Source organism: Rathayibacter sp. AY1A2, from assembly GCF_002930935.1.
Classification (GTDB): domain Bacteria; phylum Actinomycetota; class Actinomycetes; order Actinomycetales; family Microbacteriaceae; genus Rathayibacter.
On the sequence record NZ_PSTP01000001.1, the window covers coordinates 1 to 56716 of the forward strand.

Genomic DNA, 56716 nt, shown 5'->3' on the forward strand with positions numbered 1-56716 from the left:
CTCCCCGACAGGACCCCTGCGATGACGCACCTCCCCTCCGGCCGCTCCCTGACCGCCTCCCTCGCGGCGCTCGCCGCCACGGGCGCGCTCCTGCTGGGCTCGCTGCCCGCCTCCGCGATCGAGACCCCGCCCTCGGCGTCCTCCGCCGTCGCCTCCGCCGCGGTCCTCCGTGCCGGCGAGCAGCTCGCGCGCGGCGAGCGGCTGGTGTCCCCCGACGGCGCCTCCTCCCTCGTGATGCAGACCGACGGCAACGCCGTGGTCTACGCCGCCGGCGGCCGTCCCACCTGGGCGTCGGGCACGCAGGGGCGCGGCGACAGCCTGCGGATGCAGGACGACGGCAACCTCGTCGTGTACGCCGCGGACGGGCGCCCGGTCTGGGCGAGCGGCACGGTGGCCGACCCGGGCGGCGAGCTGAGGATGCAGGACGACGGCAATCTCGTGATCTACCGCCGCAGCGGCTCGGCGGCCTGGGCCAGCAGCATCGGCGGCCGGATCGACGAGCCGCGCACCGACACCCTCCGCCGCGGCAGCACCCTCTACGCGGGGAACCGGCTCGCCACCCCGGGAGGCACCACGGCGGTGATGCAGGAGGACGGCAACCTCGTCGTCTACGGGCAGGGCGGGGCTCTCTGGGCGAGCGGCACCCGCGGCCGGGGCAACGTCCTCCGGATGCAGGACGACGGGAACGCCGTGGTCTACACCGCGGACGGCGCGCCCGTGTGGGCCTCGGACACGTCCGGCGAGCCGGGCGCCACGATGGTCCTCCGCGAGGGCGATCTCCGGATCGCGGACGACTCCGGCGTCCTCTGGAGCAGTGCCGCGCTCATCGTGCGCGACTCGCTCTCCCCGAGCGGCCTCGTCGTCGCGGGCACGCGGCTGACCTCGACGAGCGGGCAGTGGCGGGCCGAGATGCAGCGCGACGGCAACTTCGTCGTCTACGGGCCGAACGGCGCGGACTGGGCGACGAACACCTCCTCCGCCTCCGGCGCCGCCTTCTCGATGAGCTCCGAGGGCCGGCTCGACGTGGCCGACTCCCGGATCCTCTGGCTGCGGTTCCCGAGGATCTCCTTCGGCATCGGCCAGAGCGGCGTCGTCGCGCCCTACCGCCTCGTGCTGCAGGACGACGGCCGCCTCGTCGAGTACGACGGCATCGGACGGGCCGTCTGGGCCAGCCGGGGCTGACGCGCGACGCATGATGGAGGGGTGAGCGACCCCGGCGACTTCATCCGCTCGGCCCTGGAGTACGAGGGCGACGTCTGGCGCGCGCAGGACGTGCGCGAGCGCCTGGGAGCAGGGCTCGACTCGACGGGCGCCTCGGTCGGGGCGGTCCGCGGCACCGTCCGCGACGCGCTGAGGAAGTTCCGCTCGCTCGAGCACGACGACGTGACAGCCCTCTCCTCCGAGCTGTGGGAGCCGGCGGTGTTCGAGCCGCGGCTGGCGGCCGTCGTGCTGCTGCAGTCCCGAGCCGAGTGGCTGCGCGGCTCCGACCTCACCCGGCTCGAGGGCTTCGTCCGCGACTCCCGCGTGGACGAGCTGAGCGACCCGCTGGCCCACGACGTCGTCGCTCCGCTCCTGGCAGGGCTGCGCGGTGCGGCGCGGACCCGGGCGGACGCGGTCCTCGACCGCTGGGGGGCGGAGGGCGGGCGCCTGGCGCGCGCGGCCTCCCTGGCGCGGGCCTCGGTCCCGACGGAGCACGGCTGAACGGCCGCTCGGACCGACCGCCCCGCGGAGCCGGGCGCCTGCTCAGGCGGCCCGGTGCTCCTGAGCCGCCGTGCCGTCCGCCACCCGGATCCACGTGTCGAACTCCAGGCCGGGATCGACCCGGTGCGCGATCAGGACCACCGTCCGCCCCTCGGCGGCGCGGAGCAGATCCCCGAGCAGAGCGTCGGCCACGGGAGCGTCCACCGACGCCGTCGGCTCGTCCAGCACCAGGACGCGGAAGTCGGCCAGGAGTGCGCGTGCGAGGGCGATCCGCTGAGCCTGGCCGCCCGAGACGAGCGAGCCCCGCTCCCCCACCCGCGCGTCGAGCCCACCGCGTGCAGCAAGCCAGGGGCCGAGCCCGACCCGCTCCAGCACCGCCTCGAGCACGGCGCCATCGGCCTCGGGCCGCGCGAAGAGGAGGTTCTGCCGGATCGTGTCGTCGAAGAGGTACGGCTGCTGCTCCACGAGCCCGACCCGCTTCCGCACCTCCGCCTGCGGCAGCGTCCGCGCCTCGACCCCGCCCAGGAGGTAGCTGCCGGAGTGGTCGAGGAAGCGCACCAGAGCGTGCGCGAGCGTCGTCTTCCCGGAGCCGCTGCCGCCGGTGACGAGGACGCGCGCACCCTCCGGCAGGTCGAGCGAGACGCCCCGCAGCGCGGGCGTGTGCGCGCCGGGCCAGCTCACCGACAGGTCGCGCAGGACGATGCCGGCGCCCCGGGGAGCCGGGGCATCCGGGTCCACGTCCGCGTCGGTCGCGAGCGCCGGCGACGCCGCCTCGGCGTCCAGATCGGCCAGGCGCTGAGCGCTCGAGAGCGCGGTGCGCGCCGCCTGCACGGCGAGCGGCGCGGCGGCGGCGACCTCGAAGACCGCGAGCGGCACGAGCGCGACGACTCCCAGCGCCGGACCGCCGAGGTCGCCGATCGCCGGGATCCCGAGCGCGAGGCCCGCCCAGACCGCACCGCCCGAGCAGAGGGCGAGGACGGCCGCGGCCAGTCCGGCGGAGGCCGCCCGCCGACGCGCCGCCCGGGCGAGCGACTCCTCCGCGCGTGCCACGTCCGCCAGAGCGTCACCCGCCGCATCGAAGGCGATGAGCACGTCGAGGCGGGTGACCAGCAGGTTGAGGCGCTCGGCGAGCTCCCCGCGCAGCGGCGCCAGCTCGCGATCCGCCTGCGCGGAGAGCCGGCCGGCGCCCAGGGCCCCACCGGCGAAGGCGAGGACCAGCAGCGCCAGCAGCACGGCGCCCATCGCCGGCAGCAGCAGCCAGACGCCGACCACCGAGACCGCAGCGACCAGTGCCGCGACGACCAGCGGCTGCACGACGCGCAGCGGCACGTCCTGCTGGGCGTCGACGTCCGCCACCACCCGGGAGACCAGGTCGCCGCGGCGCACGCGGCCCAGCCCGTCCGGCGCGACCGGCACCAGGCGCTCGTAGACGCCCGCCCGGAGCTCCGCGAGCGCGCGGAAGGCGGCGTCGTGGCCGGTCAGCCGCTCGAGGTAGCGGAAGAAGGCCCGCGCCAGCGCGAAGGCCCGCACGCCCACGACGGCCATGGAAAGGAACAGGATCGGCGGCTGCTCGGCCGCGCGGACGATCAGCCAGGCGGAGCAGGCCAGCAGCGCCACGACGGCGGAGGAGGAGAGCAGCCCGAAGGACAGACCCGGCAGGAAGCGGCGCGGCCCGGGCATCGCGGCGCGGAGGACGTCGGAGCGGTTCACCTCGCGACCGCCTCCGCCGGCGCCAGGGCGATCACGGCGTCGGCCGCCGCGACGGTCGCGGGCCGGTGGCTGGCGACGACGACGATCGTCCCGCTCTCCGCCAGCGACCTGAGTCCGGCGAGCAGCGCCCGCTCGGACTCGTCGTCGAGGGCGGCGGTCGGCTCGTCCAGGGCCAGCACCGCGCACCCGCGCTCGAGCAGGCGGTGCACAGCGCGGGCGACGGCGACACGGGCGCTCTGCCCGCCCGAGAGGCCCGTCCCCTCGGCGTCGAGCCGGCGCTCGGGGTCCACGTCGACGGCGGCGATCGCCAGGGCCCGCCGCACGCGCTCGGGGTCCGGCGAGAGTGCTCCGAGCCCGACGGCGGAGGCGACGCTCCCCGGGAGAAGGTCGGGCCGCTGGCCCGCCCAGGCGAGCGTCGAACGCAGATCCGCGACCGGCGACCCGCCGAGCAGCAGCGTGCCCGAGAAGGGCACGAAGCCCGCGAGCGCGGCGATCAGCGTCGACTTCCCGGACCCGCTGGGCCCGGTCACCACGGTGATCGACCCGACGGGGAGCACCGCGTCGACAGGAGCGAGCGTCCGCCCGCGTCCGTCGTCGACCGCGAGACCCCGCAGCTCGAGCGCCCCCGTCGCCGCCGGGGCCTTCCCGCGAGCGGGCAGGGCCGCCGCGCGCTCGAGGACGGCGAAGGCGCGGTCCGCCGCCTGCACCCCGTCCGCCGCCGCATGGAACTCGGCACCGACCTGGCGCACCGGCAGGAACACGTCCGGCGCCAGCACCAGGACGAACAGCCCGACGGCCAGCCCCAGCGAGCCGTCGACGAGCCGCAGCCCGATCGAGACGGCGACCAGCGCGACCGAGAGCGAGCCGGCGAGCTCCAGCACGAAGCCGCTGACGAAGGTCACCCGCAGCACCTTCATCGTGTGCACGCGGTAGTCCTCGGTCAGCGCGCGGATCCGCGTCGCCTGCCGCTCGGCCCGCCCGAAGATCTTGAGTGTTGCGAGGCCGCCGACGGTGTCGACGAAGCCGGACGCGAGCGCCTGCAGCCGCTCCCACTGCCGCGCCTGCACGGCCTGGGTCGCCCAGCCGATCAGCACCATGAACACCGGGATGAGCGGCAGGGTCACCACCAGGAACACCGCGCTGAGCGGATCGGCGAGGAAGACCACGAGCGTCAGGAGCGGCGTCGCCACCGCGGTGGCGATCAGCTGCGGGAGGTAGCGGGCGAAGTAGCCGTCGAGGGAGTCCAGTCCGCCGCCCAGCAGCGCGACGACCCCGCCCGAGCCCCCTTCGGAGCGGCCCGCCGGGCCGAGCTCGACCAGTGCGGCGAGGACCGCCTGCCGCAGCTGCGCCTTCGCTCCTGCTCCTCCGCGCACAGCGTTCACCTCGGTCGCCCAGGCGAGAGCCGCCCGCGCCGCGACGACCGCGAGCAGGGCGGCCAGCAGCGGCGCGAGATCGTCGGCGCTCCTCCCGTCGACCGCACCGGCCACCAGCTGCGCCACGAGCCACGCGAAGGCGACGATCGCCAGGGTCCTCGCCAGCGCGAGCACCCCGCCGAGCAGGAGGAACACGCGGGCCGCCCGGGCGTAGCGGAGCAGGCGCGGATCGAGGGGCTTCACGTCAGTGGGCGTTGACCGGGATGTGCGCGCGGCTGATGCGCTTGCGGAAGATCCAGTAGGTCCAGGCCTGGTAGCCGACGATGAGCGGCACGAACACCAGGGCGGTCCAACTCATGACCGTCAGCGTATAGGGCGTGCTGGAGGCGTTCTCGATCGTCAGCCCGTAGGCGGGGACGTTCGAGGCCGGCATCACCGCGGGGAACAGCGTCGCGAAGAGGGCGAGCACGGCGAGCGCGATGGTGCCGGCCAGCAGCGCGAAGGCGCGTCCCTCCCGGCCCCGCGTGATCGCGAGCCAGCCGCCGACGAGGGTCGCGGCCGCGCCCGCCGAGAGCGCCCAGGAGGCGGTGCTCCCCTGGCCGAGGTTGGTCCAGGCCAGGAAGACCGCGGCGACGACCACGGTGAGCAGCCCCGCACGGGTCGCCAGGCGGCGCGCACGCTCGCGGATCTCCCCCTCCGTCTTCAGGGCGACGAAGACGACTCCGTGCGTGAAGAAGAGCAGGAGGGTCGTCGCTCCGCCCAGCAGGGCGTAGGGGTTCAGCAGGTCCAGGACGGTGCCGGTGAAGTTGTGGTCGGCGTCCATCGGGACGCCCTGCACGATGTTCGCGAAGGCCACGCCCCAGAGGAAGGCGGGCACCGCGGAGCCGACGACGATCATCGTGTCGAAGCGCCGCTTCCACTGCGCCTCCGGACGCTGGTGACGGTACTCGAACGAGACGCCGCGGGCGATCAGCGCGAGCAGGATGAGCAGAAGCGGCAGGTAGAACCCGCTGAAGAGCGTGGCGTACCACTCCGGGAACGCGGCGAACAGGGCGGCGCCGGCGACGATCACCCACGTCTCGTTGAGGTCCCACACCGGGCCGATCGTGTTGATCAGCACGCGGCGGTCGGTGTCGTCGCGCCCGAGGAACGGGAGCGACATGCCGACGCCGAAGTCGAACCCGTCGAGGACGAAGTAGCCGATGAAGAAGAACGCGACGATCCAGAACCAGAGAACGGCGAGATCCATGAGGGGTGCCTCCTAGTAGACGGTGCCGACGAGCTGCGGGCGACCGCTTTCCTCGTCGACATCGGGAGCGTCGTCGGGGCCGGCCTGCGCGGCCCGCTTGATCAGGCGGAACTCGACCACGGCGAGCGTGCCGTAGATCGCGGTGAAGGCGAGCAGCGAGATCAGGACCTCGAGGCCGCTCACTCCGGGCGAGACTCCGTCGGCGGTCTTCAGCAGTCCGAACACGAGCCACGGCTGGCGGCCCATCTCGGTGAAGACCCAGCCCACGATCATCGCCATCAGCGGCAGCGGGGCGGCCCAGATCGCGACCTTCCACATCCACTGCTTCGGCTCGCGGCCCTTCCGGGTGAACCAGAGGCCGGCCGCGGCCACGCCGATGGCCAGGACGCCGAGCGCCATCATCCAGCGGAACGACCAGTAGGTGACCCAGATGATCGGCGTGTAGTCGCCGGGTCCGTAGACCTGGGTGTACTGGGCCTGGAGGTCGTTGATGCCCTCGACCGTGCCGGTGAAGGTGTGCGTCGAGAGGAAGGAGAGCAGGTAGGGGATGCGGATCGAGAACAGCTCGCTCGAGCCGTCCGGCGTGCCCCAGGTGAAGACGGAGAAGGAGGCGTCGACGCCTGTGGAGGTCCTGTAGAGCGCCTCCGCGGCCGCCATCTTCATCGGCTGCGTGTCGACCATCGCGAGGCCCAGCGAGTCGCCGGTGAACAGGGTCAGGCCGCCGCTGACGAGCATCATCCAGGCGCCGAACCTCAGCGCGGGGCGCATGGTCTCGAGGTGCTGGTTCCGGGAGAGGTGGTAGGCCGCGACGCTGATGATGACGGCGGCCGAGACCATGAAGCAGGCGAAGATCGTGTGCGGGAACGCGGCGAGAGCGACCTTGTTGGTGAGGAGCGCCCAGATGTCGGTGAGCTCCGCGCGGCCCTTGGTCTCGTTGATGCGGAAGCCGACCGGGTTCTGCATGAACGCGTTCGCGGCGATGATGAAGTAGGCCGAGAGCGTGGTGCCGAGCGTGGTCAGCCAGATGGTGGCCAGGTGCAGCTTCTCGGGCAGCTTGTCCCAGCCGAAGATCCAGAGGCCGATGAAGGTCGCCTCGAGGAAGAAGGCGAGCAGGCCCTCGAACGCCAGCGGGGCCCCGAAGACGTCGCCGACGAAGCGGGAGTAGTCGCTCCAGTTCATCCCGAACTGGAACTCCTGGACGATCCCGGTCACGACGCCCATCGCGAAGTTGATCAGGAAGAGCTTCCCGAAGAACTTCGTCAGCTGCAGGTAGTGCACCTTCCCGGTGCGCACCCAGCAGGTCTGGAAGATCGCGACGGTGAGCGCCATGCCGATCGTGAGCGGCACGAACAGGAAGTGGTAGATCGTCGTCAGACCGAACTGCCATCTCGACAGCAGGAGCGGGTCCAGGAGTTCGTTCACAGCTCCGAGAGTAGGTCGGCGGAAGGGGTCCGACGGCCTCCGATCCCAGTACTGGGGCGGATGTGCGGCCTTCCGCGAGCTCCTGGCGGCACCCTTTCCGGGGTGGCCCCGGACGCCCCTCCGAGCGCTCCAGCCGACCGGTCGCTCGACGTCGAGACAGTCCCTCTCGACGTCGAGGGAGTCCCCCGCGCGGCGACTGCCGAGCGGGGCTCGCCTCCGTCGGACCCGCCGCCGGCGACCTCTCGACGCCGAGCGATCAGGCGGGCGACGGAGCGCTGAGACTTCCTCTCACGGGCCTTCAGCGGATTCCCAGGCGCACATCCGCGAGATCGGCTCTGGGAATCCGTTCACTGCGCGACGCCATCGACGGACTCGCCCGGTGAAGAGACTCCCGGAGCCGATGCCGATGTGCCGTCGGCGGGCGCCCCGCGGTCAGCCGGCGTCGACGCGCGAGCGGGAGCCGGAGAACCAGGCGGGCGCCTGGAAGCCGTACTTCAGCACGGGCAGGTCGCGGGTGAGGCGCCAGTAACCCAGCGCCGCCGCGACGCCGATCCCGCAGACCAGGAGCGGCGCGACCGGTCCGATGACGTCGAGCCAGCGCTCTCCGTCGAAGAGCAGCAGGGCACTCGTGGCGAGCGAGACGAAGAGGACGTGCACCACGTACACCGGGAGCGTGTTGCGGCCGATGAAGGTGATCCAGCCCGCGCCGCGCCGGTTCGAGAGGAAGCGGGCGACCACGAGCCCGGCGAGGACCGCCAGCACGCTCACCAGGACCAGCCCGATCGTCAGCAGCGGGAAGCGGGCGCGGACGGCGAGGATCACGCCGGCGAGCACGAGGAACAGCACGCCGAAGCCGACTCCGCTGAGGATCCCGCGGCGCTCCACGAACGCGATCACCGCGTTCCGCAGGTAGAGGCCGAGCAGGAAGAACATCAGGTAGCGGGCCATGCCGTCCCAGGCGATGTTCCCGGTGCCCTCGGAGGTGCTGGAGCGGACGGCGTACCAGACCACGGCGATCGCGGTCGCGATGCCGATCTGCACCCGCCAGTCGATCCGGCCTTGCGCGAGCTTGGCGGCCACGAAGAAGATCGTGAGCGCGTAGAGGAACCAGAGCCCGTTGTGCGGCATCACCGGCTGGAGGAGCAGCGCGAGCGGGTCGGACTCGTCGGTGCCGCCCGGGTTGGGCACCACCAGGAAGAAGAGGAACCGCACCACGGACCAGAGCAGGAAGGCCCAGACCAGCAGGCTCAGCCGCGAACGCCAGAGCTCCGGCCACGACCGGGTGAGCACGGAGCCGGCGAACAGCCCCGAGGCGAGGAAGAACAGCGGCATCCGGAAGGTGATGAGGAGGAGGTTGATCTCGTTCCACGAGTCGGGGGCGATCCCGGCCGTCGTGGTCCACTGTACGGAGTGGGCCAGGGCGACCAGGATGATCGCGATGCCCTTCGCCGTGTCCACCCAGGTGATGCGTGCGCGTGCCATGAGTCCTCGTCGTGATCGTCCATCGGAAGTCGGCCGGCGGCGACGATGACGATGGCGATGTGCAAGTGTTGCACGGCTGTGCATCCTCTGTGATGTTCTGCGCGGATTCGATCACGGCGATCCGGTGACGGAGAGACGGCCACCGGGTGCGCGGGTCCTCGGACGGCCTCCTCGTGGACGACGCGCCCCCGCCGATGCCCGAGGATCGAGCCATGACTCGAGCGACGCCCTCCGGCTCCGCCCCCGGCCCCCGCCGCATCCGCCTCCGCCTCCTGGTCGCGCTGCTGGTGCTCGCGCTGGTCCTCGCCGGCGCGGGCATCGCCCTCTCGCTCGCCTCGCGGAGCGGAGGCGCGGGCGCTCCGGCCGCGAGCTCCCCCGACCCCGGCCCGACCTCCTCCGTCGACATGGCCGAGCGCGTCGCCGGTCTCGAGAAGCGCTTCGCCGCCGGGTTCCCGCAGCACAGCATCGTCCTCACGGGCAGCTCCACGATCGGCCGCTGGACGACCTCCAAGGAGGACCTGCGCCCGCTCGAGACCTACAACATCGGGATCGGCGGCACGACCGTCGCCGATCACCTCGCGTGGCTGGACCGCATGGTCGCCCCCTTCGATCCCCGCGCCGTGATCGTGTACGTGGGAGCGAACGACATCAGCGGCGAGGAGGGCTCGCGCACCGGCGCCCAGACCGCCGGCGCCGTCGTCGAGTACCTCCAGCGCGTGGAGGAGGTCGCCCCCGACGCCGAGCTGTTCTACGTCGAGATCGCGGAGACGCCCGCCCGCGCCTCCGTCGGCGCCGAGGTCCGCGCCGCCAACACCGCGGTCAGCGCCTACGCCGAGACGGACGACCGCGTCACCTTCGTCCCCACCGCCGACGCGCTCGTCACCTCCGACGGCTCTGTCGACCCCTCCCTCTTCGTCGACGACGGCCTGCACTTCGACGAGGCCGGCTACGCCCGGTTCTCGGAGGCGGTCCGCGCGGTGGTCCTGCCCGCTCTGGAGTGAGCCGGCGGGCCGCCGCACAGCAGCCCCGCGCGACGTGAGCGGCCCGGGGACACAGGGTCCGGAGCCCCCAGTGTTGACCCTGAAGGGGGACACGGCCCCTCCGTCGCGCGCGCCTATCCTGGCCCCGCGTCATCGCCGACAGCGCCCTCTGCACCGCCGCAGACCGCCGCTCGCTCAGCAGCGCCGACCGTCTCGGAGTCACCGATGCCCCGCTCGAGGATCCGCCCCCGTGGTCTCGCCCTGCTCACCGTCCTGGCGATCACGGCCGCCGCGCTCGTCGCCGGGCCCGCGGGTCCGGCGTCCGCCGCTCCCGTCGTGCCCGCCGGCTTCACCGACTCGCGGGTGGCGGCCGTCCCCGCGCCGACCGCCCTCGCCTTCACGACCGACGGGCGCACCCTCGTCTCCTCGCAGACCGGCGCGATCCGGGTGATCCGCGCCGGCGGCCTGGTCGCCACCCCGGCCCTCGACCTGCGCTCGAAGGTCTGCGCCAACGGCGAGCGCGGCGTGCTCGGCCTCGCGGTCGACCCGGCACCGGGCTCGCGCACCGTCGTCGTCTACTACACCGCGAAGGGCTCCGACTCCTCCTGCCCGACCAACGCCGGCGGCACGGTGAACCCCGCGGGAGCCCCGCGCAACCGCGTCTCCTCGTTCCAGCTCGGCACCGACGACCGCATCGACCCGGCCTCCGAGCGCGTCCTCCTCGACGGCATCTACTCCCCCGCGAGCAACCACAACGGCGGCGACCTCGCCATCGGCAAGGACGGCCTGCTCTACGTCAGCGTCGGCGACGGCGGCTGCGACTACCGCGGCGGAGTCGGCTCGCCGGGCGGCAGCGGCTGCGGCGGCCGGAACGACGCCGCCCGCGACCCGAACATCCTGAACGGCAAGATCCTCCGGATCACCCTCACCGGCGGCGTCCCGGCCGGCAACCCCTACCTGGGCACCGGGACCGCCTCCTGCCGGCTCGCCCCGGCCGCCGCGGGCGTGCGCTGCCGCGAGACCTTCGCGAGCGGCCTGCGCAATCCGTTCCGGATGGCCTTCGACCCGAACGCGACCGGCACCGTCTTCCGCATCAACGACGTGGGCCAGGACGCCTGGGAGGAGATCGACCAGGGCGTCGCCGGCGCCGACTACGGCTGGAACACCCGTGAGGGCCACTGCGCGAAGACCGGCTCGGCCTCGAACTGCGGAGCCGCGGCGCCCGCCGGTCTCACCGACCCGGTCCACGACTACGCGCACAGCAGCGGCTGCGCCTCGATCACGGGCGGCGCCTACGTCCCCCGCGGCGTCTGGCCGGCCGCCTACGACGGCGCGTACCTCTTCGGCGACTACGTGTGCGGGAAGATCCGGACCCTCGGCCGCACCGGCGCGGCCGGCGACCTCGTGACCGGCCTCGGCGGCAGCAGCGCCGTCGCCATGGCCTTCGGTCCCTCGCGCGGGACCCAGGACCTCTTCTACACCAGCTACGCGAACGGCGGCGAGGTCCGGCGCCTCGCCTACACCGCCGCGGCGAACCGCGCCCCGACCGCGACCCTCACCGCCGCCCCCTCCTCCGGCGCGGCTCCTCTCGCCGCGCGGCTGAACGGCTCGGGCAGCAGCGACCCGGAGGGCGGTGCCCTGACCTACCTGTGGTCGTTCGGCGACGGCACCCCCGACCGCATCACGACCGGCCCGACCTTCACCCACAGCTACGCCGCCGGCAGCTGGACCGCGTCCCTCCGCGTCCGCGATCCGAAGGGAGCCGTCTCCGCACCCGCGACGACGAGGATCACCTCGGGCGACAGTGCCCCGACGGTGAGCATCACCGCACCCGCCGACGGAGGGGTGTTCGTGACGGGCCGGAGCTACGGCCTCCGCGCCACGGCGACCGACGCCGAGGACGGCGTCCTGCCCGCCTCGGCGCTCACCTGGACCGTCCAGCGCCGCCACGCTCAGCACACGCATCCCTTCCTCGGGCCGCTGACGGGGAACGACCTCTCCTTCGTCGCCCCCGGCCCGGAGGACCTCGCCGCCGCCGCGGACAGCGACCTCCTGATCAGCGTCACGGCGACGGACTCGAGCGGAGTGTCGACGACGGCGACGCGGACGTTCTCCCCGCAGAAGGTCTCCGTCACCCTGGCCACCGCTCCCGCCGGCCGGACGGTCGTCGTCAACGGCACCGAGGTCGCCGGAGGCACGACCGTCGTCTCGTGGGCGGGCTCGGCCCTCCAGCTGGAGGTCCCGGACCAGACCGACGCGTCGGGCACGGCCTACCGGTTCTCGTCCTGGTCGGACGGCGGCGCCGCCTCGCACAGCGTCGTCACTCCCGGGAGCAGCACAACGCTGACGGCGACCCTCGTCGCCGCCGGGCTCCCCGGCGCGCCGACCACGGTCACCGCCACGGCGGGCTCGGACGGCACGGCGACGCTCGCGTGGTCGCCCCCCGCGGGGACCGGTGGCTCGGCGGTCACCGGCTACCGGGTGTCGCGCGACGGGTCCGACACGAGCGGAGCCGGAGCCTGGAGCGCCGTGGTCGCCGCGACCAAGCGCTCGCAGACCTTCACGAAGCTGGTCCCGGGCCGCAGCTACACCCTCTCGGTGCAGGCGGTCACGGCGAACGGCACCGGCCCGGCGGCCTCTGCGCTCGTCGCCGTCCCCTGACCGCTCGGCGTCCACCGGCCTCCCGGGCGCAGCCCTGCCGCCGCCCAGCCGTGCGCCCCTACGATCGAGCCATGCCGAGCATCCGGAGCCGCCGTCGGCCCCAGCCCCCGATCGAGTCCCCGGCGGGCGGGGGCGCCCGGTGAACGACACCCTCACCGGGATCCTGGACTTCGTCGTCAGCGTCCCCCCGGTCTGGCGGACGCTCCTCGCCGGACTCGCGATCTTCTTCGAGACCACGATCCTGGCGGGCCTCGTCGTCCCCGGCGACACGATCGTGATCGTCAGCGCGACCGGCGTGACCAGCCCGCTGCAGTTCGCGGCGCTGGCCGTCACGGTCGTCATCGGCGCCCTCTGCGGCGAGTCCGTCGGCTTCTACCTCGGCCGCTGGTTCGGGCCGCGGATCCGCGCGTCGCGCCTGGGACGCCGGCTCGGCGAGAAGAACTGGCTGAAGGCCGAGCGCTACCTCGCGCGGCGCGGCGGGTTCGCCGTGTTCCTCTCGCGCTTCCTGCCGGTGCTGCACTCGCTGATCCCGCTGACGGTGGGGATGAGCGGGATGCGCTATCGGACCTTCATGGCCTGGACGATCCCGGCGTGCGTGCTCTGGTCGTCCGCCTACGTCGGCGTCGGCGCGGCCGCGGCGGGCAGCTACCGGGAGCTCTCGGAGAGCCTGCACGGCGCCGGCTACGTCTTCGTGGGCGTCATCGTCGTCTTCGCCCTGCTCGTGCTCCTCGGGAAGAAGCTCCTGAACAGAGCGGAGGCGCGTCACCTCGACGAGTGACGCGCCTCCGGGCGTGGATCCGGGGAGGATCAGTCGACGAGACCCGCCGACTTCAGCCACTCGCCCGCGATCGCGGACGCGGACTTCTGCTCGTTGACGCTCTCGGAGTTGAGGGCGACGAGGTCGTCCGCCGTGAGCTTCGCGCTGACCGCGTTCAGCACCTCGGCCGCGTCGTCCGTGATCTTGCTCGAGACGATCGGCACGACGTTGTCGGCCACGAACAGTCCGTCCGGGTCCTCGAGAGCGACGAGGTCGTTCTTCTGGATGTTCGGGTCGGCCGTGTAGACGTTCGCCAGCTGGATCTGGTCGCTGGTGAGCGCGTCGACGGTGGTCGATCCGCCGCTGTCCTCGATCGCCTGGAAGGTGGTCGTGATGCCGTACTTCGACTGCAGGGTGTCGGGCCCGTAGGGGCGCGTCTGCAGCTCGGAGTTGCCGCCGACCACGATCGGGTCGGTGACGTTCTTGAGCGACGCGATGTCGGTCAGGTCCCACTTGTCGGCGAAGGCCTGGGTGACGGTGTACGAGTTCTGGTCGCTGGCCTCAGCGGCGTCGAGGGCGCGGAGGCCGTCGGGCAGCGCGTCGCCGAGCGCGGAGTAAACGTCGTCGGCGGTGGTGGCCGTCGCGTCGGGCTCGAGCGCCTGCAGGAGGCTGCCGTCGTACTCCGGGAAGACGTCGATGGATCCGCTCTCGATCTCGGGCAGGTAGATCTCGCGCTGGCCGATGCGCAGCTGGCGGTCGACGGTGAAGCCGTCGTTCTCCAGCGCCTGCGCGTAGATCTCGGCGAGGATCTCGTTCGAGTAGTAGTCCTGCGAGCCGACCACGATGGTCTCGCTGCCCGCAGTCGCACCCGATCCCTCATCGAGCGGATCGCTCGAGGAACACCCTGCCAGTGCCACGACGGCACCGACCGCGAGTGCGCTGAGCGCGACACGGCCCTTCGTGAAATGTGCTGTGAACATTGCTATTTCCCTTCTTCGATGGGGATTCCCATCACCGCGCGTCGTCGGGGCGACGAAGCGCGGGAACCTGTGCGGCCGGCGGTGCCGGCCAGGCCGAGCACGACTCCGCGCGGCACGGCGAGCCGCTGGAGGAGGGCGAACAGGACCTCGCTGAGGAGCGTCAGCACGATCACCAGGATCGAGCCGGCGAGCATCTGCGGGTAGTCCCCCGACTTCACTCCGCGGAAGATGTACTGCCCGAGGCCGCCGGCGCCGATGTAGTCGGCGAGCGTGGCGGTCGCGATGATCTGCAGCGCCGCCGAGCGGAGCCCGCCGATCAGCAGCGGCAGCCCCAGCGGGATCTCGACCTTCGTCAGGATCTGCCACTCGGTCATGCCCATCGAGCGCGCCGCGTCGACCGTGCGGCGGTCGACCGCCTCGAGCCCGGAGTACGCGCCGGCGAGCACCGACGGGATCGCGAGCACGACGAGGGCGATCACCGGAGCGCCGAGGCCGAGCCCCAGGCTCATCGCCGCGAGGACGAGCACGCCCAGTGTCGGCAGGGCGCGCAGGCCGCCTGCGACCGGCACGGCGATGCCCTTGCCGCGCCCGGTGTGCCCGATCAGGTAGCCGATCGGGATCGCGATCGCGGCCGCGATCACGAGCACCAGCAGGCTGATGCCGACGTGCTGGGCGACACGGGTCGGGATCGCGTAGACCCCGGTCCAGTGCGCGGGGTCGGCGATCCAGGCGAAGGCCTCGGCGATGAGGTTCACGACGTCACCGCCCTCTCGACCGCGACCGGTCTGCGCGAGCGGCGCGTGCGGTCCAGAGCCGTCCAGGGCATGAGGAGACGGCCGATCAGCACCAGCAGTCCGTCGAGCACCAGCGCGAGGACGATCGTCAGGACGATGCCCGTGACGATCTCACCGGTGATGCCGCGCTGGAAGCCGTCGGTGAAGAGCAGGCCGAGGCTCTGGATCCCGAGCACCGCGCCGACCGTCACCAGGCTGACCGTGCTGACCGTGACCACGCGCAGGCCCGAGAGCAGGACCGGACCGGCCAGCGGGAACTCGACCCGCCAGAAGCGCGCCCAGCCGGAGTAGCCCATCGCGGTCGCCGACTGGCGGACGTCGTCCGACACCGCGCCCAGTGCGTCCGAGGTGGTGCGGACCATCAGCGCGACGCCGTAGAGGGTGAGGCCCGTGATCACGTTGGCGGTCGAGCGGAGCGGGATGCCCAGCAGGACCGGCAGCAGGATGAACATGGCCAGCGAGGGGATGGCGTAGAGCACGCCGAGCCCTGTCAGCAGGGTGCCGCGGCTCCAGCGGTAGCGGTTCGCGAACCAGCCGAACGGCAGCGAGACGAGGAAGCTGAGCAGGATCGGCGGGACCGACAGGGCCAGGTGCGCCAGCAGGTTCGCGACGATCGCGTCCGTGTTGTTGACGACCCAGTTCACGCGGCGGGGCCGTCCTGCGCGCGCAGCACTCCGGTCGGGCGCCCGTCGCCGTCGACCACGATGCGGGCGCCGTCGCGCTCCTCGATCCGGAGCGAGCGCTTGCCGCGGTCGGCACCGACGAAGCCGGCGACGAACTCGCTCGCGGGGTTCGCCAGGATCTCGGCGGGCGAGCCCTTCTGCGCGATCCGGCCGCCCTTCTCGAGGATGACGACCTGGTCGCCGAGGAGGAACGCCTCGTCGATGTCGTGGGTGACGAAGACCACGGTCTTGTCGAGCTCGTCCTGGAGCCGCAGGGTCTCGCGCTGCAGGTCGGCGCGCACGAGAGGGTCGACCGCGCCGAACGGCTCGTCCATCAGCAGGATGTTCGGGTCGACCGCCAGGCCGCGCGCCACACCGACGCGCTGCTGCTGGCCGCCGGAGAGCTGGCTGGGGTACCGGGCGGCGAGCGCACGGTCCAGTCCGACCGTGTCCATCAGCTCGAGCGCGCGGGCGTGCGCCTGCTTCTTGGCGACCCCGTTCAGCCTCGGCACGGTCGCGATGTTGTCGATGACCTTGCGGTGCGGCAGGAGGCCGGAGTTCTGCATCACGTAGCCGATGCGGCGGCGGAGCGCGACGGCGGGCAGGGACGAGATGTCCTCGCCGTCGATCTCGATGGTGCCGGAGGTCGGCTCGATCATCCGGTTGATCATGCGGAGGATCGTGGTCTTCCCGCAGCCGGAGGAGCCGACGAAGACCGTCGTCTGCCGGGAGGGCAGCACGAGCGAGAAGTCGTCGACCGCCCGCGTGCCGTCCGGGTACTGCTTGCTGACGTTGCGGAACTCGATCACGAGGCCGCCCGCCGTCCGGCGGTGTGCGCGCCGATCTGTCCCTGGTCCACGACTGTGCCCGCTCTCGCTCCGCGCGTCCGGCCGTTGCACGGCCCGCGGCCCCGAACGGGGCCAGGCGGCAAGGAAAACACCAATAGCAGCCGCCTGCCAACCCGGACCGCGAAGTGTTGCGGGATGTTCCGGGAGCGACTAGGGCCTTGACAGCCCGGGCGCGTCAGGACTCCTCGACCGCTCCGTAGTGCGAGGTCATGTAGTGGCGCAGCAGTGAGCGGCTCTCGTCGATGAAGCGCTGGTCGCCGTTGGGGTCGATGAGGAACGCGCGCGTGAGCAGCGCGTCCGCGACCTCGATGGTCACCTCGAGGCGGAAGGACAGCTGCGCGCCGCCCGGGAGGCCGTACTCGGACGCGAGGATCTCGGCGAAGCGGCGGGCGAAGAAGCCGGCCTCGAACGCCTCGCCCGCGACCTCGGGGGCGTGGATCGTGTCGACGAAGCGGATGGAGCGGAAGCCCGGCTCGTTGCGGTGCATCTCGCAGAAGGCGTCGATCGCGCAGTCGACCGCGCCCCACCAGTTGCCCGGGTGGGTGTCGCGGATCTCGGTGATGACGCGGCGGCGGAAGCGCTCGAGGGCCCGCTCGCGCAGCGCCTGGAGGACGGCGATGCGGTCCGGGAAGTAGCGGTAGACCGTGCCGATCGCGGCTCCCGCGCGCTCGGCGACCATCGCCGTGGTCAGGCGGTCGAAGCCGACCTCGTCGACGACGGCGGCCGCCGCGTCGAGCAGCGAGGCGAGACGGGCGGCGCTGCGCACCTGCACCGGCTCGTTGCGGACCTGGGACGATTCACCGAACGGTCGATCGACGAGGTTTCCAAGAGGCACGGCGGGCTCCTTCGGTCGTGGTTCCTACAATCGTACGCACGGCGACCGCCGGTCGGGGTCGTCTCATCGAAAGTCCCTCGTGTTTCGCGCCCCCGGAAGGGCGACGGCTCCGCGGGTCCGATACACCCGGGAGAAACCATGTGCGGACGCTTCGTCCTCTCGCAGACCACCGCCGACCTGGTGGCGCTCTTCGACATCGACGGGCCGGGCGCCGACCTTCCGGAGCCGTCCTGGAACATCGCGCCGACCCAGCGGATCGCCGTCGTCGCGGAGTCGATGAAGGGGGTCGAGGAGGGCAGCCCGCCGCGGCGCCGGCTCGCCGGAGCCCGCTGGGGCCTGGTGCCCCGCTCCGCCGCCGACCCGTCCGCGGGGCCGCCGCTGTTCAACGCGCGGATCGAGTCCGTCGCCGAGAAGCCGTCGTTCCGCGAGTCCTACGCCTCCCGGCGCGCGATCGTGCCCGCCTCGGGCTGGTACGAGTGGCGGGTCGGCGCGGACGGGGCGAAGGCACCCGTCTACGTCTCGCCGGGCGAGGGCTCGCTCCTCCTGTTCGCCGGTCTCTACGAGTGGTGGCGCTCGGCCCAGCCGGGCTCTCCGTGGCTGCTCTCGGCGACGGTCCTCACCCGCCCCTCCGCCGGGCCGCTCGCCGAGGTGCACGAGCGGATGCCCGTGCTGCTGCAGCCGGAGCTGATCGAGGACTGGCTGGACCCGGCGTCCCCCGGGGACGGCGAGCTGCTGCGCGCGGCCGCCGAGGGCGCGGCCGAGCTGGCCGAGGAGCTCGAGGTGCACGGCGTCGGCGCGGCCGTGGGCTCCGTCTCGGCGAACGGCCCCGAGCTGATCGAGCCCACCGGAGCCTGACGATCGCGTGAGAGCGCGATCCGCGGTCCGGCATCCGGTCTGACAGACTGGGCGGATGCCGCTGACGCCCGAGAGCAAGCCCCTGAGCGCAGGCAAGGCGGAGGTCATGCACCGCGCCGCCCGCCTCGAGGACCGACTCCACTCCTTCCGGATGAGGCGCGTGAAGCGCAAGGGCTACGTCCCGAGGGTCATCCCCTACACCGGCTACGGCTCGACGACGCAGCTGCGCGTCCTGGCCCGCGTCCTCTACACGCGGCCGACCCCTCCCGGGGTCGAGGAGGTCCGCCCCGTCGAGGGCGTGCGCGGCTGGCGGAGCTTCACCAGCGTCTTCGTGAGCGGGGCCGTCGTGACCGTCGAGGCCGACGGGCAGACCCACCGGGTGACGGCCGACCGCGGCGGAGTCGTCGACGCGGACCTCCCGATCACGCTCGAGCCCGGCTGGCACACCATCACCTTCTCGACCGCGGGCTCGAAGCCCGTCGAGGCGCCCGTCTTCATCGTGCGTCCGGAGTCGCGGCTGGGCGTCGTGTCGGACGTGGACGACACGGTGATGGTCACCGCGCTCCCCCGCCCCTTCGTCGCCGCCTGGAACACCTTCGTGCTCGACGAGCACGCCCGGATGCCCACGCCCGGCATGGCGGTCTTCCTCGACCGCTTCGCCCGGCAGTACGAGGGCTCCCCGGTCATCTACCTCTCCACCGGCGCGTGGAACGTCGCCCCGGCGCTCACCCGCTTCCTGTCGCGGCACCTGTACCCGGCCGGAGCGCTCCTCCTGACCGACTGGGGCCCGACGCACGACCGCTGGTTCCGCAGCGGCAAGCAGCACAAGGAGATGAACCTCCGCCGACTCGCGGCCGAGTTCCCGGACGTGCGCTGGCTGCTGGTCGGCGACGACGGGCAGCACGACGAGGAGATCTACTCCGACTTCGCGGACGAGCACCCCGACAAGGTCGCGGCGATCGCGATCCGCCAGCTCTCCACAGGCGAGGCGGTGCTCGCGGGAGGCCGCTCCAAGGCCGAGGACCGCTCCCTGACCAGCGGCACGACCTGGGTCTTCGCGCCCGACGGCGCGGGCATCTCCGAGCAGCTGACGGAGCTCGGCATCCTCTGATCCCGGACCGGCTCCGGGAACGACGGAGCCGTCCGCTCCCCGGGGGGAGGGACGGCTCCGGTCGATCGGCTCGGACTACGCCTGGTGGGCGGCCTGCAGGTCGAGGGTGATGGTGACCTTCTCGCCGATGAGCACGCCACCGGTCTCGAGGGCCGCGTTGTAGGTCAGACCGAAGTCGGTGCGGTCGATGGTGGCCTTGGCGGTGAGGCCGGCCTTGTAGTTGCCGTAGGGGTCGGTGCCGAAGCCGCCGAACTCCACCTCGAAGGTGACGGGCTTGGTGGTGCCCTTGATGGTGAGCTCGCCGTCGACGAGGAAGTCGTCGCCGTTCGGGCGGACGGCGGTCGAGACGAAGTGGATCTCCGGGTACTGCTCGGCCTCGAAGAAGTCGCCGGTGCGGAGGTGGCCGTCGCGGTTGGGCTCGTTGGTGTTGACGGAGGCGACCTCGGCGGTGGCCTCGACCTTGGAGTCGAGCGGGTTCTCGCCGGTGGTGAACGTGGCGGTGAAGCGCTCGAACTTGCCCTTGACCTTGCTGATCATCAGGTGGCGGACGCTGAACGCGACCTCGCTGTGGGTGGGGTCGATGACCCAGGTGCCGGCCTTGTAGCCGGGGATGGTGACGGTGTCGGTCATGGTTTCTCCTCGAGTGTGACGGTCGTCGCGGGGAGAGCGTCCCCGTCCGATGTATGCAAGCGCATCGACGTCGATCAGTATTCCATGTAGCGACAACTATTTCATCCACGTTCCGTCGAAGGATCGGCGGACACCGCGTGAACACGGAGCGCCGCACCCCGGACGGGGGTCGGAGACGCTCCCCGAGCAGTCGTCAGCGGTCGGCGGGAGCCGGGTTGCGGATGCCGAGGAGGGAGACGACGCCGCCGGCGACCAGGAGGGCGGAGGTCGCGACGGCGGCACGGGAGAAGCCCTCGACGTCGAGCGAGTCGCCGACCACGAGCGAGGTCGCGGCGATGGCGACCAGCCCCGCGATGCGCGAGACGGCGTTGTTCACGGCGGAGCCGACTCCGCTGTGCCCGTCCTCCACCGCGCCGAGGATCGTCGAGGTCAGCGGAGCGACCGTCACCGCGAGGCCGAAGCCGAAGAGGAGGATCCCCGGCAGCAGCTGGGTGGCGTAGTCGGCGCCCTCGTCGACGAAGGAGAGCAGGAGGAACCCGGCCGCGGCGATCAGCGGTCCGACGCCCATGAAGAGCCGCGGGCCGAACCGCGCCGACAGCGACCCGGAGACCTGCGAGAGCAGGAGCAGCAGGATCGTCGGCGGGAGCGTCGCGAGCCCGGCCAGGGTCGCCGAGAAGCCCAGGGTCCGCTGCAGGAACAGGCCCAGCGCGAAGAAGCCGAAGGAGAGCGCGCCGTAGACGAACGCCGTCGAGACGTTGCCGACGGTGAAGTTCCGCGACGCGAAGAGCGACAGCGGCAGCATCGGATGCGCCGCTCGCCGCTCCCACACGACGAACGCGACGAGGGCGGCGACTCCCCCGATCAGGGCGGTCAGCACGAGCGGATGCTGGATCCCGAGCCGCTCCTGCTCGATCAGCGCGAACACCGGCCCTCCCAGGCCGATCACCCCGAGCACGGCGCCGACGCCGTCGATCGGCACCCGGGTCCCCGAGTCGACCGCGCCGAGCCTGCCCAGCAGGACCAGCGTCACCGCGATCGGCAGCAGGTTGAGCGCGAAGACGTACCGCCACGAGCCCGCGTCCACCAGCAGGCCGCCGAGCACGGGGCCGGCGATCGTCGCCGTGCCGGTCCAGGCCGTCCACGCGCCGATGGTCCGGGCCTGCGCGGCGCCGTGGACGGTCGCGATGATGAGGGCGAGCGAGCTGGGCACGAGGATCGCGCCGGCGGCGCCCTGGAGCATCCGCGCCACGATGAGGACCTCGGCGGTGGGGGCCAGCGCGCACAGCAGCGAGGTGACACCGAAGCCGATCAGGCCGATGGTCATGCTGCGGGCCCGGCCGATGCGGTCGGCGAGCGAGCCGGCCACGAGGATCAGCGCGCCGAGCGTGATCAGGTACCCGTCGACCACCCACTGCTGCACCGCGAGCCCGCCGCCGAGCTCGCGGGTGATGGCGGGCAGGGCGACGTTGACGACGGTGCCGTCGAGGAAGGCGACGAAGGAGGCGAGGACGGCCACCACGAGCACCGCGCGGCGGCGCGTCTCGGCGGGGTCGGCGGAGGCGGTCATGCTCGGGCTCTGGTCACCCGCTCACCGTACCGGCGGCCGCCGCTCCCGGGGCCGGGAGGGCGGGCATCCGGGCCCCCGAGCGCGGCCGCACGACGGATCCAGACTCGTCGCATACTCTCGTAGCCATGTCTGCGCAAGGAACCGCCCGCGGCGGCGTGCTCGCCCGGGTCCTCGGGATCGTCGGAGCCAGCCTCGCCGGGGGCCTGCTGATCACGGTCGGGGTCACTCCCGCCCTCGCCGTCACCGGTCTCGCCGAGAACAACCCGATCGGGCTGTTCGAGACGGTGCCGGAGTACCTCGAGCTCGGCCAGCTGGCCCAGAAGACCGAGATCTACGCCAAGCGCACCGACGGCTCGGACGAGCTGCTCGCCTCCTTCTACGCGCAGAACCGCGAGGAGGTGGCCTTCGACCAGGTCAGCCAGTCCGTGAAGGACGCGGCGGTCTCGACCGAGGACCCGCGCTTCTACGACCACGGCGGCGTCGACCTGCAGGGCACGATCCGCGCGGTGCTCAGCAACATCGTCGGCGGGGACCTCCAGGGCGGATCCTCCATCACCCAGCAGTACGTCAAGAACGTCCTCGTGCAGAAGGCGGAGTCGCTGAGCGCGACCGACGAGGCCGCCTCGGAGGCCGCCTACGAGGAGGCGACCGCGACCACTCCGAGTCGGAAGCTCAAGGAGATGAAGCTCGCCGTCGACCTCGAGAAGAAGTACAGCAAGGACGACATCCTCCTCGGCTACCTCAACATCGCGGGCTTCGGCGGTCAGGTCTACGGCATCCAGGCGGCGGCCGAGTACTACTTCTCGACCACCGCGGCCGACCTGAGCCTGGCGCAGGCCGCGAGCCTGATCGCCACGGTCAACAACCCCAACGGCCTCAGGATCGACCAGCCCGAGAACATCCCGGACAACAAGGTCCGCCGCGACTACGTCCTCGACCAGATGCTGCAGGAGGGGAAGATCTCGCAGGCCGACCACGACGCCGCCGTCGCCGAGGAGGTCGTCCCCGCGATCACGCAGACGCCCACCGGCTGCCAGACCGCCGGCAACGCGGCCTTCTTCTGCGACTACATCACCCGCGTCGTCCAGAACGACCCGGCGTTCGGCGACGACGCGGACACCCGCCTCGCGAACTTCCAGCGCGGCGGCTACAAGATCTACACGACGCTCGACCGCGACCTGCAGGACACCGCGGCCAACGCGACGAACAACGCCGTCCCCAAGGTCCCCACCCTCGACACCAACATCGGCAGCGCGACCGTCTCGATGGAGGTCGGCACCGGCCGGATCCTGGCGATGGTGCAGAACAAGGACTACGACGCGGCCGGCGCCGTGAACGGCGCGAACTTCTCCGCCGTCAACTTCAACACCGACACGGCCTACGGCGGCTCCGCCGGGTTCCAGGTCGGATCGACCTACAAGGTGTTCACGCTCGCGCAGTGGCTCGCGAGCGGACGCACCCTGAACGAGACGATCAACGGCCGAGAGCGCACCTTCTCGGGCTTCCCCGCCAGTTGCGCGCCGGGCGGCGAGCTCGACACCTCCTACGAGGTCAACAACGACGACAGCGAGAACGGCAGCTACAGCGTGCTGACCGGCACGATGCAGTCGATCAACACCGTCTACGTCTCGATGGCGCAGCAGCTCGACCTCTGCGCGATCCGCGACCGCGCGGTCGGCTTCGGCGTGAAGGCGGCCGACGGCGGCGAGGTCGACTACAAGCCGTCCGCCGTCCTCGGCTCGGACACGCTCATCTCCCCCCTCTCGATGGTCACCGCCTTCGCCGGCTTCGCCAACAACGGCACCGCCTGCTCCGCGATCGCCATCGACTCGATCACCGACGCGACCGGCGCCGCCGTCCAGCCGCCGACCTCCACCTGCAACCAGGCCCTCAGCCCCGAGCTGACGGCGGTCGCGAACTACGCCCTGCAGCGCGTCGTCACCGGCGGCACGGCCGCCCAGTCCGACCCGGACGACGGCATCGAGCACATCGGCAAGACGGGCACCACCGACAACGCGGAGTCGACCTGGATGGACGGGGCGAGCTCGCGCGTCGCGACCGTGGTCTGGGTGGGCAACATCGACGGCCACACCTCGATGCGCGAGGTCCGCTTCCCGAACTCGGAGCTCGAGAGCCGCCCGTACGCCTCCAACATCCGCCACTACATCTGGAACTCGGTGATGACCCGCGCCGACCAGAAGTACGGCGGAGACGACTTCGAGGAGCCCAGCAGCGCCCTGCTGAACGGCCGCCAGATCGCCGTGCCGACCGTCTCCGGCCGCTCGGTCGACGACGCCACGGAGGCGCTGGAGGACCTCGGCTTCGACGTCGAGGAGGGGGCGACCATCGACTCGTCGCTCCCGGCCGGCGTGGTGGCGGGCACCGACCCGGCCGCGGGCACGACCGTCGCGCGCTACTCCGACATCGCCCTGCTGATCAGCAACGGCTCGCAGGTCCCGGCTCCCGCCACCCAGGCACCGGCTCCGGCTCCGACCGGCACGGGAGTCCCCGCGACCGAGGCTCCCCCGGCGACGCCCACGGCGACCCCGACAGCGACAGCCACGGCGACTCCGACGGCGGAGGTCGAGGAGTGAGCTTCGACGCGGACTTCCTCGGCGTCCCCGCGGGTGCGCCGCTCCTGAGGGTCGAGCGCCCGGTGCGGCTCCTGCCGTACACGCACTTCGAGGTGCTGCTGGATCCGGAGCGGCGCCTGGCCGTCTCGACGGCCGTGAACATCGACGGCGCGCGCCTGGTCGAGCTCGGCCGCGGCGACGACTGGCACCTCGACGACCGCATCCCCGCCTCCGAGCAGACCGGGCCGGAGGTGTACGCCCGCAACGACCTCGACCGCGGCCACCTGGTCCGCCGCCGCGACCCCGTCTGGGGCGACCGGGACGAGGCCGCCGCGGCCAACCGCGACAGCTTCTGCTACACGAACGCCGCGCCCCAGGCGAGCGGCTTCAACCAGTCGCAGGAGCTGTGGCTCGGGCTCGAGACGCTGGTGCTCGAGTACGCGCAGACCTGGCGCACGCGCCTGAGCGTCTTCACCGGGCCCGTGCTCGCGGACGACGACCCGGTCTACCGCGGTACGGGCATCCCCCGCCGCTTCTGGAAGATCGCGGCGTGGAGCCCGGACGGATCGACGCTCGCGACGAGCGCGTACCTGCTCGACCAGAGCGAGCTCGTGGAGCGCGTGCGCGAGGGCCTGGTGCCGCTCGGCGGCTTCAGGACGTTCCAGCTGCCGGTCGCCGCGATCGGCGAGCTGACAGGTCTCGACGTGGACCTCCTCGCCGGGGCCGACGTGCTCGGCTCGGCAGGACTCCGGCCGGAGCCGTGGCGCGAGATCGTCGAGCCGTCCGACGTGGCGAGCGGCCTCCTCCCCCGCTGAGGCTCCGCCGGGGGCAGGATGGGCGGATGAGCACCCCCGTCCTGGTCGAGATCACCTCCGGCGCCGTCGTCCTCCGCGACCCGGAGGGTCCGCTCGTCCGCGTCGACGAGGCGGGCTACCTCCGCGGCGACGGCGTCTTCGAGACCGTCGCGGTCCTCGACGGACGTCCCCGCGCGCTCACTGAGCACCTCGAGCGGCTGGCCGGATCGGCCCGGGCCGTCGGGCTGACGATCCCGGAGGCGCCGCTCTGGTCCCGAGCGGTCGACCTCGCCGTGGCGGAGCACGACCGGGTCGACGACCTGACAGTCCGCTTCATCGCCGCCCACGGCTCGGGCGACTCCGCCCGGTGCACCGTGCGCGCGGCTCCGACTCCCGACTCGAGCGCGCTCCGGGAGAAGGGCGCGGCCGTCGTCGTGCTGGACCGCGGGTACGAGAGCGGTCCGCTCGCGCCGTGGCTGCTCCCGGGCGTCAAGACCACCTCGGGCGCCGTCACCCGGGCGGCGCTGCGCGAGGCGGCATCCCGGGGCGCGGACGACGTGGTCTGGCGCACGAGCGACGGGCTGCTCCTCGAGGGAGCGACGTCGAGCCTGGTGCTCCTCGGCGACGGGGTGCTCGCGACGCCGCTCTCGGGCAGCGTGCTCGCCGGCACGACGGTCGAGCGGGTCCTCGCGCTGGGCGAGCGCCGCGGGCTCGCGTCGTCGCGCCGCGAGCTGCCGGTCTCGGCGCTCACCGGTGCCGATGCGGCGTGGCTGGTGTCGAGCACCCGGCGGGCGATCCCCGTCCGCTCGGTCGACGGCGCACCGCTCGCGATCGACGCCGGCCTGACGGCGGCGTTCGAGGCGGGGCTGCTCGCCGGCTGACCGCGTCCGCGGCTCGGACTCCCTGCGCGTCAGGCCGCTGCGGCCAGCGCGCGGGAGGTGTGCGGGCCGACGCCGGCCTCCTCCGCGTCTCCGAGATCGGCGAGCGTGTCGACGTCCAGCCTCAGCGTCGACGAGCCGGGCAGCACGACGACGGCGCAGCCCGCGTCGCGGTGCCGGGCCAGCGAGCCCGGGCCGAACGCCGGAGCGACGAGGGCTCCGGCCGCCAGCAGGAGCGCCGTGGTGCCGCTCCCCTCGCGGTCCGGGACGACGGCCGGGAGCGACCGCGTCGCGAGCGCCTCGGAGAGGTCCGACGGCAGCAGGGCGGGCAGGTCCCCGGTCAGCACGATCACCGGGGCGCCCGGCCGGCGGTGCAGGGCGGCCTCGGCTCCCCCCGACACGGCGGTGTCGAGGGTCCCCGGGTCGGGCACCACCACCAGCTGCGGGTGCTCCGCCCGTGCGCGATCGGCCGCACCGGCGTCGGAGGTGACCAGGAGAAGGCTCGTCACCGCCTCCGCGGCGGCCACCGCGGCGAGCGTGTCCAGGAGGAACGCCTCGGCCAGCGCCGCGCGGCCCGGCACGTCGAGGCGCGTCTTCGAGCCGCCGCGGCCCTTGAACACGACGACCGCGCTCCAGCCGGTCACGCGCGCTCCTCGCGCGAGGCGGCTCCGGCCGCGAAGCCCTCGGCGAAGGCCTCGTCGGCGCCGAGGCGGAACATGTCGTCGGGGCCCGTGCGGGTCAGCGTGCGGGCGCCCGGGCTCTCGACTCCCGTCACCAGGCGGGCGAGCCCGCGGACGACGGCGACGGGGCGACCGCTCGCCTTGCCCTTCACCAGGTCGCCGAGCGCGGCGATCTCGTCCGCCACGGCCGGCATGGTCACTCCGAGCGTGCGCCCCAGGGCGTCGACCCCGCCGCGGAGGTCGTCGATCACGAGGACGCCCGCGGCTCCGATGGCCGCGTCGGTCTGTCCGACGCGCCAGGCGCGGCCCAGGGTGTCGCTGACGAGCACACCCACCTCCACGCCGAGCCGCTCCCGGAGGCCCGCGCAGAGGGCCCGCGCCGAGGCGTCCGGGTCGAGGGGGAGGAGGAGGACCGTCCCCTCCGCGACGTTGCTGGCGTCGACTCCGGCCGCCGCCTGGACGATCCCGAGGCGGTTCTCGACGATGCGGGTGACGCCGGAGCCGTGCGCCCGGGTGGCGACGACGCGGACGGTCTCGGCCGTGATCGCGTCCTCGCGGTCGGTCGCGGCGACGATGCGCCCCTCCGCCTTCGAGACGATCTTGCTCGTGACCACGAGGATGTCGCCGTCCGCGGGCCGGTCCTCCTCGGCGGCGGCGGCGACGGCCGCGAGGATCAGCTCGAGCAGGTCGTCACCGGGAGTCACCTCCGGGATGCCGTCGAGGGCCCAGGCCTGCACGCGCGTCTCGCTCACCGGTCCATTCTCCCGGCTGCCGCGGGCGCCCGGGTCCACGGCCCGGGATCGCCCGGGTGGACGATCGGCGGCGCCTCAGCCGGCGGCGAGGTACGCGGCGACCGCGGGCGGCACGTAGGGGGCGACGTCGCCGCCGAGGGAGGAGACCTGCCGCACCAGCGAGCTCGACACGTGGGCGTGCGCGGGATCGGGCAGCAGGAACACCGTCTCGACGTGCGCGAGGTTGCGGTTCACGATCGCCATGGGGGTCTCGTACGCCACATCGACCTGCGAGCGGATGCCCTTCACCAGGATGCTCGCGCCGACGTCGGTGCAGTAGTCGACGAGCAGGCCCATGCTCCACGAGGCGACGACGATCCGTCCCTCGACGCCCGCCTCCGCGATCGACTGCTCGATGAGCGAGACGCGCTGGGCGATCGGCAGCAGCGCGGTCTTGGCGGGGTTGTGCACCACCACGACGTGCAGCTCGTCGACCAGGCGCGCGGCCCGCTCGATCACGTCGAGATGACCGAGGGTCACGGGGTCGAAGGAGCCGGGGACGACGGCGATGCGGGCCATGCCGACAGAGTAGCGGGCGGGCACCGCCTAGCTCTTGGCGAGGAACTCCCGGTCACGGTCCTGCACGCGGCGCTCGAGCGCGGCACGGAGCCGGTCGTGCGCGGCGAGCGACGGGTCCTCCGCGAGGAGCCGTTCGGCCAGCGCCCGCGCCTCCACGATCACATCGGCGTCCTGCACCACCCGCAGCAGGCGGAGTGACGAGCGCCCGCCGGACTGCGAGTCGCCCAGCACGTCGCCCTCGCGGCGCAGCTCGAGGTCGACCTCGGCGAGCGCGAAGCCGTCGAGCGTCGCGGCGACCGCCTCCACCCGCTCGCGCGCGACCGTCCCCGCCTCCGCCGCCGTCACGAACAGGCACACCCCCGCGACGCCGCCGCGCCCGATGCGCCCGCGGAGCTGGTGCAGCTGCGAGACCCCGAACCGCTCCGCGTCGAGCACGACCATCATCGAGGCGTTCGGCACGTCCACGCCGACCTCGATGACCGTCGTCGACACCAGGACGTCGATCTCCCCCGCGGCGAAGGAGCGCATCACGGCGTCCTTCTCCTCCGTCGTCATCCGCCCGTGCAGCGCGGCCGACCGGCGCTTCCCGAGCAGCGGATGCGCGCGCACGCCCTCCAGCGTCGCCGCGACGGTCGTGAGCGGCGCGGCGGCGTCCTCCTCGGGCGGCTGCGCGCCCTCGGCGGGCTCCCCCGGCTCGATCGCCGGGCAGACGAGGTAGACCTGGTGGCCCGAGCGGATCTCCTCCTCGGCGCGCTCCCACGCCCGCGCGATCCACGCGGGATGGTCGGCGAGCGGGACCACGTGGCTCGTGATGCCGGGGCGCCCGGCGGGCAGCTCGCGGATGGTCGAGGTGTCGAGATCGCCGAAGACCGTCATGGCGACGGTCCGCGGGATGGGCGTGGCCGTCAGCACCAGCACGTGCGGTGGGGTGGCGCCCTTCCGGCGCAGGGCGTCCCGCTGGTCGACGCCGAAGCGGTGCTGCTCGTCGATCACGACGAGGCCCAGGTCGTAGAAGGAGACCGCGTCGCCGAGGAGGGCGTGCGTGCCGACGACGATCTTCGCCGTGCCCGAGACGATCCGGAGGAGGGCCGCGCGGCGCTGCGCCGCCCCCAGCCCGCCGGTGAGGAGGGTCGGCACCAGCTCGGCCGCGAGCTCCGGGCCGAGGGTCCTCGCGATCGAGCGGAGGTGCTGCCCCGCGAGCACCTCGGTGGGAGCGAGCAGCGCCGCCTGCCCGCCGCTCTCGGCCGTGGCGAGCATCGCCCGGAGCGCGACGAGGGTCTTGCCGGAGCCGACCTCGCCCTGCACCAGCCGGGTCATCGGGCTCTCGGCGGCCAGATCGGCGGCGATCTCGTGCCCCACCTCGGTCTGGTCGCCGGTGAGGGCGAAGGGCAGCGCGGCGTCGAAGCGCTCGAGCAGCCCGCCGGGGCCGGGCACGCGGGCGGTCGCGGGGCTGCTGCGCGCCGAGGCCCGGCGCTCGAGCAGGGCGAGCTGCAGGAGGAACGCCTCGTGGAAGCGCAGCGTCTCGCGCGCCTGCGCCTCCTCGCCCTCCCGCTGCGGGCGGTGGATCAGCTCCAGCGCCTCGCCGAGGCCCAGCAGCGAGCGGCCGGCGCGCACCTGCTCGGGCATCGGGTCGGGCACGTCGCGCAGGCCGTCCAGCAGCACGCCGATCGCGGCCTGGAGCTGCCAGCTCGAGATCGCGCTGGTCGCCGGGTAGATCGGGATCGGCCGCTCGGCCCAGTCCTTCGCGAGCTCACCGCCTCCCGTCTCCGTCGCGGCGGCCTCCTCGTCGTCGAACAGGCGGTAGTCGGGATGCGTGAGCTGCGGGGTGTCGCGGAACATCGAGACCGTGCCCGCGAAGATCCCGCGCACGCCGCGGTGGAGCTTCGCCGCGCGCCAGGGCTGTCCGAAGAACGTCAGCGAGAGCGTGCCCGAGCCGTCCGAGATGACGACCTCGAGCAGGGTGCCGCGCCGGTTGCGCATCGGCCGCTCGCGCACCTCGCGCACCTCCGCCACGATCGTCACGCTCTCTCCCACGGGGAGACGCGAGAGCGCCGTCAGCTCGCCCCGCTTCGCGTAGCGGCGCGGGTAGTGGCCCAGGAGCTCGCCGACCGTGCGGTACCCGAAGACCTTCTCGACCGCACTCGCCGTGCGCGGCCCGATCAGCGGCGCGAGCGAGGCGTCGAGGGGGTCCGGGATCACCTAGCGATCATAGGTCGGACCTCGGACGCGCGAGCCGGGCGACCGGGTCCAGCGCCGAGCGGGGCACGACCGACGCGAGCACCCGACGACCGGCACCCGCGGAGCCGCGGAGCGCGGCGGCCACGGCGGTCGCGTCGTCCCACGCCTCCGACTCGCTCGCGGACGGCGAGTAGCGCCGGCGCTCGACGCGCTCCCGGAGCCCCTGCAGACGTGCCGCCGCTCCGGGGTCGAGGGCGGGAGCCATGCGGGCCTCCTGCGCGCGCGGCGACTCCGTGTCCTCCACGGGGACGCCCAGGTCGCGGGCGGTCGCCAGCAGCTCGGCCCACGCGGCCTCGACGGAGCCGGAGCGCGCGGACCGGCGCCGCAGCGCGCGCTGGACGGCGCGCATCAGCCAGGGGACGAGCACGAGCAGCAGGAGCAGCACCCAGAGCGTCGCCGCGGGAGCCGCCGTGGTGCTCGAGGCGCCGACGGCACCGGGGGTCGGCGTCGCCGACGCGGCCGTCGGAGTGGGTGTCGCGGCGGGAGCGCTGGTCGCACCGGGCGCGGTGGTCGCGGTCGAGCCCGGGGCGGTGGGGCCCGAGGACGCCGTCGCGCTCGGCAGGGTGTACGAGGCCGGAGCGCCGCGGCTGGGCGTCGGCTCGAAGGGCAGCCAGCCGACCCCCTCGAAGTACAGCTCCGGCCAGGCGTGCAGGTCGGAGGAGAGGACGCGGTAGGTGGTCAGGTCGCTGCCGCCGGAGGGCACGACGGAGCCGGGCTGGTAGCCGATGGCGAGCCGCGACGGGATCCCGAGCTCGCGCGCCATCACCGCCATCGCCGAGGCGAAGTGGACGCAGTAGCCCTCCTTCGTCGTCAGGAACGCCGAGAGCACGCCGACTCCGTCGCCGTCGTAGCCCTCCTCCGCGGGGGTGTCCTCGGAGTAGCGGAACTCGGACGAGCGGAAGTACGTCTGCAGCGCGCGCGCCCGGTCGTAGGCGGTCGGAGCCTCCGCCGTGACCTCCTCGGCGGTGGTGCGGACGATCTCGGGCACGTCGTCGGGGAGCGAGAGGTACCGGTCGACGCCGGACGGCGCGGGCGCGGCGAGCAGCTGCTGCGGGTCGGGCTCGAGCCGCAGCGCCTGCACCTGGTAGTCGTCTCCGGAGCGGGTCGTCGCGTCGCCGCGGATCGAGCCGTCCTGCGCGTCCTGGAGCCAGCCGTCGCCGACGCCCGTCAGCGACGAGACCGGATACGGCACGGGGAGCCACTGGCTCCGCAGCGTCTCTACCGAGACGTCGACCTCCTCCGCCTCGCGCGGCACGCTCTCGGAGAGCCCCTCGGGCGTGATCGGCGCCTCGATCGGAGCGGTCTGCTCCGTCTCGCTCGGCGCCCAGTCGTCACCGTCGAAGTCCGAGACGGTCAGCACGCGGAGGTAGACGGGCAGGTCGGAGTCGGTGGCGTAGCGCAGCACGGTCACGGGGTTCGGGCGGCGCAGGTCCGCGCCGAGGGCGACCACCGGGTCGATCGCGCCGTTGAAGAGGCTGCCGGAGACGCCCGAGGGGGCGGTGGTGCGCGCGTAGCCGGCCGCCGAGCCGGCGACGACTCCCGCGCCGAGGACGACCACGGTCACGGCCGCGAAGGCGGGCAGCACGGCCGAGGCCGCGCTCGGGCCGCTCGGGCGGCGGGGGGCGGCCGTGGCGGCGAGCACGCCCGCGTAGGCGAGCGCAGTGACGACGAGGCTCGCCCAGGACACCTCGGAGGGGTCCACGATCGCCGGCACCGCGAGCAGCGCCGCGGGGAACAGACCGGCCAGGGCGGGGAGGCGGACGGAGAAGGCGAACAGGTCGGCCGCCCAGGCGAGCACGACCACCCCGCCGATCAGGAGGAACGAGATGCCGTCGTCGGCGATGGCCGGGAGCCCCTGCTGCGCGATGGACTGGAAGCCGCCCTGCGCGAGCGCCTCCGCCTGCGCGACGGCGCCGGGTGTGGGGATCACGAACAGCAGGGCCCGACCGGGCACGAACATCGCGGTCAGCACGCCGACCATCGTCAGCGTGCCGAGGATCGGCGGGACGACGGGGTGCACGCGCAGAGCCCGGGCGGCGGCCGGGACGCCGAGCACCACGGCGACCGCGCTCGCGAGGAGCACCAGCCAGTCGACGCCGACGAGGAGCCGCCCGATCCCGGCGGCGGCGGCCGTGATCGCGAGGAAGAGCAGACCGCTCAGAGGAGCCGACCCGGCGCGCGGATCGCTCTCGACGCGGCGGCTCACGCCACCACCCGCAGAGCGAGGGCCTGCGCCCACGCCTCCTCGACGGAGGCGCTCGGGTCGACGGACACCGCGTACCAGCCGAGCGAGGCGAGAGCCGCCTCCTCCTCAGCGGTGCCGGCGACCAAGAAGGCGATCGCGGGACGCGACTGCGCGGCCAGGGAGCCGAGGGCGTCGAGGTCCGACTCGAGGAGTCGGGTGAGCACGGCGAAGACCGGTCGCACTCCCCCGGTGTCGCGCACGTCGGCCGAGATCCGGGTCACCGCGTCGACCGACTCGCGCGAGGGCGCCAGCTCGGCCAGGCGCAGCAGCACGTCGTGCGCCACCTCGCGCTCGTCCTCCGAGTGCTCCGGCTCGCCGTCCGCACCCGTCTCGACGAGGTGGGTCTCGAAGCCGCGGTCGAGCAGGTGCACGGCGAGGGAGGCCGTCATCGACACCGCCCACTCGAGCCGGTCGTCGCCGCGCCGCTCGAGCACGCGCTCGGCCCGGGTCTCGAGGAGGATCCACGCGTGCGGATCGGTGTTCTGCTCGTCCTGGCGGACCATGAGCTCACCGGAGCGGGCGCTCGCCCGCCAGTGCACCCGGCGCATGGCGTCCCCCGGGCGGTAGTCGCGCGGGATCACGTCGTCCGTGCCGGCGCCGGCCGTCGCGTGCGCGACCGGGCTCGATCCGCCTGCTCCGTGCGCGTCCAGGACGTCGCTCTGGAGCGGCACGACCCGCGGAGTCACGACGAACGGCTGCGCAGCCCCCACGACGCTCTCGCGGAGCGCGAGCCCGAGGCCGTCGCCGCGCACCAGGCGCAGCGGGCCGATGCGGTGGATCCCGCGCCGCTCGGCGGGCAGACGGTAGCGGGCGCGCACGCGGCCGCCCGACGGGACGCCCGGCAGCCCGAAGACGCCCTCGGCGACCGGCCGGCCGACGACGACCCCGCGCTCCACGCGCTCGAGCCGGTCGTGGGCGCGGGCCCCGCTGCGGACGGCGCGGCCGCGGTTCTCGAGCAGCACGTCGACCTCCACCACGTCGCCTGCCGCGACGGTCTGGGGAGCGAAGCGGCGCTGCACCCGGAACGACGCCGGCGCCAGGAGCAGGGAGACGAGCGCGCCCAGGGGCAGGCCCAGCAGCACCAGGCCGACGAACAGCAGCTCGCGGAACTCCGACAGCGGCGCGATCACCACTCCCGCGACGCCCAGCAGAACGAGCGCCCAGCCGCGCAGCGTCAGCGCGACCCCGCGGAGCGCGGGCAGACCGCCGAGACGGGACGACGGCGTCTCGGCGGGGCGGGCCTCAGTCGCCACGGTTGCCGAAGGGGACGGGGGTGGCCGCGACGATGCGCTGCACGATCTCCGTGACCGAGTGCGAGGATCCGGCGCCGGAGCGGCCGGGGAGGCGCGTGGCGGGCAGGAGGCGGTGGCCGAGCACGGGGACGGCGAGCGCGTCCACGTCGTCCGGCACCACGAAGTCGCGGTCGCTGAGGGCGGCGAGCGCCTTCGCGGCGGCGATCAGCTGGAGCGTGGCGCGCGGGCTCCCCCCGAGCCGCAGCTCGGGGTCCACCCGCGTGGCCTGCATGATCGCCACCACGTACTCCTGCACAGGCGGTGCGACGTACACGGAGCGCACGTAGGCCATCATCCGCTCGAGCTCGGCGAGGCCCACGACGGGCCGCAGCTCCTCGAGCGGGCTGGCCGAGTCGCGGGTGCGGATCATCTCGAGCTCGGCGCGCTCATCGGGGTAGCCGAGCGAGAGGCGGGCCATGAAGCGGTCGCGCTGGGCCTCCGGCAGCGAGTAGGTGCCCTCCATCTCGACCGGGTTCTGCGTCGCGATCACGGCGAAGGGGCGCGGGAGGAGGTGGGTGGTGCCGTCGACCGAGACCTGGCGCTCCTCCATGCACTCCAGCAGCGCCGACTGCGTCTTGGGCGAGGCCCGGTTGATCTCGTCGCCGATCAGGATGTTCGCGAAGACCGGGCCCGGCTTGAACTCGAAGTCGCGGGTCGCCTGGTTGTAGACCGAGACCCCCGTGACGTCGGAGGGGAGCAGGTCGGGCGTGAACTGGATGCGCGCGACGCTGCCGCCGACCGAGGCCGCCAGCGACTTCGCCAGGACCGTCTTGCCGGTGCCGGGGACGTCCTCCATCAGGAGGTGCCCACCGGCGAGGAACACCGTCAGCGCCATCGAGACCTCGGCCGACTTGCCGTCGATCACGCTGGTGAGGTTCCCGAGGACGGCGCCGCAGTGCGCCGTGAACTCCTCGCGGGTCAGGGGCGTCTCGGGTGCCGCTCGGCGGCCGACAGCGGTGCGGGTGTCTTCGAGCGACGTCATAGCTACGGATTCTCGCAGTCCTGACGGGAAAAAGGTCCAGGTTCCGCGAGTTCGCAGTGTGCCGCCAGGCGGGAGCGCGCGGCGGCCACCGGACGCCGCAGGCAGGGGTGCCGCCCTATGCTCGGTCCGGTGACCAGGATCATCGCCGGATTCGCCGGCTCGCTCACCCTCCGGGTCCCGCGCGCGGGCACCCGCCCCACCAGCGACCGCGTGCGCGAGGCCGTCTTCTCGGCCCTCGAGGCCCGGGACGCCCTCGACGGCGCGACGGTGGTCGACCTCTACGCGGGCTCCGGCGCCCTCGGGCTCGAGTCGGCCAGCCGCGGAGCGAGCGCGGTCGTCCTGGTCGAGCGCGACCCGAAGGCCGCCCGGACCGCGGGCGAGAACGCACGGGCGATCGTGACCGCGGCGGCCAAGAACAAGCGGCCCGCCCCGCGGATCGAGGTGGTGACCGGCTCGGTCCGCTCCTTCCTCGACGGGTCCCCGGCCCTCAACACGGACACGGTGTTCCTCGACCCGCCCTACGACCTCGGCGAGGACGACCTCGCCGCCGATCTCGCCGGCGTGCTGCCGCTGCTGCGCGAGGACGCGGTGGTCGTCGTGGAGCGGAGCTCCCGCAGCCCGGAGCCGCGCTGGCCCGCGGGGCTGGAGCGGGAGCGGAGGAAGGACTACGGCGAGACCACCATCTGGTGGGCGTCACCGGCGTCGCTCGCGTCGCCCGTCTCGCCCGCTTCCTCCCCGGCCGGCTGACCGGCCTCAGCCCGCCGCGCCGTCCCAGCCGAGGTACGGGTCCCAGCCCCCGCGCGCCTCGAGCGCGACCCCGCCCAGTCGCACCTCCGGGTCCCCCTCGCGGACGGCCCCGAGCGGGACGAAGCCCTCCGGCAGCGCCGCGGCGGGAGGGAAGCACGCGAGCATCGCGTGGTCCTCGCCACCTCCCAGCACCAGCGCCCTCGCCAGGTCGAGGTCCACGCCCTCCACTCCCGCGAGCCCACGCGCGTGCACGTCGACCGCCGCGGCATCGAGGTCTATCGCCACTCCGCTCGCACGCGCCATCCGACGGGCGTCGAGCACCACGCCGTCCGAGACGTCCATCATCGCGGTGGCGGTCCCGCCCGCGGCCTCGCCCGCGGAGATCGGCGCGGTCGGGCGCAGCTGCGCCTCGAGGAGGGACGGATGCCGCTCGCGGAGCCGGTCGGCGAGGTCGGCCGACGGCTCCCCGTCCCGCCGCGCCTGCTCGAACAGCAGGCGCAGCCCGAGCCCCGCTCGTCCCAGCGGGCCGGCCACGGCGAGCACGTCCCCCGGCCTCGCACCGCTGCGGAGCACCGGCGGTCGTCCGTCGAGCGAGCCGAACGCCGTGATCGAGAGCGTCAGCGTCGCGGAGGCGGACAGGTCTCCCCCGACGACTCCGCATCCCGGCGCCATCGCGGCGCAGCCGGCGGCGAGGCCGCCCGCGATCCCCTCCAGCACGTCGACGCCCAGCGACTGGGGTGCCGCGAGCGCGACGACGAGCCCGGTGGGACGGGCCCCCATCGCCGCGACGTCGGCGAGGTTCGAGACCGCCGCCTTCCAGCCCAGGTCCGCCGGGCGCGACCAGGCCAGCCGGAAGTCGGGGCCGTGCACCATCATGTCCGTGGTCACCACGAAGCGGCCGTCGGGAGCGCGCAGCACCGCGCAGTCGTCGCCGGGCCCGACCAGGGTCTCCGCGCCCGGGCCGCCGAGCCGGGCCAGCACCCTCGCGAGCACCTCGCCCTCGCTGAGCTCGGCCAGGGTGGGACTCCGATCCTCTGCCATGGTTCACACGCTAGCGTTGACGGCGATGTCCCCCCGCCGACTCCGCTCCCCCCTTCTCGCCGCCGCCGCCGTCCTGCTGCTCTCGGGCTGCTCGGCCAGCGTCGCCCTCGAGCCCGCCGCCGATGCGACGAGCACCGGCTGCGCGGAGGTCTCGGTGCGCCTGCCCGACGTGGTCGCGGAGCAGCCCGAGCGCGAGACGAACGCTCAGGGCACCGCCGCCTGGGGCACCCCGGCCGCCGTCATCCTCCACTGCGGAGTCGAGGTGCCCGGCCCGACGACGGACCTCTGCGTGAACGTCAGCGGAGTCGACTGGATCATCGACGAGACGCAGAAGGACGAGGACATCTACACGCTGACCACCTACGGTCGCGATCCCGCGGTGGAGATCACCGTCGACCAGAGCCGCGCGTCCGGATCCTCCGCCGCGCTCGACCTGGCGAACGCCGTCTCCTACGTCCCGCAGACGCGCGAGTGCACCGACGTCTCGGACGCCGACACCCTCGATCCGACGGACACGCCCACCGGCTGAGCTTCAGCGTCAGACGCCGAGGGCTCGACTCGCTGCGGTGAGCGCACCATCGGAGGTCGCCCCCAGCTCGCGCGCGCGGGACGCGAACACGGCGGCCGCGGCCTGCAGCTCGCGCTCCAGCGCGTCCACGCCTCCCGCGACGACCGTGCCCGCCCGGCCGCGCGTCTCGACCAGGCCCGCCGACTCCAGCTCCCGGTAGGAGCGGGCGACCGTCCCTGCGGCGACGCCCAGCGTCTCGGCCAGCGCGCGCACCGGCGGCAGCCGCGTGCCGACCGGCAGCTCGCCCGCGGCGATCAGAGCGGTGATCTGCTCACGGATCTGCTCGAAGGGCGCCGCGGCCGCGCCCGCCTCGACGCGGAGCGCGAGCGCCGACGTCATCGGGCGGCGACCGGGACGCGGTCGAGCGCCGAGTCGAGCAGCTCGCTGATCAGGTCCGGGTAGTCCACGCCGCTCGCGCCCCACATGCGCGGGAACATCGAGACCGGCGTGAAGCCGGGCATGGTGTTGATCTCGTTGACGACGAAGCCGTCGGCGGTGAGGAAGAAGTCGACCCGGGCGAGGCCCTCGGCTCCGATCGCGTCGAAGGCGCGGATCGCGAGGGACCGCATCTCGGAGAGCTCGCCGTCGGTGAGATCGGCCGGGCAGACCAGCTCGATGCCGGACGCCCCGAGGTACTTCGCCTCGAAGTCGTAGAAGCCGCGGCCGGTGACGACCACCTCGCCGGCGACGGAGGCGCGGGCCGGAGCACCGCGGCGGCCGCCGAGCACGCCGATCTCGACCTCGCGGCCGACGATGCCCGACTCGATCAGCACCCGCGAGTCGTGCGCGAACGCCTCCTCCAGCGCGGCCTCGAGCTGCTCGCGCTCGTCGATCCGGCTGACGCCCACGCTCGAGCCGGCCCGCGCCGGCTTCACGAACGCGGGCAGGCCCAGCTCGTCGAGGGCCGAGGAGGCGTCGCCCGGGTCGGCGCGCCACTCCGCCTCGGTCACGAGGTACCAGGGCGCCACCGCGAGGCCCGCGGCCTGCAGCACCGTCTTGGTGAAGTGCTTGTCCATGCCGAGCGCCGACGCGAGCACGCCCGAGCCGACGTAGGGCAGCCCGACGAGCTCGAGCATCCCCTGGACGGTGCCGTCCTCGCCCCACGGGCCGTGCAGGATCGGCAGCACCACGTCGACCTCGCCGAGCGAGCGCGTCGCGCCGTCCTCGGTCGTCACGGTGAGCTCTCGCGAGAGGGCCGACTCCGGCCAGCGCACACGGGAGCCGTCGTCCTCGACGCGGGGCAGCGACGCGGCGTCGAGAGCGAACTTCTCGGGACGGTCCTCCTCGAGCACGAAGGCGCCGTCGGAGGTGATCCCGACGGGGATCACCTCGAAGCGGTCACGGTCGATCGCCCGCAGCACCCCGGCCGCCGTTGCGCAGCTGATCGAGTGCTCGCTGGAGCGCCCCCCGAACAGAACGGCCACGCGGAGCTTGCTGGTCATCGAGGTTCCTCTCACCCTGTGGCTCGTCCGAATCCGTGGTCAGGTGCGGCGCGATGTCCTTCGGATCGAGCGTACCGGCGAGCACCTGCGACACCTGCTCGACGATGGGCATGTCGACTCCCCTGGCGCGCGCCAGCTCGAGGACCGGCGCGACGGAGGCGAGCCCCTCCGCCGTCTGCTGCATCGACTTCACCACGTCAGTGAAGCTGTAGCCCTGGCCGAGCAGGCGCCCGGCCGTGTTGTTGCGCGAGAGGGACGAGCTCGACGTCGCGATGAGGTCGCCGAGCCCAGCGAGTCCGGCCATCGTCTCGGCCCGTCCGCCGTACGCGACCGCGAAGTCGGTCATCTCGGCGAGACCGCGCGTGATGATCGACGCCTTCGTGTTCTCGCCGTAGCCGACGCCGTCGACGATGCCGATCGCCACGGCGATGAGGTTCTTCAGCACGCCGCCGAACTCGGTGCCGATCACGTCGGTGTTGACGTAGGAGCGGAAGTAGCGGTTGGTCGCCGCGAGGGCCACCTCCTGCGCGGTGACGAGGCTCTCGGAGGCGATGACCGCCGCGGTCGGCTGCTCCTTGGCGATCTCGAGGGCGAGGTTGGGTCCGGAGGCGACGGCGATCCGGTCGGGAGAGACCGGCAGCATCTGCGCGATCACCTCGCTCATCCGCTGGCCGGTGCCCTTCTCGACGCCCTTCATCAGGCTCACCAGCACCGTGCGCTCGGTGAGGAACGGCGTGATCGCCTCGAGGTTGCTCCGCAGCGACTGCGACGGGATGGAGAGGTAGACGTGGTCCGCGCCCTCCAGCGCCTCCTCGATGCGCGGCGTGGCCCGGATGTTGCGCGGGAGGTTGATGCCGGGGAGGTAGTCGCTGTTGCGCTTGGCCTCGGTGATCTCGCGGGCCAGCTCGGCGCGGCGCGCCCACATCACGACGTCGGAGCCGCCGTCGGCGAGGATCTTCGCGAAGGTGGTGCCCCAGCTGCCGGCGCCGAGGACGGCGACGCGGCGGGGCACGGGGACGGGCGCCTTCCTACTGCTCGGACTCAAAGCGACCCGTGTCCTTCTGGTTGTGCTCGGAGGGGTTCCAGCGCTTCTCGGGCGCCGCCTCGCCGCGCAGCTCCTCGAGCAGGGCGGTGATCGCCGCCATCACGACCGCGGAGGCCTCGTTGAGTGTGGCGGAGTCGAGGCTGCGTCCGCGGAAGGCGGACAGGTCGACGGGGTCGCCGACGATCACGTCGACGCGCTTGCGGCGGAAGAGGGTGATCCGCTTGGAGTAGCGGCCCATCAGCTGCTGCGCACCCCAGTGCGCGACCGGGACGACGGGCAGCCCGTACTGCAGCGCCATCCGCACCGCTCCCGTCTTGCCGCGCATCGGCCAGAGCTCGGGGTCGCGGGTGAGGGTGCCCTCGGGGTAGATGATGACCGAGCGGCCCTCGTCCACGAGAGCCTTGGCGGTCTTCAGCGGCTCGCTGCCGCGGACCGAGCCCGAGCGCTCGACGGGGATCTGACCGGAGCCGCGCAGGATCGAGCCGAGCACGGGCACCGAGAACAGCGAGGCCTTGGCGAGGAAGCGCGGTGCGCGGCCGGCGCGCCACAGGGTCCAGCCCGTGATGATCGGGTCGATCTCGCTGTAGTGGTTCGGCGCGAACACGAAGGCCCCGGTGCTCGGGATCTTGTCGCCGTTCCGGATCCGCAGGTCGACCGAGGCGGTCATCACGGGGATCACCGCCGCCGCGAGGAACCAGAAGATGGACGGACGGCTTCGCTCAGACACCCGCCCATCCTCGCATCCCGCATCGGAGGGGCCGCGTCCCCACGCCCGGGAGCAGCGGGGCCCCGCGGTGGGAGGAGCGGCCCGGCCGCCGGGTACGGTACCGGCATGCCCCGTCCGCGTCGCCGCCCGTCGCCGTGGGACGCCGTCGGCCGAGCGCTCGGCCGACTCGCCGACTCGCCGATCGCGCTGTCCGGCCTGGTGCTGCTGATCGTGTGGGGAGTCGTGCTGGTCGCCACGCAGGCCGAACGCGATGCGGCTGCGCTCGGCGACGGCCTCCTGCTGACGCTCGCGGTCCTCGTCGGCGGCTCGGCGGCCGTCGCCCTCGCGATCGGCGGGGTCGACGCCCTCTGGCGCGTGGCGGTTGCACCGCTCGCCCACGTCGAGGCGGAGGCGACCGGCGGCGTCGCGGTCCTCGGACGCGGCCGGCTCGGGGCGGGCCTCCGTCGCATCGAGCCGCGGTTCCCGCTGCCGACGCTGCGGCCCTACGCGGTGGTGGTGCCGCGCCGCCGGGGACTGACCGTCTCCTTCGGCGACTGGGGCGTCGTCGTGCCCTGGGCGCGGATCGCGCGGCTGGAGCGGCGGTGGGTGCTGGTGGGCCTGCGTCCGCGCGAGGCCCTCGAGGTCGTCCTGGCCGGGACGCGACGCGGACGCCTGACGCTGGTCCTGGTCGAGTCGCCCGGACCGCTGGGCCTCCGGCCCGCGCCGGAGACGACGCTCGCGCTCCTCGAGAAGCGGATCCGGGGACGCCTGGAGGAGGCCGCGGAACCGCCCGCGTGGGGCGCGCCCGGACGCGACAGGACCCCGGGCCGCTGAGGACGGTCGTCCTCCTCGGCACCGGGGTCCCGGTGGGCGGCTACGCGTCGAGCGAGAAGTCGGCGCCCAGCAGCTCGAGCTTGGTGAGGAAGTTCTCGTAGCCGCGGCTGATGATGCCGACGTTCGAGACCGTCGAGGTGCCCTCGGCCGAGAGCGCCGCGATCAGGTGCGAGAAGCCGCCGCGCAGATCCGGCACGACGATGTCGGCGCCGTGGAGCTTCGAGGGTCCCGAGATCACGGCCGAGTGCATGAAGTTGCGCTGCCCGAAGCGGCAGGCCTGCCCGCCGAGGCACTCGCGGTGGATCTGGATGGTCGCGCCCATCTCGACGAGCGCGTCGACGAAGCCGAAGCGCTGCTCGTAGACGGTCTCGTGCACGATCGAGACGCCCTTGGCCTTCGTGAGCGCCACGACCAGCGGCTGCTGCCAGTCCGTCATGAAGCCGGGGTGCACGTCGGTCTCGATGATGACCGGCTTGAGCTCGCCGCCCGGGTGGTAGAAGCGGATGCCGTCCTCGGCGATCTCGAACGCGCCGCCGACCTTGCGGAAGACGTTGAGGAAGGTGGTCATCTCCTGCTGGCGGGCGCCGCCGACGAAGATGTCGCCGTCGGTCGCGAGGGCCGCGGCCGCCCAGGAGGCCGCCTCGTTGCGGTCGAAGAGCGCGCGGTGGGAGTAGCCGGTGAGCCGGTCCACGCCCTCGATGCGGATCACGCGGTCGGTGTCGACCGAGATGATGGCGCCCATCTTCTGCAGGATGTTGATCAGGTCCATGATCTCGGGCTCGATCGCCGCGCCCGAGAGCTCGGTGATGCCGGAGGCGCGCACCGCGGTCAGGAGGACCTGCTCGGTCGCTCCGACGCTCGGGTAGGGCAGCGACACCTTGGCGCCGTGCAGGCCCTCGGGTGCCGACATCCGGATGCCCGAGGGCAGCTTCTCGACGACGGCGCCGAAGTTGCGCAGCACCTCGAGGTGGTAGTCGATCGGGCGGTCGCCGATGCGGCAGCCGCCGAGGTCGGGGATGAACGCCTCGCCCAGGCGGTGCAGCAGCGGGCCGCAGAAGAGGATCGGGATGCGGCTGGAGCCGGCGTGCGCGTCGATGTCGGCGAAGTGCGCGGACTCGACGTTGGAGGGGTCGAGGATCAGCTCGCCCACCTCGGCGCCCTGCTTCACCTTGACGCCGTGGACTTCGAGCAGGCCCTTCACGACGCGGACGTCGCTGATGTCGGGCACGTCGCGGAGGGTGGAGGCGGTCTCGCCGAGCAGCGCCGCGACCATCGCCTTGGTGACCAGGTTCTTGGCCCCCTTGAGCTCGATCCGGCCCACCAGCGGTCGCCCGCCGTTGATGGTGATCCGCTCGGTCGTCATTCCCACCCGTGCTCCCGACGCCTTGGCGTCCTGCAGGGCCTTGGCGTCCTGAAGAAGTGTGTTCACGCTATTTCACCGGCAATGTCTTGGGCCGCCAGATCTCGCGGCGGGTCTCGAATTCGGAAATGAGCGCTTCGTCGCGCAGGGTCAGGCCGATGTCGTCCAGGCCCTCGATCAGGCGCCATCGAGTGTAGTCGTCGATCTCGAAGTCGAAGGTCTCGCCACCGGCGGTGACCGTACGCGCAACCAGATCCACCGTCGGTTCTATTCCCGGGGTGCCCTCGATGATCTTCCACAGCCGCTCGACGTCGGGCTCCGAGACGACGGCCGCGAGCAGTCCCTGCTTGCCGGCGTTGCCCCGGAAGATGTCGCCGAAGCGGGGGGAGATGACGACCCGGAAGCCGAAGTCGCGCAGCGCCCAGACGGCGTGCTCGCGGCTGGAGCCGATGGCGAAGTCGGGGCCGGCGACGAGGATGCCGGCGCCGCGGTAGCGCTCCTGGTTGAGGACGAAGTCCGCGTCCTGCCGCCAGCCGTGGAAGAGCGCGTCCTCGAAGCCGGTCTTCGTGATGCGGCGGAGGTAGATGCCGGGGAGGATCTGGTCGGTGTCGACGTTGGCGCGCTTCAGGGGCGCGGCGATCGCGGTGACGGTCTCGAACTTCTGCACGGTCAGACTCCTGCTCTCTCGCGGACCGGCTCCAGATCGGAGGGACTGGAGAGGGTGCCGCGCACGGCCGTGGCCGCGGCGACGAGGGGCGAGACGAGGTGGGTCTTCGCCCCCTTGCCCTGACGACCCTCGAAGTTGCGGTTGGACGTGGAGGCCACGCGCTCCCCCAGGACGAGCTGGTCGGTGTTCATCCCGAGGCACATCGAGCAGCCGGCGAAGCGCCACTCCGCGCCGAACGCGGTGACGATCCGGTCGATCCCCTCGGCCTCGGCCTCGAGCCGCACCCGGGCGGAGCCGGGGACGACCATCACGCGGACGCCGGGGGCCTTGGTGCGCCCCTCGACGACGGCAGCGAAGGCCCGCAGGTCCTCGATCCGCGAGTTGGTGCAGGAGCCCATGAAGACCACGTCGACCGGGATCTCCTTCATCGGCGTGCCGGGCTCCAGCGCCATGTACTCCAGCGCTCGCAGAGCGCTGGCGCGCTCGTTCGGATCGTCGAGGACGTCAGGGTCCGGTACCGCCTGCGAGAGCGAGACGCCCTGGCCGGGGTTCGTGCCCCAGGTGACGAACGGCTCGAGCGCGTCGGCGTCGATCACGACCTCGGCGTCGAACACGGCGCCCTCGTCGCTCGGCAGCGTCCGCCAGTAGGCGACCGCGGCGTCCCAGTCCCCGCCCGCCGGAGCGTGCGGGCGGCCGTGCAGGTAGGCGAAGGTCGTCTCGTCCGGCGCGACCATGCCGGCCCGCGCACCCGCCTCGATCGACATGTTGCAGATCGTCATCCGGCCCTCCATCGAGAGCGCGCGGATCGCGGAGCCGCGGTACTCGAGGATGTAGCCCTGGCCGCCGCCGGTGCCGATGCGGGCGATGACCGCGAGGATGATGTCCTTGGCCGTCACCCCCTCCTTCAGCGTGCCCTCGACCGTGATCGCCATCGTCTTGAAGGGTTGCAGCGGCAGCGTCTGCGTCGCCATCACGTGCTCGACCTCGCTCGTGCCGATGCCGAAGGCGATCGCGCCGAACGCGCCGTGCGTGGAGGTGTGCGAGTCGCCGCAGACCACCGTGACGCCGGGCATCGTCAGGCCCAACTGGGGGCCGACGACATGCACGATGCCCTGCTCGACGTCGCCCAGGGAGTGCAGGCGGACGCCGAACTCGCCGGCGTTGCGGCGCAGCGCGTCGATCTGGGTGCGGCTGATCGGATCCTCGATGGGGCGTCCGATCTCGAGGGTCGGCGTGTTGTGGTCCTCGGTGGCGATGGTGAGGTCCGGCCGGCGCAGCGGGCGCCCCGCGGCACGCAGGCCGTCGAACGGCTGCGGGCTGGTCACCTCGTGCAGCAGGTGCAGGTCGATGTAGAGCAGGTCGGGAGCGCCGTTCTCGCCCGCGACGACGACGTGGTCGTCCCAGACCTTCTCGGCGAGGGTGCGCGGCTTCTCGGCTCTCCTGCCGGTCCCTGCTCCACTCGACGCGGGCGCGGCTGTGCCGGGTGTGGTCTCGATCATGACGGTTCCTTCTCCTCCTGGAGTCGCTGCTCGGCCGGGCGAGGCACCGCGACGAGGGAGGCCGTCAGTTCGAGGTCTCGTCGCGGCACGGAAGGAGGTGCGGGCCACTCAGCATGGACCGAGAATAGCACCGCGCTCCCCCGCCTCCCGGGCGGGCGCGGCACGGAGTCGCCCGGCTCAGGCGCGGGCGTCGAGCACGGCGTCGACGACGACGACGGTGACGTTGTCCCGTCCGCCGGCCTCGACCGCCGCACGCACGAGCGCCTGAGCGAGGTCGGCAGGGTCGCCGGAGTCGCGGCGGGCGAACAGGGCGGCGATCCGCTGGTCGGAGAGCTCCTTCGTCAGCCCGTCGGAGCAGAGCAGGTAGCTGGCGCGCGGCACGACGGGCAGCGTCCAGACGTCCGTCTCGACCTCCTCGTCGGCGCCGAGGGCGCGGGTGACGATGTTGCGGTCGGGATGCGACTCCGCCGACTCGGGGGTGAGCAGGCCGGCCGAGACGAGCTCCTGCACGGCGGAGTGGTCCACCGTCAGCTGCTGGAGTTCGGCACCGTCCCAGCGGTAGACGCGGGAGTCCCCGACGTTGAACAGCGCCCAGCGGGCCGGGCCCGCGGGCTCGGGGAGCACGAGCATCAGCCCGGTCAGCGTCGTGCCGCAGAGCGCACCGCCCACGTCGAGCGCGCGCACGGCCGTGTTGGCGCCCTCCACCAGGTCGAACACCGCGTCCACCGGACCCAGGCTCGTCGGCCGGCTCTCGCGCAGCGCCTCGACGGCGGCTGCGCTCGCGAGGTCCCCTCGTGCGTGCCCGCCCATCCCGTCCGCGACTGCCAGGAGCAGCTCGTCGGCGAGGAGGGCGTCCTCGTTGACGCGGCGGACGGCGCCGACGTCGGTGCTGCTGCTGACGGCGAGCCGCAGCGCCCCCTGGGGCAGGTCGACCGTGGTCGTCGTCATCGCGGGATCACTTCTCCTCGGCGGAGGACCGGGCGTCGTCCGCGACGACCTCGGGGTGCCCGTCGTGCAGCTGGATGTGGCGGTGCTCGCGGCGCATCTTCGCCAGGCTCGCCAGCGTCGCCACGGTCATGCTCAGCACGATGACCACGAGCGAGGTGATCGTGTCGATGTCCCACACCGGCACCGGCTCGCCCCCGTTGAGGAAGGGCAGGTCGTTCTCGTGCAGGGCGTGCAGGACGAGCTTCACGCCGATGAAGGCGAGGATGAACGCGATCCCGTACTTGAGGTACTCGAGCTTGTCGATCAGCCCGCCGAGCAGGAAGTAGAGCTGGCGGAGCCCCATCAGCGCGAAGACGTTCGCGGTGAACACGATGAAGGGGCTCTCGGTGATGCCGAAGATCGCCGGGATCGAGTCGAGCGCGAAGAGCAGGTCGGTCGAGCCGATCGCGAGGAACACGATCAGCATCGGCGTGAAGTGGCGCGTGCCGTCGATCGTGGTGCGGATCCTGGAGCCGTCGAACGAGTCCGAGATCTTGACGCGGCGGCGCAGGAGCCGGATGAGCAGGTTGTCGGTGCCCTCGTCCTCGTCCCCCGCGCCGAACGCCTGGTTCCAGGCCGTGTAGACCAGGAACGCGCCGAAGAGGTAGAAGATCCAGCTGAAGCTCTCGATGAGCTGCGCGCCGAGCAGGATGAAGACGCCGCGGAAGACCAGCGCGATGATGATGCCCACCATCAGCACCTCCTGCTGGAGCTTCGCCGGCACCGCGAAGCGGCCCATGATGATGACGAAGACGAACAGGTTGTCGACCGAGAGGCTGTACTCGGTCAGCCAGCCTGCGACGAACTGGCCGGCCAGCTCGCCGCCGCCGAGGATCAGCATCAGCAGCGCGAACACGAGCGCCAGCGACACGTAGAAGCCGACCCACAGCCCCGACTCCTTCAGGCTCGGCACGTGCGGGCGCTTGTAGACCAGCAGCAGGTCGGCGGCGAGGATCAGGCTCAGGACGACGAACGAGCCGATCACGAACCAGACGGGCAGATCGAGCATGGGGGCCTTCCGAGTGGATGAGGGGCCGAAAGTCTCTCCCCGGGGAGCGGACGGCCGTGCCGGTCCGCGTCACCCGTCCCGCCCCGGCGCCGCGCAGGGGCGGTGCGTACTGACGGGAGCGGAAAGGTCGGGATACTCCCCTTCGCGGATGCGATCCTAGCGCCGATCCGGCCGGGCACCGCCGCGGGCGGGAAAGCCGGACCGGGGTGGACACCGGAGCGTTAAACGAGAAGAACCCCCGGGATGACCGGGGGTTCTTCTCGTGTTGCCGTGGTGACCCCAGCGGGATTTGAACCCGCGTTACCGCCGTGAGAGGGCGACGTCCTAGGCCGCTAAACGATGGGGCCGCGTTTTTGCAACTCGAAGAGTGTTGCACACGGATCCGCATCGACGCAAATCGAGCGCCCGGCCCATCCGGTCTCCGCTCGGCCCCGGCCTTGCCCGCCGCCCGCCGAGGCGGTTGGCTCGGGGCATGAGACTGACGAAACTCGAGCACGCCGCCGTCCTGATCGAGAAGGACGGCGCCCGGCTGGTGATCGATCCGGGGTCCTTCACCCGGCCCGTCGAGGGGACGACCGACACCGTCGCCGTGGTGCTCACCCACGAGCACGCCGACCACTGGACCCCGGAGCAGCTGCAGCGCCTGCGCGACGCGGCCCCGTCGCTGCGGATCCTCGGCCCGGCCGGGGTCGCCGCCGCCGCCGAGGGCTTCGACGTCGAGACGGTCGCCGACGGCGATGTCGTGACGGTGGGCCCGTTCGAGCTGCGCTTCTTCGGCTCCCGTCACGCGGTGATCCACCGCAGCATCCCCGTGATCGACAACGTGGGCGTCCTGGTGAACGGCCGGGTCTACTACGCCGGCGACTCGTTCACAGTGCCGGAGGGCGTCGATGTCGAGATCCTCGCTGCTCCCTCGGGAGCACCGTGGATGAAGATCGCCGAGGCGATGGACTACGTGCTCGAGCTCGCCCCGCGGCACGCCTTCGCGACCCACGAGCAGGTGCTCTCGGAGGCGGGGCGCTCGCTCGGCCACGACCGGCTCGGCTGGGCGGTGCGCGAGGGCGGCGGCGAGTACCACGCCCTCGAGCCGGGCGACGTGCTGGAGCTCTGACGGCGGGACTCGCCCGCGATCACTCGTACCATCCGGGCGCCCGCTCCTCGTGCCGTGGCTCACCGGACCGGCGGAGCCGCCGTCGCCCGAGCGCGAGAAGCAGCAGGGAGAGGCCCAGAGCGAGGATGCTCGGCGGGACGGCGATGAGGAGCGCCGGGCCCGGAGCGACCGCCTGCAGGACACTGCTCGCGCTCGGCTGCCCGTCGGCCACGCCGACCACGAGCGCTATCGACGGCGACACGACGATCAGGGCTGCCAGCCACGCTGGAACCAGGACGAGGGCCGGAGCGAGCGACGGTGTCGACGTCGATCGCCGAAGTGCCAGCGCCGCACACGGGAGGACGAAGACGAGCGCTCCAGGAAGGAGCCCGACCGCCGCGAGGAAGAGGAGGAGGGAGGCGAAGCCGGGTTCCACGAGCGCTCCGAGTCCCGCCAGCGCCGCCGTCACGCCGACCGGGAGGAGGGAGACGGCTGCGGCCCACCCGAGAACGCGCAGCGCGCGGGGCTCCGCGCCATCGGAGACGTCGATCACGAGGTCCTCGAGGGGGCCGGCGAGCGTCGGCCGCCGGTGAAGCGAGGGGTCGACGACCCCTCACGGCCTGCTGGAGTCCTGGCGGTGCAACGACGACGGCCGGGCCGGGGGCGCGCCCCGGCCCGGCCGTCGATCCGATCCCTCACCGGATCAGTAGTACTCGCCCTGGCGGTAGTCCCAGGAGTTGAACTGCTCGGCGAGGTTCAGCATGATGCGCTCGTAGTCGAGGCCGCGGCGGATCAGCACGGGGCCCGGGGTGATCGAGCGCTCGCCGCCCTGCACGGGGATGAGGGCGCCCGAGGCGTCCACCATCGAGACCATGACGCCCTGCTCGTGGCGGGAGTCCTCGTCCTTGTCCGGCTGGATCGAGGAGACGTAGGAGTCGGCCGAGACGATGACGTCGGCCTCGTTCTCGATCCGCTCGCCGATGTTCGCGACGCGGCCGCGGTTGCCCACGCCCGAGGGGTTGGCCGAGCTGGCGAAGGTGAGGGTGCGGTCGCGCTCCCACATGGTGGCGACCAGCTGCTCGGCCGGGCGGCCGAAGCGGATGACGAAGCAGCTGGTGCCCCGTCCGTCGCGGACCAGCTCGCGGGCGTCCTCGTCGATCAGGTCGACGGCCTCGGCCTTCCACGGGAGGATGCAGCCGAGCAGGACGTCCTGGTCCCAGTGCTTCTGGTAGAAGGCGAGGACCTCCTCGTTGAGCTCGGCGAGCTCGGTGAGCTGCTCGATGCTGGAGCAGAGCACGACGCCCGGCTTGTTGCGGTTGCGCTGCTTGGCCGAGAACTTGCGCTCGAGGCCCGCTCCGTCGGTCGTCATCAGGATGTAGCCGACCTTGGTCGCGCAGACGACCAGTCCACCGGGGGCGTAGAGCGCGTCCACCGCTTCCGCAGGAGCCTGCTCACGCCATTCGATCACCGTCGTGCTGGTCATTCTTTCCCTTTCGTGGTGTCCAGAGACGCCATGGGCGGGGCCCCGGCCGAGCGGAAGCCTAGCGGATCGCCTCCCGTCGTCCGCGGCGGTGATGCCGCGAACGGACGCGCACCGGGCTCCGGATCGACTCCGGTGCCCGGTGCGCGCCCGTCCGCGCCGCGCGCGCCGACGGGACGGCTCAGGCGAGGGCCGTGAGCGAGCCTCGCGCGAGCGTGTTGACGGTCAGATGGAAGCCGACCAGCGAGGCCGGAGTCGACTCGTCGACCGGCAGCGTCGGCACTCCGAGCGCGTGCACCGTGAAGAGGTAGCGGTGCGGGCGGTCACCGGGCGGCGGGGCCGCACCGGCGTAGGCGAGCGACCCGAGGTCGTTGAGCGCCGGGCGCCCCACTTCCGTCGAGCCGGCGGCCAGCTCGGTGACCTCCTTCGGGATGTCGACCAGGACCCAGTGGTGGATGCCGCCGAGGGTCGGCGCATCGGGGTCGAACACGGTCACGGCGTACGACTGCGTGCCCTCGGGGCCGGCGCTCCAGCGCAGGGACGGGCTGGTGTCGCCGCTCCCCTGGGCCTCGGCGAGCCGCTCGCCGTCGGTCACGTCGTCGCTGGACACCTCCAGGGGCGCCGTCGCGGGCAGGAAGTCGAGCGGGTGCGGGGGCGTGCTCCTGGTCAGATCGGTCATGTCGTTCTCCTTCTCTCTCAGTCGGTGACTCGGCCGCGGACGCCGTCGAGCCAGTAGTCGGAGTGGCGGTCCGCGGTCGCCGCGTCGCGGAACGAGTACGTCTTCAGCAGCCAGCGGAAGCGGGTCTTGTCGCGGTCCTGGACGTCGACGAGCTGACGGCTGTGCAGGCCGTCCTGGTTCGCGATGATCAGCAGGTCCGCGTCGCGGATCCGGTGGTACTGCTCGCTGACCTTCGAGAGCGCATCGCGGAACTGCCAGAGCGCCCACAGGTGCGGCAGGTCGTCCGGGTCGGCCGGCACCGTCCGGGTGTCGTAGTAGCGGAAGCTGTGCTCGTTCTCGAGCAGAGCGTGCTGGTCCGACACGATCTGGTTCTTGTTCTGGGCGCGCGAGAGCTCGTCGAACGGGGTGATGTAGACCGCCTCGCGCAGGAGCGCCTGGTTCTCGGGTGAGATGAAGCGCAGGATCTCGCGGCCGTCGACGTACTTCGTGTAGACGAGGTCGGTCTCGGGCGTGCGCAGTCCCAGGAGCGAGATGAAGTCGGCGCGCACCGGGTGCGCGGTCCGCTCGTTGTGCCAGTACAGCTCGCCGTCGGTCTTCTGCGTCTGGGTGTTCGAGAAGCGGTTGTCGGCGTAGACGTCCTGGAAGAAGTCGCCGTTGTTGCGGGTGGCGTATGCGAGCAGCGGCGAGCCGAGGTACTGCGACTGCAGCTCGAGCAGGCCCTCGCCGACGAACGTCAGCTTCTTGCGGTACTTGTCCTCGAGCGCGTCGTCCTGGTCGAGCCAGGGGATCTCGTCGTCGACCGGGTTGTTCGAGATCAGGTGCGCGTAGGTGATCTTCTCGTCGCGCTCGCGCCGGATGCGGGCGAGCGCGTCGACGAAGCCCTGCGGGACGTCGCCGCTGTCGATCAGCGCGGCGATCGCGTCGCGGAAGCGGTCGTAGTCCTTGTAGGGGTCGATGGCGACCGCCAGCAGCGACTGCTGGAGGGTCGATCTGTCGGAATCGGAGAACGTGTAGATGGGCTGCACTGCTTCACTCCTTGCACGTGGATGAGGGACGCCGCCGGCGGGCTCGTCCCGGACTTCCTCTGTCACTCCGCTTCCGCGGTGACGGCCCTCCTCTCCTGTCGTCGCATCGAGACGGCCCCGATCGTCTGCGCGAGGACCGCGAGGACGACGAGGACGATGAGGGTCGGCGCGGTCCCTCCCGTGAGGGGGACGAGTATCCCGGCGCCGACGAGCAGGACGGCCTGGAGGATCCCCTGGTTGCGCTCCAGTCCGCGCATCACCGCGACCCGGGCGCCGTCCTCGAGCCCGTTCATCGCCGGCGCCAGGGCGATCATCGTCGCGGGCCGCACGAAGCCGCCCGCGATCCCGAGCAGGGCCAGGCCGGCGATCGCGGCGCCGAGCACCCCGAGGGTGGTCAGGGCGAGGCCCAGCACCTGGGTGAGCGCCGTCAGCCGGAAGACCAGGGGCGTGCCGGCGATGAGCGGCGAGAGCCGGGCGGCGGCCAGGCCGGCGAGCGTGTAGAGGCCGAGCACCAGGCCGAACGCGGGCCGCGTCAGACGCAGCTCCTGGAACAGCAGCAGCGGGATCACGAAGGTGTAAGCGGCGAGCAGGACGGCGCGGTTCACGGAGTAGTAGAGGGACCAGAAGCGCACCGCGGCGGGCAGGACGGCCGGCCGCACGGCGCGCGCCGCCACTCCCGAGGCGGCGCTCGCGCCGAGCGGCAGGCGGGCAAGGAGCACCACGGCCAGCGCGGCGCACGACACGAGCGCGCTGAGGAGGAACGGCAGCCGGTCCCAGAGCGCGAGCGAGGCGGCCCCGAGCACTCCCGCGCCGAAGGAGGCGAGGAACATTCCGCTCTGCACCCGCGTCTCCTGGCGGCGAGCATCGGCTCCGGCGCGCAGCGAGGAGGCCAGCGCGGCGTCCCGCCCGGCCGTCAGCGAGAAGCCGCAGCCGGCGAGCAGCTGGCTGATCACGACGGCGACCGGATCCGCGTCCAGCACGATCACGACGAGGCCCAGTGCCTTCACGCCCTCGCCGACGACGAGCGCGCCCGCCGAGGACAGGCGGCGTGTGAGCGGCGAGAGCGGGCCGTCGGCGAGCGCCGCCACCACTCCGTAGAGCGCCAGCAGCAGCGCCACGGCCAGGATCGGGTAGCCCCGCGCCAGCAGGAACACCGCGACCACGGGCAGGTGGAAGTAGGCGCGCGAGACGATCCGGTAGACCGTGATCAGCCCGGCGGCGCTGCGGCCGCGCGGGGCGTCCCCGCGCCCGAGGTCAGACAAGGGAGGGCACGACGACGCGCAGTGCGTCGGCGCCCACGTCGCCCTGACGGACGATCGACGCGCCGCCCACGAGGGAGACGATCGTGCTGCTCATCGTGGAGTCGGGGGCGGTGGTGCTGCGGATCAGGTAGTCGCTGTCGCCGCCGAGGTGCTCCGCGGCGAGGTCGAAGTCGACGAGTCCGGTCGACACCGTGCCGCTGATGTTGGCGGAGGTGGCCGCGAGCGGCAGGCCCGCGAATATCGAGAGCAGGTTGATCGGGGCGCTGAGGTTGTGCACGACCGACACCGTGTCCTGGCCCGAGGTGACCCAGTCCGGGACGACGGGCTTGCGGCGCAGGATGACGTTCAGCGGCCCCGGCCAGAACGCTGCGACGAGCGCGTCCATGTCGGCCGTCTCCGGGGCGAAGGCCCAGGTCGCCCAGTCGCGGGGCGCGGAGACGAAGAGGGTGAGCGGCTTCGCGCCGTCCCGCTTCTTCATGTCGTAGAGGCGGAAGCAGGCGCTGCGCGAGAAGGGGCTGGCGAACACGCCGTAGTTCGTGTCGGTCTGCGCGATGACGGTCGCGCCCTCGCGGAGCTCCTGCCCGACGCGCCGGAGCTCGTCGAGATCGGTCGCGTCGATGATCTGTGCCGTCATGGGTAGTGCTCCTGCTGCGCTCGGGCGCGTCCGGGCGGGGCCGGATCGCGTCGCTGTCGTGTGGTCCGCTGACGGCGGCGCCCCACGGAGGGCGCCTGGCGGGTCGGACGGCGGAGGCCGTCCGGATGCGGGTGACCACGGAGGAGAGATGCGGCTGCGTCCTCCCCCCGAGGACGTCTGCCCGGTGAAAGTAGCAGGGTGCGCATCCGGCCCGCGTGTTCGCGACGCTGCATGACGAAGGAAGTCGTCGACGTCGGGGAGCAGGGTCGGGGATCGGTATGTTCCGCTGACGCGCCGCATCTCCGCGGCGTTCTCCCGGCTCCGCGGATCCGCGCGATCGTCCGTCTGGCGGCGCACCACGGCTGGGGCTGGACGGCTCGCGGCGACCCGGTCTCCGGGCCCTCCCGCTCCTGGACAGAAGGACCGCCCATGACCGACTACTGGCCCGTGCTCCTCATCCTGCTCACGATCGTGGCCGTCGTGGTCCTGATCGTCGTGCTGAAGGTCGAGCCGGTGATCGCCCTCCTCGTCTCGGCCCTCGGGCTCGGCCTCGTCTCGGGGCAGGGCGGCGAGGGGACGGTGACCGCGATGACGTCCGGATTCGGCGCGGTCCTCGGCGACATCGGCCTGCTGATCGCGCTCGGCCTGCTGCTCGGATCGCTCCTGGAGGCGCTGGGCGTGGCCCCGCTGCTCGCCCGCTGGCTCGTGAAGCGCTTCGGTCGGCGCGCGCTCCCGGTCGCCTACGCGCTGACCCTGGGCGTCGCCTTCCCCTCGATCTACTCCGACGTGCTGGTCGTGATGAGCGCACCGCTGACTCGTCTGGCCTCGCGGGGGCTCGGTGCCGGTGGCTACGGGCTGCTGGCCGGCTCCTCCATCGTCGGGATGATCGTGGGCGTGGTCTTCGTCGTCCCCGGAGCCGCCGCGCTGGCCACGGCAGGCATCGCGGGCGCTCCCCTGCCGTCGATGGTCGCCATCGGCGCCCCGCTGGGCATCGTCACCATCGTGCTGACCGTGCTGGTGTACAGCGCCCTGGTGAAGCGCGGCGGCTGGCGGGACGAGCGCGACCTCGAGGGCGGGGCGGTCCCGGGGCCCGCTCTCGAGCCCGAGGCGGGCGCGGCCACGGGAGGCACGGCGCTCGCGACGCGGCGGGTGCCGCTCGCGCTGGCCGTCGCTCCGATCGCCCTCACCATCGTGCTGATCGCCGCGAACTCGCTCACCCAGCTGGCCGAGCTCGACGTCCCCCTCCTGCGGTTCCTCGGCGACGCGCACATCGCGCTGCTGGCCGGCTTGGTGCTGGCCTACGCGACGGCACTGCGGACGCTCCCGAAGGGCGCCGTGGCCACGGCACTGGGCGGAGCACTGACCCGCAGCGGCCCGATCGTCGTCCTGACCGGGGTCAGCGGCAGCCTCGCCGCCGTGGTCGGAGGAACCGGGGTCGGCGACGCGCTCGCCGGCGCCTTCGACGGGCGGGCCCTCTCGCCGATCCTGCTCACCTGGGTCGTCGCGGCCGTGCTGCACGCGGCGATCGGCTCGGTCTCGACGGCCGCGATCACCGCGGTCGGCATCGTCGCCCCGCTGATCCCCGTGCTCGACGTGAACCCGGCGCTGATCGCCCTGGCCGCCGGCTCCGGCGCGCTCTTCCTCGGGATGGTCAACGCCAACGCGTTCTGGCTCTTCAAGTCCGTGCTCGGCCTCACCGTGCGGGGCACGTTCACCGCCTACTCGCTGACGCTCTCGATCGCCTCGGTGATCTCGCTGCTGGCGCTGCTGGTGGCGGGAACGTTCGTCTGAGCGTCGGCCGGCCCCCACGAGGCCACGCTCGCGAGGTCGGCGCCGAACTCGACCCGGAGGCGCACGGGCGCGCCCCCGCGCAGCACGCCCGGCAGCCAGAGGCGGGCGTCATCCCACATCCGCTCGAACGGCACCTCCTCGACCGGGACGAAGGCGGCGGCGAGCTCGCTCGACTCGGTGACCTCGCCGGTGACGCGGCGGCAGAGGAAGACGTGCGAGCGCTGGCTCCAGGCCGGCCGGTGCGGGAAGGAGTAGTCGAGCACGCCGCGCGGCTCCAGATCGGCCGCTCGGGCGACGAGCCCGGCCTCCTCCTGCAGTTCGCGGACGGCGGCGGCGACGGGCGACTCGCCGGGCTCGAGCTTGCCGCCGGGAGCGACCACGCGCCCCTCGCCGAGGCCGCGGCGCTTCCGGCCGAGCAGCACCTCCGCGCCCCGCGGGCCCTCGCGGAGGACGTAGACGACGCACACCTCGGGCAGTCCCACCGCGCACCTCCGCTCGCCGGGGCCGGGAGCCCGGCACCGCCGTCGTAGGCTAGCCCGGTGACGACGACCGCGCTCGAGCGCTTCCAAGCCCTGCTGCGCGTCGAGACGGTGTCCCACTCGGACGAGACGGCCACCGATTGGAGCCGCTTCGAGGCGTTCCGCACGCTCGTCGCCGAGCTCTACCCGGCGCTGCACGCGGCGCTGGAGTCCGAGACCGTCGCCGGCCACTCCCTCCTCTGGCGCTGGCGCGGTGAGGAGCCGGGCGAGCCGGCCGTGCTGATGGCCCACTACGACGTGGTCAGCGTGACGGCGGCGGAGTGGTCGCACGACCCGTTCGCGGCCGAGACGATCGTCGCCGCGGACGGCCGCACCTCCGTCGTGGCGCGCGGCGCCCTCGACGACAAGGGCTCCCTCGTCGCCCTCCTCGAGGCGGTCGAGGCGGCCGTCCTGCGGGGCGAGCGGCCCCGGCACGACGTGTACCTCCTCTCCACGCACAACGAGGAGACGGCGGGCGACGGCGCCCCCTCGGTCGTCGCCCTGCTCGGCGCGCGCGGGGTCCGCCCGCGCCTCGTGCTCGACGAGGGCGGGAACGTGCGGCGCGGCATCCTGCCCGGCGTCACCACCCCGATCGCCGTGATCGGCGTCACCGAGCGCGGGATCATGAACCTCGAGCTGACCTGCCGCGACGTCGGCGGCCACGCCTCCGCTCCGCCGCCCCCGCCCGGGCTGCTCGCCACCCAGCGGCTCGCGAGGGCGATCCACCGCCTGACCGAGAACCCGTTCCCCTCGACCCTCCCGGAGCCGATCGCCCAGCTGGTGCGCGCGGCGGCCGACCACGCGGACGCGGCCCACGCCGTCTGGTACGCCCGCCCGCACGAGCACCCGGACGCCGTCGTCGGCGCGCTCGCCGCCCACTCCAACCGCTCGGCCGCGATGCTGCGGACGACGGTCGCGGTCACCGAGCTGCGCGGCAGCACCGGAGCGAACGTCCTCGCCTCCAGCGCCAGCGCCACCGCGAACGTGCGGATCAACCCGGGCGGCACCGTGGCGGGCGTGGTCGAGCGCATCCGCGCCGTCATCGACGACCCGGAGGTCGAGGTCGAGGTGAAGGTCGCCCACGAGCCCTCCGCCGTCTCCCCCACCGGCGAACCCGGCGACGGCGGGCCGTACGACCTGCTCCGCGCGGTCGTCCAGGAGTCGTTCCCGGACGCGATCGTCGCCCCCTACGTGCAGACCGGCGGCAGCGACGCCCGGCACTTCCACGCCATCAGCGACCACGTCTACCGCTTCATCCCGTTCGAGATCAGCCCGCGGCAGCAGCTCGGGATCCACGGGGTCGACGAGTCGGTCGAGGCCGACCAGTTCGAGCGCGCCATCGAGTTCTACGCGCGGCTGCTCGCCCGGCTCTGATCGCGGCGGTCCTCCGGGGTCCGGGAGGACCGCGCAGCGACCGGCAACCTGGGAGAACCGTTCGATGACGCGCCGACCGGTGTTGGCCCGGAGTTCACCCCGCGATGATGGACTGATCGCAGCGGGGTCGCCTCCGCTGGAGCAGTGCGCAAGTGCCGACGCCGGGTCGCGTGATCCGGCTCCCGCCGATCGTGGAACCCGAGGATCATGTCCCTCCGCCAGGCCGAGTACCCCCGGCCCAACCACTTCATCCTTCACCTGAGCGACACCCACTTCATCGCCGGAGACGGCGGCCTGTACGGCTCCGACGTCGACAGCGAGGCCCAGCTGCGGCTCCTGTTCGACGAGC

Annotated in this window: 53 protein-coding genes and 1 tRNA gene (1 of these 54 cut by a window edge); 17 read left to right on the plus strand and 37 right to left on the minus strand. The window is 72.9% G+C overall.

What is annotated here, in order from left to right:
• Together C5B93_RS00005 and C5B93_RS00010 are read left to right on the plus strand one after the other, a co-directional pair.
• On the plus strand, positions 1-1182 hold a 1182-nt coding region (locus C5B93_RS00005), incomplete at its 5' end, for a hypothetical protein (RefSeq protein WP_219814007.1).
• Positions 1183-1203: 21 nt separating this feature from the next.
• Positions 1204-1701 carry a DNA alkylation repair protein gene (locus C5B93_RS00010; RefSeq protein ID WP_104291472.1) on the plus strand — a complete coding sequence of 166 codons (498 nt, stop codon included), beginning with the start codon at positions 1204-1206 and terminating at the stop codon, positions 1699-1701.
• Positions 1702-1743: 42 nt separating this feature from the next.
• Here the strand turns inward: C5B93_RS00010 and cydC are convergent, their stop codons facing one another.
• The 5 genes from cydC to C5B93_RS00035 form a co-directional block, all read right to left on the minus strand.
• Positions 1744-3411, minus strand: a complete 1668-nt coding sequence (cydC, locus tag C5B93_RS00015; RefSeq protein ID WP_104291473.1) for a thiol reductant ABC exporter subunit CydC — start codon at positions 3409-3411, stop codon at positions 1744-1746.
• Positions 3408-5027 carry a thiol reductant ABC exporter subunit CydD gene (cydD, locus tag C5B93_RS00020; protein WP_104263597.1) on the minus strand — a complete coding sequence of 540 codons (1620 nt, stop codon included), beginning with the start codon at positions 5025-5027 and terminating at the stop codon, positions 3408-3410. Before cydD ends, cydC begins: the two co-directional genes overlap by 4 nt.
• Before the next feature lies 1 nt (position 5028).
• Positions 5029-6033 (minus strand): cytochrome d ubiquinol oxidase subunit II, encoded by a 1005-nt coding sequence (gene cydB / locus C5B93_RS00025; RefSeq protein WP_104291474.1) that lies wholly within the window; start codon positions 6031-6033, stop codon positions 5029-5031.
• Between the two features lie 12 nt (positions 6034-6045).
• On the minus strand, positions 6046-7455 hold the full coding sequence (locus C5B93_RS00030) for a cytochrome ubiquinol oxidase subunit I (RefSeq protein ID WP_104291475.1): 1410 nt from the start codon (positions 7453-7455) through the stop codon (positions 6046-6048).
• Positions 7456-7887: 432 nt separating this feature from the next.
• Positions 7888-8937 carry an acyltransferase family protein gene (locus tag C5B93_RS00035; protein ID WP_181068282.1) on the minus strand — a complete coding sequence of 350 codons (1050 nt, stop codon included), beginning with the start codon at positions 8935-8937 and terminating at the stop codon, positions 7888-7890.
• A 212-nt stretch (positions 8938-9149) separates the two neighbouring features.
• Between C5B93_RS00035 and C5B93_RS00040 the strand changes: the two genes are divergently transcribed.
• The 3 genes from C5B93_RS00040 (at position 9150) to C5B93_RS00050 (ending at position 13356) form a co-directional block, all read left to right on the plus strand.
• Positions 9150-9938, plus strand: a complete 789-nt coding sequence (locus C5B93_RS00040; RefSeq protein WP_146083679.1) for a GDSL-type esterase/lipase family protein — start codon at positions 9150-9152, stop codon at positions 9936-9938.
• A 204-nt stretch (positions 9939-10142) separates the two neighbouring features.
• On the plus strand, positions 10143-12578 hold the full coding sequence (locus C5B93_RS00045; protein ID WP_181068283.1) for a PQQ-dependent sugar dehydrogenase: 2436 nt from the start codon (positions 10143-10145) through the stop codon (positions 12576-12578).
• A 139-nt stretch (positions 12579-12717) separates the two neighbouring features.
• The gene (locus C5B93_RS00050; RefSeq protein WP_104223112.1) at positions 12718-13356 is read left to right on the plus strand and encodes a DedA family protein; all 639 of its coding nucleotides are present in this window, start codon (positions 12718-12720) and stop codon (positions 13354-13356) included.
• Positions 13357-13385: 29 nt separating this feature from the next.
• Here the strand turns inward: C5B93_RS00050 and C5B93_RS00055 are convergent, their stop codons facing one another.
• The 5 genes from C5B93_RS00055 to C5B93_RS00075 form a co-directional block, all read right to left on the minus strand.
• The gene (locus C5B93_RS00055) at positions 13386-14315 is read right to left on the minus strand and encodes an ABC transporter substrate-binding protein (protein ID WP_104223111.1); all 930 of its coding nucleotides are present in this window, start codon (positions 14313-14315) and stop codon (positions 13386-13388) included.
• A 2-nt stretch (positions 14316-14317) separates the two neighbouring features.
• Entirely contained in the window at positions 14318-15070 is a 753-nt protein-coding gene (locus tag C5B93_RS00060) for an ABC transporter permease (protein ID WP_104225632.1), read from the minus strand.
• Entirely contained in the window at positions 15067-15753 is a 687-nt protein-coding gene (locus C5B93_RS00065; protein WP_104223109.1) for an ABC transporter permease, read from the minus strand. Before C5B93_RS00065 ends, C5B93_RS00060 begins: the two co-directional genes overlap by 4 nt.
• The gene (locus C5B93_RS00070) at positions 15750-16580 is read right to left on the minus strand and encodes an ABC transporter ATP-binding protein (RefSeq protein WP_104225631.1); all 831 of its coding nucleotides are present in this window, start codon (positions 16578-16580) and stop codon (positions 15750-15752) included. Before C5B93_RS00070 ends, C5B93_RS00065 begins: the two co-directional genes overlap by 4 nt.
• A 214-nt stretch (positions 16581-16794) precedes the next feature.
• A complete protein-coding gene (locus C5B93_RS00075; RefSeq protein ID WP_104223107.1) occupies positions 16795-17454 on the minus strand; it encodes a TetR/AcrR family transcriptional regulator in 660 nt (219 codons plus the stop codon).
• A 138-nt stretch (positions 17455-17592) separates the two neighbouring features.
• On the opposite strand from C5B93_RS00075, the gene C5B93_RS00080 reads away from it, so the two are divergent.
• Both C5B93_RS00080 and C5B93_RS00085 read left to right on the plus strand, forming a co-directional pair.
• Positions 17593-18309, plus strand: a complete 717-nt coding sequence (locus C5B93_RS00080) for an SOS response-associated peptidase (protein WP_104291477.1) — start codon at positions 17593-17595, stop codon at positions 18307-18309.
• Positions 18310-18364: 55 nt separating this feature from the next.
• Positions 18365-19420: an App1 family protein gene (locus C5B93_RS00085; RefSeq protein ID WP_244230626.1), complete on the plus strand. Its 1056-nt coding sequence runs from the start codon at positions 18365-18367 to the stop codon at positions 19418-19420.
• A 75-nt stretch (positions 19421-19495) separates the two neighbouring features.
• Here C5B93_RS00085 and C5B93_RS00090 read toward each other — a convergent pair whose 3' ends face one another.
• Both C5B93_RS00090 and C5B93_RS00095 read right to left on the minus strand, forming a co-directional pair.
• Complete coding sequence (locus C5B93_RS00090; RefSeq protein WP_104237910.1) at positions 19496-20050, minus strand: YceI family protein; 555 nt, start codon at positions 20048-20050, stop codon at positions 19496-19498.
• A 193-nt stretch (positions 20051-20243) separates the two neighbouring features.
• Positions 20244-21617 (minus strand): DHA2 family efflux MFS transporter permease subunit, encoded by a 1374-nt coding sequence (locus tag C5B93_RS00095; protein WP_104291478.1) that lies wholly within the window; start codon positions 21615-21617, stop codon positions 20244-20246.
• 125 nt (positions 21618-21742) lie between these two features.
• On the opposite strand from C5B93_RS00095, the gene C5B93_RS00100 reads away from it, so the two are divergent.
• The 3 genes from C5B93_RS00100 to C5B93_RS00110 are packed head-to-tail and all read left to right on the plus strand — an operon-like array spanning position 21743 to position 25865.
• Positions 21743-24211, plus strand: coding sequence for a transglycosylase domain-containing protein (locus tag C5B93_RS00100; RefSeq protein ID WP_104291479.1), 2469 nt, complete (start codon positions 21743-21745; stop codon positions 24209-24211).
• Complete coding sequence (locus tag C5B93_RS00105) at positions 24208-25005, plus strand: DNA/RNA non-specific endonuclease (RefSeq protein WP_104246547.1); 798 nt, start codon at positions 24208-24210, stop codon at positions 25003-25005. The genes C5B93_RS00100 and C5B93_RS00105 overlap by 4 nt, the downstream gene beginning before the upstream one ends.
• A 26-nt stretch (positions 25006-25031) precedes the next feature.
• Positions 25032-25865: an aminotransferase class IV gene (locus C5B93_RS00110; RefSeq protein WP_104291480.1), complete on the plus strand. Its 834-nt coding sequence runs from the start codon at positions 25032-25034 to the stop codon at positions 25863-25865.
• Between the two features lie 29 nt (positions 25866-25894).
• Here the strand turns inward: C5B93_RS00110 and cofC are convergent, their stop codons facing one another.
• From cofC to C5B93_RS00145, 7 genes are all read right to left on the minus strand, one after another.
• Positions 25895-26506, minus strand: coding sequence for a 2-phospho-L-lactate guanylyltransferase (gene cofC, locus C5B93_RS00115; protein WP_104291481.1), 612 nt, complete (start codon positions 26504-26506; stop codon positions 25895-25897).
• Entirely contained in the window at positions 26503-27294 is a 792-nt protein-coding gene (locus C5B93_RS00120) for a coenzyme F420-0:L-glutamate ligase (RefSeq protein WP_258059731.1), read from the minus strand. The genes cofC and C5B93_RS00120 overlap by 4 nt, the downstream gene beginning before the upstream one ends.
• 75 nt (positions 27295-27369) lie before the next feature.
• Entirely contained in the window at positions 27370-27852 is a 483-nt protein-coding gene (gene coaD, locus C5B93_RS00125) for a pantetheine-phosphate adenylyltransferase (RefSeq protein WP_104223138.1), read from the minus strand.
• Between the two features lie 27 nt (positions 27853-27879).
• On the minus strand, positions 27880-30051 hold the full coding sequence (locus C5B93_RS00130) for an ATP-dependent DNA helicase RecG (RefSeq protein ID WP_374953128.1): 2172 nt from the start codon (positions 30049-30051) through the stop codon (positions 27880-27882).
• Positions 30052-30058: 7 nt separating this feature from the next.
• Entirely contained in the window at positions 30059-32296 is a 2238-nt protein-coding gene (locus C5B93_RS00135; protein ID WP_104291482.1) for a DUF3488 and transglutaminase-like domain-containing protein, read from the minus strand.
• A complete protein-coding gene (locus tag C5B93_RS00140) occupies positions 32293-33588 on the minus strand; it encodes a DUF58 domain-containing protein (RefSeq protein WP_104291483.1) in 1296 nt (431 codons plus the stop codon). Before C5B93_RS00140 ends, C5B93_RS00135 begins: the two co-directional genes overlap by 4 nt.
• On the minus strand, positions 33578-34609 hold the full coding sequence (locus C5B93_RS00145; RefSeq protein WP_104291484.1) for a MoxR family ATPase: 1032 nt from the start codon (positions 34607-34609) through the stop codon (positions 33578-33580). Before C5B93_RS00145 ends, C5B93_RS00140 begins: the two co-directional genes overlap by 11 nt.
• A gap of 129 nt (positions 34610-34738) precedes the next feature.
• On the opposite strand from C5B93_RS00145, the gene C5B93_RS00150 reads away from it, so the two are divergent.
• The gene (locus C5B93_RS00150) at positions 34739-35356 is read left to right on the plus strand and encodes an RsmD family RNA methyltransferase (protein WP_104291668.1); all 618 of its coding nucleotides are present in this window, start codon (positions 34739-34741) and stop codon (positions 35354-35356) included.
• Between the two features lie 6 nt (positions 35357-35362).
• Here C5B93_RS00150 and thiL read toward each other — a convergent pair whose 3' ends face one another.
• A complete protein-coding gene (gene thiL, locus C5B93_RS00155) occupies positions 35363-36397 on the minus strand; it encodes a thiamine-phosphate kinase (RefSeq protein ID WP_104291485.1) in 1035 nt (344 codons plus the stop codon).
• A gap of 25 nt (positions 36398-36422) precedes the next feature.
• Here thiL and C5B93_RS00160 point away from each other — a divergent pair, with 25 nt between their 5' ends.
• The gene (locus C5B93_RS00160) at positions 36423-36926 is read left to right on the plus strand and encodes a DUF3515 family protein (RefSeq protein ID WP_104223096.1); all 504 of its coding nucleotides are present in this window, start codon (positions 36423-36425) and stop codon (positions 36924-36926) included.
• Positions 36927-36935: 9 nt separating this feature from the next.
• Here the strand turns inward: C5B93_RS00160 and C5B93_RS00165 are convergent, their stop codons facing one another.
• The 4 genes from C5B93_RS00165 to C5B93_RS00180 are packed head-to-tail and all read right to left on the minus strand — an operon-like array spanning position 36936 to position 40179.
• Entirely contained in the window at positions 36936-37304 is a 369-nt protein-coding gene (locus C5B93_RS00165; RefSeq protein ID WP_104223095.1) for a GntR family transcriptional regulator, read from the minus strand.
• Positions 37301-38407 carry a D-alanine--D-alanine ligase family protein gene (locus tag C5B93_RS00170; RefSeq protein ID WP_104291486.1) on the minus strand — a complete coding sequence of 369 codons (1107 nt, stop codon included), beginning with the start codon at positions 38405-38407 and terminating at the stop codon, positions 37301-37303. Before C5B93_RS00170 ends, C5B93_RS00165 begins: the two co-directional genes overlap by 4 nt.
• A complete protein-coding gene (locus C5B93_RS00175; protein WP_181067828.1) occupies positions 38304-39419 on the minus strand; it encodes an NAD(P)H-dependent glycerol-3-phosphate dehydrogenase in 1116 nt (371 codons plus the stop codon). The genes C5B93_RS00170 and C5B93_RS00175 overlap by 104 nt, the downstream gene beginning before the upstream one ends.
• A gap of 16 nt (positions 39420-39435) precedes the next feature.
• Positions 39436-40179 (minus strand): 1-acyl-sn-glycerol-3-phosphate acyltransferase, encoded by a 744-nt coding sequence (locus C5B93_RS00180; RefSeq protein ID WP_258068090.1) that lies wholly within the window; start codon positions 40177-40179, stop codon positions 39436-39438.
• Positions 40180-40284: 105 nt separating this feature from the next.
• Here C5B93_RS00180 and C5B93_RS00185 point away from each other — a divergent pair, with 105 nt between their 5' ends.
• Complete coding sequence (locus tag C5B93_RS00185) at positions 40285-40992, plus strand: hypothetical protein (RefSeq protein WP_104291487.1); 708 nt, start codon at positions 40285-40287, stop codon at positions 40990-40992.
• Between the two features lie 40 nt (positions 40993-41032).
• Here C5B93_RS00185 and murA read toward each other — a convergent pair whose 3' ends face one another.
• The 6 genes from murA to C5B93_RS00215 form a co-directional block, all read right to left on the minus strand.
• Positions 41033-42355 (minus strand): UDP-N-acetylglucosamine 1-carboxyvinyltransferase, encoded by a 1323-nt coding sequence (gene murA, locus C5B93_RS00190; protein ID WP_181067970.1) that lies wholly within the window; start codon positions 42353-42355, stop codon positions 41033-41035.
• Positions 42356-42422: 67 nt separating this feature from the next.
• Entirely contained in the window at positions 42423-43019 is a 597-nt protein-coding gene (gene leuD, locus C5B93_RS00195) for a 3-isopropylmalate dehydratase small subunit (RefSeq protein WP_104291488.1), read from the minus strand.
• A 2-nt stretch (positions 43020-43021) separates the two neighbouring features.
• Positions 43022-44518: a 3-isopropylmalate dehydratase large subunit gene (gene leuC / locus C5B93_RS00200; RefSeq protein ID WP_104291489.1), complete on the minus strand. Its 1497-nt coding sequence runs from the start codon at positions 44516-44518 to the stop codon at positions 43022-43024.
• Positions 44519-44695: 177 nt separating this feature from the next.
• Positions 44696-45466: a PP2C family serine/threonine-protein phosphatase gene (locus tag C5B93_RS00205; protein ID WP_104291490.1), complete on the minus strand. Its 771-nt coding sequence runs from the start codon at positions 45464-45466 to the stop codon at positions 44696-44698.
• A gap of 7 nt (positions 45467-45473) precedes the next feature.
• The gene (locus C5B93_RS00210; protein ID WP_104291491.1) at positions 45474-46514 is read right to left on the minus strand and encodes a TerC family protein; all 1041 of its coding nucleotides are present in this window, start codon (positions 46512-46514) and stop codon (positions 45474-45476) included.
• Positions 46515-46785: 271 nt separating this feature from the next.
• A tRNA-Glu gene (locus C5B93_RS00215) sits at positions 46786-46861 on the minus strand.
• Positions 46862-46986: 125 nt separating this feature from the next.
• Between C5B93_RS00215 and C5B93_RS00220 the strand changes: the two genes are divergently transcribed.
• Positions 46987-47625 (plus strand): MBL fold metallo-hydrolase, encoded by a 639-nt coding sequence (locus C5B93_RS00220; protein ID WP_104291492.1) that lies wholly within the window; start codon positions 46987-46989, stop codon positions 47623-47625.
• Between the two features lie 19 nt (positions 47626-47644).
• Here the strand turns inward: C5B93_RS00220 and C5B93_RS00225 are convergent, their stop codons facing one another.
• From C5B93_RS00225 to C5B93_RS00250, 6 genes are all read right to left on the minus strand, one after another.
• On the minus strand, positions 47645-48157 hold the full coding sequence (locus C5B93_RS00225; protein WP_104291493.1) for a hypothetical protein: 513 nt from the start codon (positions 48155-48157) through the stop codon (positions 47645-47647).
• A gap of 150 nt (positions 48158-48307) precedes the next feature.
• The gene (locus tag C5B93_RS00230; protein WP_104223084.1) at positions 48308-49087 is read right to left on the minus strand and encodes an L-threonylcarbamoyladenylate synthase; all 780 of its coding nucleotides are present in this window, start codon (positions 49085-49087) and stop codon (positions 48308-48310) included.
• Positions 49088-49265: 178 nt separating this feature from the next.
• Entirely contained in the window at positions 49266-49763 is a 498-nt protein-coding gene (locus C5B93_RS00235) for a YbhB/YbcL family Raf kinase inhibitor-like protein (protein ID WP_104223083.1), read from the minus strand.
• Positions 49764-49780: 17 nt separating this feature from the next.
• A complete protein-coding gene (locus tag C5B93_RS00240; RefSeq protein ID WP_104223082.1) occupies positions 49781-50788 on the minus strand; it encodes a TauD/TfdA family dioxygenase in 1008 nt (335 codons plus the stop codon).
• 62 nt (positions 50789-50850) lie between these two features.
• Positions 50851-52050 carry a hypothetical protein gene (locus tag C5B93_RS00245; RefSeq protein WP_104291494.1) on the minus strand — a complete coding sequence of 400 codons (1200 nt, stop codon included), beginning with the start codon at positions 52048-52050 and terminating at the stop codon, positions 50851-50853.
• Positions 52043-52684, minus strand: a complete 642-nt coding sequence (locus tag C5B93_RS00250) for an L-threonylcarbamoyladenylate synthase (RefSeq protein ID WP_104225616.1) — start codon at positions 52682-52684, stop codon at positions 52043-52045. The genes C5B93_RS00245 and C5B93_RS00250 overlap by 8 nt, the downstream gene beginning before the upstream one ends.
• 429 nt (positions 52685-53113) lie before the next feature.
• Between C5B93_RS00250 and C5B93_RS00255 the strand changes: the two genes are divergently transcribed.
• On the plus strand, positions 53114-54475 hold the full coding sequence (locus tag C5B93_RS00255) for a GntP family permease (RefSeq protein ID WP_181028702.1): 1362 nt from the start codon (positions 53114-53116) through the stop codon (positions 54473-54475).
• Here the strand turns inward: C5B93_RS00255 and C5B93_RS00260 are convergent.
• Positions 54403-54957: an 8-oxo-dGTP diphosphatase gene (locus C5B93_RS00260; RefSeq protein WP_181065444.1), complete on the minus strand. Its 555-nt coding sequence runs from the start codon at positions 54955-54957 to the stop codon at positions 54403-54405. The two genes, C5B93_RS00255 and C5B93_RS00260, sit on opposite strands and share 73 nt — an antisense overlap.
• Before the next feature lie 57 nt (positions 54958-55014).
• Between C5B93_RS00260 and C5B93_RS00265 the strand changes: the two genes are divergently transcribed.
• Together C5B93_RS00265 and C5B93_RS00270 are read left to right on the plus strand one after the other, a co-directional pair.
• Positions 55015-56367, plus strand: coding sequence for a M20/M25/M40 family metallo-hydrolase (locus C5B93_RS00265; RefSeq protein ID WP_104291497.1), 1353 nt, complete (start codon positions 55015-55017; stop codon positions 56365-56367).
• 207 nt (positions 56368-56574) lie between these two features.
• On the plus strand, positions 56575-56716 hold the beginning of the coding sequence (locus C5B93_RS00270; protein WP_104249612.1) for a phosphodiesterase. It continues 812 nt past the right edge of the window; only the first 142 of its 954 coding nucleotides appear in the window; its start codon is at positions 56575-56577; its stop codon lies beyond the right edge, outside the window.

What these genes read in the sequence shown, in the direction of transcription:
- C5B93_RS00210 (WP_104291491.1), bottom strand. Translation starts at nt 46,514, where the DNA reads ATGCTCGATCTGCCCGTCTGGTTCGTGATCGGCTCGTTCGTCGTCCTG.
- C5B93_RS00110 (WP_104291480.1), top strand. Translation starts at nt 25,032, where the DNA reads ATGAGCACCCCCGTCCTGGTCGAGATCACCTCCGGCGCCGTCGTCCTC.
- thiL (WP_104291485.1), bottom strand. Translation starts at nt 36,397, where the DNA reads ATGGCAGAGGATCGGAGTCCCACCCTGGCCGAGCTCAGCGAGGGCGAG.
- C5B93_RS00255 (WP_181028702.1), top strand. Translation starts at nt 53,114, where the DNA reads ATGACCGACTACTGGCCCGTGCTCCTCATCCTGCTCACGATCGTGGCC.
- C5B93_RS00085 (WP_244230626.1), top strand. Translation starts at nt 18,365, where the DNA reads ATGCCGCTGACGCCCGAGAGCAAGCCCCTGAGCGCAGGCAAGGCGGAG.
- C5B93_RS00095 (WP_104291478.1), bottom strand. Translation starts at nt 21,617, where the DNA reads ATGACCGCCTCCGCCGACCCCGCCGAGACGCGCCGCCGCGCGGTGCTC.
- C5B93_RS00100 (WP_104291479.1), top strand. Translation starts at nt 21,743, where the DNA reads ATGTCTGCGCAAGGAACCGCCCGCGGCGGCGTGCTCGCCCGGGTCCTC.
- C5B93_RS00230 (WP_104223084.1), bottom strand. Translation starts at nt 49,087, where the DNA reads ATGACCAGCACGACGGTGATCGAATGGCGTGAGCAGGCTCCTGCGGAA.
- C5B93_RS00045 (WP_181068283.1), top strand. Translation starts at nt 10,143, where the DNA reads ATGCCCCGCTCGAGGATCCGCCCCCGTGGTCTCGCCCTGCTCACCGTC.
- C5B93_RS00165 (WP_104223095.1), bottom strand. Translation starts at nt 37,304, where the DNA reads ATGACGTCGGCGCTCGCGCTCCGCGTCGAGGCGGGCGCGGCCGCGGCG.
- C5B93_RS00170 (WP_104291486.1), bottom strand. Translation starts at nt 38,407, where the DNA reads ATGACCAGCAAGCTCCGCGTGGCCGTTCTGTTCGGGGGGCGCTCCAGC.
- C5B93_RS00080 (WP_104291477.1), top strand. Translation starts at nt 17,593, where the DNA reads ATGTGCGGACGCTTCGTCCTCTCGCAGACCACCGCCGACCTGGTGGCG.
- C5B93_RS00040 (WP_146083679.1), top strand. Translation starts at nt 9,150, where the DNA reads ATGACTCGAGCGACGCCCTCCGGCTCCGCCCCCGGCCCCCGCCGCATC.
- C5B93_RS00035 (WP_181068282.1), bottom strand. Translation starts at nt 8,937, where the DNA reads ATGGCACGCGCACGCATCACCTGGGTGGACACGGCGAAGGGCATCGCG.
- murA (WP_181067970.1), bottom strand. Translation starts at nt 42,355, where the DNA reads ATGACGACCGAGCGGATCACCATCAACGGCGGGCGACCGCTGGTGGGC.
- C5B93_RS00145 (WP_104291484.1), bottom strand. Translation starts at nt 34,609, where the DNA reads ATGACGTCGCTCGAAGACACCCGCACCGCTGTCGGCCGCCGAGCGGCA.
- C5B93_RS00235 (WP_104223083.1), bottom strand. Translation starts at nt 49,763, where the DNA reads ATGACCGATCTGACCAGGAGCACGCCCCCGCACCCGCTCGACTTCCTG.
- leuC (WP_104291489.1), bottom strand. Translation starts at nt 44,518, where the DNA reads ATGATCGAGACCACACCCGGCACAGCCGCGCCCGCGTCGAGTGGAGCA.
- C5B93_RS00090 (WP_104237910.1), bottom strand. Translation starts at nt 20,050, where the DNA reads ATGACCGACACCGTCACCATCCCCGGCTACAAGGCCGGCACCTGGGTC.
- C5B93_RS00160 (WP_104223096.1), top strand. Translation starts at nt 36,423, where the DNA reads ATGTCCCCCCGCCGACTCCGCTCCCCCCTTCTCGCCGCCGCCGCCGTC.
- C5B93_RS00055 (WP_104223111.1), bottom strand. Translation starts at nt 14,315, where the DNA reads ATGTTCACAGCACATTTCACGAAGGGCCGTGTCGCGCTCAGCGCACTC.
- cydB (WP_104291474.1), bottom strand. Translation starts at nt 6,033, where the DNA reads ATGGATCTCGCCGTTCTCTGGTTCTGGATCGTCGCGTTCTTCTTCATC.
- C5B93_RS00220 (WP_104291492.1), top strand. Translation starts at nt 46,987, where the DNA reads ATGAGACTGACGAAACTCGAGCACGCCGCCGTCCTGATCGAGAAGGAC.
- C5B93_RS00185 (WP_104291487.1), top strand. Translation starts at nt 40,285, where the DNA reads ATGCCCCGTCCGCGTCGCCGCCCGTCGCCGTGGGACGCCGTCGGCCGA.
- coaD (WP_104223138.1), bottom strand. Translation starts at nt 27,852, where the DNA reads ATGGCCCGCATCGCCGTCGTCCCCGGCTCCTTCGACCCCGTGACCCTC.
- C5B93_RS00250 (WP_104225616.1), bottom strand. Translation starts at nt 52,684, where the DNA reads ATGACGGCACAGATCATCGACGCGACCGATCTCGACGAGCTCCGGCGC.
- C5B93_RS00205 (WP_104291490.1), bottom strand. Translation starts at nt 45,466, where the DNA reads ATGACGACGACCACGGTCGACCTGCCCCAGGGGGCGCTGCGGCTCGCC.